This window comes from Streptococcus sp. CF8-6, from assembly GCF_024295845.1.
In the GTDB taxonomy this organism is placed as follows: Bacteria; Bacillota; Bacilli; order Lactobacillales; family Streptococcaceae; genus Streptococcus; species Streptococcus oralis_BO.
The window spans coordinates 115,344-173,014 of sequence record NZ_JANCOF010000003.1; the positions used below are offsets into that span (position 1 = coordinate 115,344).

The window sequence follows — 57,671 nt, forward strand, 5'->3', positions numbered from 1 at the left end:
TTCGGTCAAGGTGGCTATAAGACATCTGGAGGTCTCCACGGGGTGGGTTCTTCGGTCGTTAATGCACTCTCAAGTTGGTTGGAAGTTGAAATTACTCGTGACGGTACAGTCTACAAGCAACGTTTTGAAAATGGCGGGAAACCCGTCACAACCTTGAAGAAAATTGGTACAGCACCCAAGTCTAAGACAGGTACTAAAGTCACTTTCATGCCTGACGCGACGATTTTCTCTACGACTGACTTCAAATACAATACCATTTCAGAACGACTCAATGAGTCAGCCTTTCTCTTAAAAAATGTGACCTTGTCTCTGACAGACAAACGAACAGATGAAGCAATCGAATTTCATTATGAGAACGGGGTACAAGACTTTGTTTCTTACCTCAATGAAGACAAGGAAACCTTGACGCCAGTCCTATACTTTGAAGGCGAAGACAATGGTTTCCAAGTGGAAGTTGCCCTCCAGTACAATGATGGATTTTCAGATAATATTCTATCCTTTGTCAATAACGTTCGTACGAAAGATGGTGGAACGCATGAGACAGGACTCAAGTCAGCCATTACTAAGGTTATGAATGACTACGCACGTAAGACGGGACTCCTCAAGGAAAAAGATAAAAATCTAGAAGGGTCAGATTACCGTGAAGGACTAGCAGCTGTTCTTTCTATCCTAGTTCCGGAAGAACACCTCCAGTTTGAGGGTCAGACCAAGGACAAACTTGGAAGCCCTCTGGCTCGTCCGGTTGTGGATGGAATTGTGGCTGATAAGTTGACCTTCTTCCTAATGGAAAATGGTGAACTGGCTTCCAATCTCATTCGCAAGGCTATCAAGGCGCGTGATGCTCGTGAAGCAGCACGAAAGGCGCGTGACGAGAGCCGAAATGGTAAGAAAAATAAGAAAGATAAGGGCTTGTTGTCGGGTAAATTAACGCCAGCTCAGTCTAAAAACCCTGCAAAGAATGAACTCTACCTGGTCGAGGGGGATTCTGCCGGCGGTTCTGCCAAGCAAGGTCGTGACCGTAAGTTCCAGGCTATCTTGCCCCTTCGTGGTAAGGTGATTAATACAGCCAAGGCTAAGATGGCGGATATTCTCAAAAATGAGGAAATCAACACCATGATTTATACCATCGGTGCGGGTGTCGGAGCAGACTTCTCTATTGAAGATGCTAACTATGATAAGATTATTATCATGACCGATGCGGATACCGATGGAGCCCATATCCAGACTCTTCTCTTGACATTTTTCTATCGTTACATGCGTCCGCTAGTTGAGGCAGGCCATGTCTATATCGCCCTTCCGCCTCTTTACAAGATGTCCAAAGGCAAAGGCAAGAAAGAAGAAGTGGCCTACGCTTGGACGGACGGAGAGCTAGAAGAACTCCGCAAGCAGTTCGGCAAAGGCGCAACACTCCAACGATATAAAGGTCTTGGTGAGATGAATGCGGACCAGCTCTGGGAAACAACCATGAATCCAGAAACCCGCACTCTTATCCGTGTCACAATCGAAGACCTAGCCCGCGCTGAACGCCGTGTCAATGTCCTCATGGGAGACAAGGTTGAACCACGCCGCAAGTGGATTGAAGACAATGTCAAGTTTACGCTGGAAGAAGCGACAGTGTTTTAAGGAGTATGATTAATGGATAGTTCAGGACATTCGATTTTTGGAAGTTATTTGGGTTTGATTTTCTTAGTTTCTTTACCCTCGGCTATTCTTGCATTCTACATTAACAGTCGAAAAAAAAGTTTCCAAGGTTTATATGCACCGATTGTATTTACCTTGTTTATGATCTTGATGCTTTTATTCAATATGGATTCGTCAGAATCCGGTTCTTTAGTGGCATCCTTTGTCATGATTTTATTTGGTTTTCCTTTGATAGCAGGAGCCTTAATCTACACACTTATTCGATTGTGTTATGTCTATCCGGAGAAACGGTGGAAGGCTTTTTTGATTTTCCTATGCTATATTTTAGGTCCCCTATCTGTAGGTGTTCTGGGATCGTATGTGGTAAATTTAGTTCAGATACATCTGTTGACATTCTTGGTAATGATTTTGATGATTCTGGTTTCTTATCTTCCTCCTTTCTATCTCCATTACACCAAACGAAATCAGTAAAACACAGAATAGTTTTTGGTAGGGGATAGAGATTAATTGCTTAGCTAATGTCAGAGATGACCGATTGTTTACAATTTATAATAAAAAAACAATTTCAAATAGCTCTAAGTGATGAAGGAGTGAAAGATGAGAACTGACCAGGAAATATTTGAACTAATTTCACAGACTGCTAAATCTTTACAAGTTGAGGCTGTGGCTCTATCTGGTTCGAGAACGGATACAAAAGCACCAAAAGATGAGTTTCAGGACTACGATGTTGTTTATGTCGTGGACGATTTAGATAATCTGACGAGGAATTTTTCTTGGTTGGACCAGTTTGGCAAACGTATTATCGAGCAGCATGTCTTTCTTGGTCACCGTCGCCTCTATCTCATGCTCTTTGAAGATGGCAATCGAATTGATTTGACCCTCTGCCCCAAAGACTATATCCAAGAATGGGTGGATAGTGAGGCTGGGTTCACAGTTTTAGAGGATGAGAAGGGATTATTTGAACCCTACTTTCCAAGTCCCCAACGTTTTTGGACAAGCCCAGCTAGTGCGATTGATTTTGAAAAAGCTTGTAATGAATTTTGGTGGGTGTCAGCTTACGTGATCAAGGGAATCTGTCGCAAGAAAGTCATTTATGTGACTGACCATCTCTACGGGATTTGTCAACAAGAACTCTTAAAAGTTATGGCCTGGCAGGTAGCAAGTGATAGGGGAAGAGTTGATATTGGAAAGAACTACAAGTATCTCTTTAACTATTTATCTGCTGAGAAAGAGAAGGAATTCTCAAATCTACTTGATTTCACAAGTTTAGATAAAATCACCCAGTCTTTATTTGCTACCATGGAACTTTTCCACCAAGAGGCTCAATTCCTTGCTCACAAGATGGGATTTGACTATGATATGAGAGTAGCTGAGAAGATGATTCAGTATGCTAAGGAGAGACTTCTTAATCGCTAACTACATAAATACCTTAATTTTAAAAGATTAAACTACAGAAAGGATTGTTTGGTTACTTACGGTAACTGAACATGGGACTAATTCCCGTAAAATATCTTTTACTGCATAAAAACTACTCTACATTCTTTGAAAGGAGTTGAACACGCCCTAAATGTTGTGTGAAAAAGATAAATTCTCTTTTTAGCATCGCTCACTGCAATAATTTACTATTTTCACTTTGCATTTTACGGGCTTTGTATCCTATATGAGTAATATCCAAAACATGTCCCTAGAGGACATCATGGGAGAGCGCTTTGGTCGCTACTCCAAGTATATCATTCAAGACCGGGCTTTGCCAGATATTCGTGATGGATTGAAGCCGGTTCAGCGTCGTATTCTTTATTCTATGAATAAGGATGGCAATACCTTTGACAAGAGCTACCGCAAGTCGGCCAAGTCAGTCGGGAATATCATGGGGAATTTCCACCCACACGGTGATTCTTCTATCTATGATGCCATGGTTCGTATGTCACAGGACTGGAAAAACCGTGAGATTCTGGTTGAAATGCACGGTAATAACGGTTCTATGGACGGAGATCCGCCTGCGGCTATGCGTTATACCGAGGCTCGTTTGTCTGAGATTGCTGGTTATCTTCTTCAAGATATCGAAAAGAAGACAGTTCCCTTTGCTTGGAACTTTGACGATACCGAGAAAGAACCGACGGTTTTGCCAGCAGCATTTCCAAACCTCTTGGTCAATGGTTCGACTGGGATTTCGGCTGGTTATGCTACAGACATTCCACCGCATAATTTGGCTGAAGTCATTGATGCGACGGTTTACATGATTGACCACCCAACAGCCAAGGTGGACAAACTCATGGAATTCTTGCCTGGACCTGACTTCCCTACAGGGGCTATCATCCAGGGTCGTGATGAAATCAAGAAAGCCTATGAAACTGGGAAAGGGCGCGTCGTTGTTCGTTCTAAGACGGAGGTTGAAAAGCTAAAAGGCGGTAAGGAACAAATCGTTATCACTGAGATTCCTTATGAAATCAATAAAGCCAATCTGGTCAAGAAAATTGATGATGTTCGCGTCAATAACAAGGTGGCAGGTATTGCTGAGGTTCGTGATGAGTCTGACCGTGACGGTCTTCGTATTGCTATTGAGCTTAAGAAAGATGCTAATACCGAGCTTGTACTCAACTATCTCTTCAAATACACCGACTTGCAAATCAACTACAACTTTAACATGGTGGCGATTGACAATTTCACACCTCGTCAGGTTGGGATTGTCCCAATCCTGTCTAGCTATATCGCCCACCGTCGTGAAGTGATTTTGGCTCGTTCACGCTTTGACAAGGAAAAGGCTGAGAAACGTCTTCATATCGTTGAAGGTTTGATTCGCGTGATTTCGATTTTGGACGAAGTTATTGCTCTTATCCGTGCCTCTGAGAATAAGGCTGACGCCAAGGAAAACCTCAAGGTCAGCTATGAGTTTACAGAAGAGCAGGCTGAGGCCATCGTTACCTTGCAACTTTACCGTTTGACCAATACAGACGTGGTTATCTTGCAGGAAGAAGAAGCAGAATTGCGTGAAAAGATTGCCATGCTTGCGGCTATCATCGGTGATGAACGGACTATGTACAATCTCATGAAGAAAGAACTTCGTGAGGTTAAAAAGAAATTTGCGACACCACGTTTGAGTACTTTGGAAGATACTGCGAAAGCAATCGAGATTGATACAGCTAGTTTGATTGCCGAGGAAGATACTTATGTCAGCGTAACCAAGGCAGGCTATATCAAGCGTACTAGCCCACGTTCCTTTGCAGCTTCTACGCTGGAAGAAATTGGTAAACGTGATGATGATCGTTTGATCTTTGTTCAAGCTACTAAGACAACCCAGCACCTCTTGATGTTCACGACTCTTGGGAATGTCATCTATCGACCAATCCACGAATTGGCAGATATTCGTTGGAAGGATATCGGAGAGCACCTAAGCCAAACTGTCACAAACTTCGAAACTAATGAAGAAATCCTTTATGTTGAAGTGGTAGATCAGTTTGATGATGCGACAACCTACTTTGCTGCAACTCGTCTTGGTCAAATTAAACGTGTAGAACGCAAAGAATTCACTCCATGGCGGACATACAAGTCTAAGTCTGTCAAGTATGCCAAACTCAAAGACGAGACAGACCAGATAGTAGCAGTAGCTCCAATCAAACTAGATGATGTACTCTTGATTAGCCAAAACGGTTATGCCCTTCGTTTCAATATTGAAGAGGTTCCGGTTGTTGGTGCCAAGGCGGCAGGTGTCAAGGCTATGAACCTGAAAGCAGATGATACGCTTCAGGCTGCCTTTATCTGTAACACCTCATCTTTCTACCTCTTGACCCAACGTGGAAGCTTGAAACGTGTCTCTATTGAGGAAATTCCAGCGACCAGCCGTGCCAAACGAGGCCTACAAGTCTTGCGTGAGTTGAAAAACAAACCGCACCGAGTCTTCTTGGCTGGAGCAGTTGCAGAGCAAGGTTTCGTTGGTGATCTCTTTAGTACAGAAGTTGAAGAAAACGACCAAACGCTGCTTGTCCAATCGAACAAGGGAACAATCTATGAGAGTCGATTGCAAGACCTCAACTTGTCAGAACGTAGTAGCAATGGAAGCTTTATCTCAGATACCATTTCAGATGAAGAAGTTTTCGATGCTTACCTCAAAGAAGTCTTTAAAGAGGATAAATCCAATCCTTAAAAAGAATCAGCCAAGAGGGCTGATTTCTTTGTGTTGAAAAAATTTTCAGAAAATTACAAATAATACTTGAAATTTTACTAGAAAAGTGTAGAATAGAACACATAGTTTGAATAGTATAAAGGAGAACCACATGACAGTTGCAATTGATTGGGAAAACCTTGGATTTTCTTATATGAAATTACCTTATCGTTACATCGCTCATTATAAAAATGGTCAATGGGATCAAGGAGAGCTTACAGAGGATGCAACCTTGCATATTTCAGAGTCTTCTCCAAGTCTTCACTATGGACAGCAAGCATTTGAGGGATTGAAAGCCTATCGTACCAAGGACGGCAGTGTTCAATTGTTCCGTCCTGACGAAAATGCCAAGCGTTTGCAACGTACTTGTGATCGTCTCTTGATGCCACAAGTTCCGACAGAAATGTTTGTAGAAGCTTGTAAAGCAGTTGTGCGTGCAAATGAAGAATACGTCCCACCATATGGAACAGGTGGAACCCTTTATCTTCGTCCACTGTTGATTGGTGTTGGAGATATTATCGGGGTAAAACCTGCAGAAGAGTATATTTTCACCATCTTTGCTATGCCGGTTGGTAACTATTTTAAAGGTGGTTTAGTTCCAACCAACTTCTTGATTCAGGATGAATACGACCGTGCAGCTCCGAATGGTACAGGTGCGGCCAAGGTAGGTGGAAACTATGCTGCTAGTCTCCTCCCAGGTAAAATGGCCAAGTCACGCCATTTCTCAGATGTTATCTACCTAGACCCATCTACACATACAAAGATTGAAGAAGTCGGATCAGCCAACTTTTTTGGAATCACGGCAGACAATGAATTTGTTACGCCACTGAGTCCATCCATCTTGCCATCTATTACCAAGTATTCTTTGCTTTACTTGGCAGAACACCGCTTGGGCTTGACTCCGATCGAAGGCGATGTCCCAATCGATAATTTGGATCGTTTTGTAGAGGCAGGAGCTTGTGGTACAGCAGCGGTTATTTCGCCAATTGGAGGCATCCAACATGGCGATGATTTCCATGTTTTCTATAGCGAAACAGAAGTAGGTCCTGTTACACGTAAACTTTATGATGAATTGACCGGTATCCAATTTGGTGACGTAGAAGCACCAGAAGGATGGATTGTCAAAGTGGACTAAAAGACATGAAATAAAGAAGAGCTCCATAGCAGTTGTAATAGCTGAAATGGAGTTTTTTTCTTGCTAGTTTGAGCATTTTCTTGTACAATAGAAAAAGTGAAAAGAGGTAAAGTATGAGTAAAAAAGATAAGAAAATTGAAATCCAATTAACAGATGCAAAAGTGACTGTTGGAAAAGACAGCTATGAAGGATACGTTTTGACGATCGGAAAAAAGGTCATTGGAGAAATTGCCGAATTAGATAACCAATTTGCCATCATAAAGAATGGAAATGTCGATAGTTTTTATAAAAAACTTGAAAAAGCTGTGGAAATTTTGATTGAAAACTATAATTTGACAAAATAATACTTGTTTTATTGAAAATTTCATGATATAATAGTTCTCGTTAAACATTGGAGAGATAGCGAAGAGGCTAAACGCGGCGGACTGTAAATCCGCTCCTTCGGGTTCGGGGGTTCGAATCCCTCTCTCTCCATTTATCAATGGGGTATAGCCAAGCGGTAAGGCAAGGGACTTTGACTCCCTCATGCGTTGGTTCGAATCCAGCTACCCCAGTTCTTAGGTAATAAATTCAAGATAAAAAGAAAAATATCTTAGGGTATTTTATTTTTATAATTGAAAGACGTGAACGATATGAACATGTCTTAGCGGGTGCTTAGGAAAAAAATTATAAGTATGTCAAGTTTTTGAAAAAACTTGATTGTTGGAGGATTTTTTAGATGAACGAATTTGAAGATTTGCTAAATAGCGTTAGCCAAGTTGAGCCTGGTGATGTTGTTAGTGCTGAAGTATTGACAGTTGATGCGACTCAAGCTAACGTTGCAATCTCTGGGACTGGTGTTGAAGGTGTCTTGACTCTTCGCGAATTGACAAACGATCGCGATGCAGATATCAATGACTTTGTGAAAGTAGGAGAAGTATTGGATGTTCTTGTACTTCGTCAAGTAGTTGGTAAAGATACTGATACAGTTACATACCTTGTATCTAAAAAACGCCTTGAAGCTCGCAAAGCATGGGACAAACTTGTTGGACGCGAAGAAGAAGTTGTTACTGTTAAAGGAACTCGTGCCGTTAAAGGTGGACTTTCAGTAGAATTTGAAGGTGTTCGTGGATTTATCCCAGCTTCAATGTTGGATACTCGTTTCGTACGTAACACTGAGCGTTTCGTAGGTCAAGAATTTGATGCTAAAATCAAGGAAGTTGATCCTAAAGAAAACCGCTTCATCCTTTCACGTCGTGAAGTTGTTGAAGCAGCTACTGCAGCAGCTCGTGCTGAAGTATTCGGTAAATTAGCTGTTGGTGATGTCGTAACTGGTAAAGTTGCTCGTATCACTAGCTTTGGTGCTTTCATCGACCTTGGTGGTGTTGATGGATTGGTTCACTTGACTGAATTGTCACACGAACGTAACGTATCACCTAAATCAGTTGTAACTGTTGGTGAAGAAATCGAAGTGAAGATCCTTGATCTTAACGAAGAAGAAGGACGCGTATCACTTTCACTTAAAGCAACAACACCTGGACCATGGGATGGTGTTGAGCAAAAATTGGCTAAAGGTGATGTAGTAGAAGGAACAGTTAAACGTTTGACTGACTTTGGTGCATTTGTTGAAGTATTGCCAGGTATCGATGGACTTGTTCACGTATCACAAATTTCTCACAAACGTATCGAAAATCCAAAAGAAGCTCTTACTGTTGGTCAAGAAGTTACTGTTAAAGTACTTGATGTTAACGCTGATGCAGAACGTGTATCACTTTCTATCAAAGCTCTTGAAGAACGTCCAGCTCAAGAAGAAGGACAAAAAGAAGAAAAACGCGCTGCTCGTCCACGTCGTCCAAAACGTCAAGAAAAACGTGATTTCGAACTTCCAGAAACACAAACAGGATTCTCAATGGCTGACTTGTTCGGTGATATCGAACTTTAATCAAATTGATAATCGCAAAATCCTTTGTTTAAAACAAGGGATTTTTCTTTTGTCTCTTTCTCATTTTTGATATAATAGTTCTATGTTAGATTCAGAAAAACAATCACAATATCAAATGTTAAATGAGGAACTCTCTTATTTACTAGAAGGTGAGACCAATGTTCTTGCCAATCTTTCGAATGCTAGTGCCCTCTTAAAATCTCGCTTTCCGAATACTGTATTTGCAGGATTTTATCTGTTTGATGGTAGCGAGTTGGTTTTAGGTCCTTTTCAGGGTGGTGTTTCGTGCATTCGTATTCCGCTTGGAAAAGGAGTATGTGGAGAAGCTGCTGAGTTTCAAGAGACTGTTTTAGTAGGCGATGTGAGCACCTATCCAAACTACATTTCTTGTGATAGTATGGCAAAGAGTGAAATCGTAGTTCCCATGCTCAAGAATGGTCGATTGCTGGGTGTCTTAGACCTGGATTCTTCACTTATTGATGATTACAATGCTGTTGACCGTGATTACTTGGAACAATTTGTCGCTATTTTGCTTGAGAAGACAGAATGGGACTTTACAATGTTTGAGGAGAAAGCCTAATGTATCAAGCACTTTATCGAAAATATAGAAGTCAAACTTTTTCACAACTAGTAGGTCAAGAAGTTGTGGCTAAAACCCTAAAACAAGCGGTCGAGCAGGAAAAGATTAGTCATGCTTATCTTTTCTCGGGTCCTCGTGGAACTGGGAAGACCAGTGTAGCCAAGATTTTTGCCAAGGCCATGAACTGCCCAAATCAAGTGGACGGAGAACCATGTAATAACTGCTATATCTGCCAGGCAGTGACAGAAGGTAGCCTAGAAGATGTTATTGAAATGGATGCGGCTTCAAATAATGGAGTTGATGAGATCCGTGAAATTCGTGACAAATCTACCTATGCACCTAGCTTAGCACGTTACAAGGTCTATATTATTGACGAGGTCCATATGCTGTCTACGGGAGCCTTCAATGCGCTTTTGAAGACTCTTGAGGAGCCAACTCAGAATGTTGTCTTTATCTTGGCGACAACTGAATTGCATAAGATTCCTGCAACCATTTTATCGCGTGTTCAACGTTTTGAGTTCAAATCAATTAAAACTCAAGATATCAAGGAGCATATTCATCATATTTTAGAAAAAGAAAATATCAGTTCTGAACCAGAGGCTGTGGAAATAATTGCTAGACGGGCTGAAGGTGGAATGCGGGATGCCTTGTCTATTCTGGATCAAGCCTTGAGTTTGACGCAAGGGAATGCTTTAACGACAGCTATTTCTGAGGAGATTACAGGCACTATTAGTCTATCAGCTCTAGATGACTATGTGGCCGCCTTGGCCCAACAGGATGTCCCAAAAGCGCTCGATTCTTTGAATCTTTTGTTTGAAAATGGCAAGAGCATGACTCGTTTTGTGACAGATCTCTTGCAGTATTTGCGGGATCTACTGGTTGTTCAGACAGGTGGCAAAAATACTCATCATAGTCCAGTTTTTATAGACAATCTAGCTCTTTCTCAGGAAAGTCTCTTTGAAATGATTCGAATAGCGACTGTGAGCTTGACGGATATGAAAGCTAGCCTGCAACCTAAGATTTATGCTGAGATGATGACCATTCGTTTAGCTGAGATTAAGCCTGAACCAGTACTTTCAAAAGCTGTTGAAAGTGAAATTTCTGCACTGAAACAGGAAGTCGCTCGTCTCAAACAAGAGCTTGATAATGTAGGAACAGCTCCTAAACAAGTGGCGCCAGTCCCTAGCCGTCCAGCCACTTCCAAGACAGTCTATCGAGTAGACCGTAATAAAGTTCAGGCTATCCTACAAGAAGCTGTTGAAAATCCTGATTTGGCACGGCAAAACTTGATTCGCCTACAGAATGCGTGGGGAGAAGTGATTGAAAGTTTAGCTGGACCTGATAAGGCTCTTCTCGTAGGTTCTCAACCAGTTGCAGCCAACGAACACCATGCAATTTTAGCTTTTGAGTCTAATTTCAATGCTGGGCAAACCATGAAACGGGATAACCTCAATACCATGTTTGGCAATATTCTTAGCCAAGCGGCTGGATTTTCACCTGAAATCCTGGCAATTTCCCTTGAGGAATGGAAAGAGGTTCGTGCAGTATTTTCAGCTAGAAACAAGTCTTCTCAAGCAGATCAAGAGATAGAAGAAGGAAGTCTGATTCCAGAGGGATTTGAATTTCTGGCTGATAAAGTCATGGTCGAAGAAGACTAAAAGTGGATTTCATGGTACAATAATCCTATGACTAGACAACAATTTATCGTGATAGCACTATTTACTGCTGCTGAGACTTATTTTTTCAATGAAGCTTGGATGACGGGTCGCTATTTCATGGCAGCCTTTTGGGCCATTCTACTTTTTCGAAATTTTAGGTTAAGTTATGTAATGGGGAAATTAGTAGATGCCATTGATCAGCACCTAAACCGTAAGGATTAGTCACTAGCTTCTAAACAAAATCAAAGCCTTTTAGGCTTTTTTTTGTTATACTAGTAGAGTATATTTATGGACCTTTTCTTGTATTTTTTGAGAAATGTAAGTGATTTCTCTAAGGATAAAGGAAGTAGGCCAGAAAAAGAAAGGAACTATCATGTCAGTATTAGAGATCAAAGATCTTCACGTTGAGATTGAAGGAAAAGAAATTTTGAAAGGGGTCAATCTGACTCTGAAAACAGGAGAAATCGCAGCTATCATGGGACCAAATGGTACTGGTAAATCGACTCTTTCTGCAGCTATCATGGGAAACCCTAACTATGAGGTTACAAAAGGGGAGGTCTTGTTTGATGGCGTAAATATCCTTGAATTGGAAGTGGACGAGCGTGCGCGTATGGGTCTTTTCCTTGCTATGCAGTACCCATCAGAAATCCCAGGAATTACTAACGCAGAGTTTCTTCGTGCAGCCATGAATGCTGGTAAAGAAGATGATGAAAAGATTTCAGTTCGTGAGTTTATCACTAAACTAGACGAGAAAATGGAATTGCTCAATATGAAAGAAGAAATGGCTGAGCGTTACCTTAACGAAGGTTTCTCTGGTGGTGAGAAAAAACGTAATGAAATTCTTCAACTCTTGATGTTGGAACCTACATTTGCCCTTTTGGATGAGATTGACTCAGGTCTTGATATTGATGCCCTTAAAGTCGTATCGAAAGGTGTGAATGCTATGCGTGGTGAAGGTTTTGGTGCTATGATTATCACTCACTACCAACGTCTTTTGAACTACATCACACCTGATGTGGTACATGTGATGATGGAAGGTCGTGTGGTCCTTTCTGGAGGTCCAGAATTAGCAGCCCGTTTGGAACGTGAAGGATACGCAAAACTAGCTGAAGAACTTGGCTACGACTACAAGGAAGAATTGTAATTCCCTCGTATCTTTTAGGAGAAGTAAATGACTAAAGAAAATATTAAACTTTTTTCAGAAACGCACGCTGAACCAAGCTGGTTGTCAGACCTCCGTCAAAAAGCTTTTGATAAGATTGAGAGTTTGGAATTACCAGTTATCGAGCGTGTCAAATTTCACCGTTGGAATCTGGGGGATGGAACCATCACAGAAAGTGAGCCTTCAGCAAATGTTCCTGACTTCACGGCTCTAGATAATCACTTGAAGTTGGTGCAAGTAGGAACGCAGACTGTTTTTGAGCAAACTCCAGTTGAGTTAGCTGAACAAGGAGTAGTCTTTACAGACTTTCACTCAGCTTTAGAAGAAATTCCAGAACTTATCGAGGAATTCTTCATGTCATCAGTTAAGTATGATGACGACAAGTTGGCAGCCTACCATACAGCTTATTTCAACAGTGGTGCTGTTCTCTACATTCCTGATAACGTAGAAATCTCAGAGCCAATCGAAGGTATTTTCTACCAAGACAGCGATAGTGATGTGCCATTTAACAAGCATATCCTTATCATTGCTGGTAAAAACAGTAAGATAAGCTATCTTGAACGTCTAGAGTCACGTGGTGGAGGTAGTGCAAAAGCAACTGCCAATATCACAGTTGAAGTGATTGCACGTTCAGGTGCGCAAGTGAAGTTTGCGGCTATTGACCGTTTAGGTGAAAATGTTACTGCCTATATTAGTCGTCGTGGTAAATTAGGTAACGATGCAAGTATTGACTGGGCGATTGGTGTCATGAACGAAGGAAACGTTGTTGCGGATTTTGATAGCGACTTGATTGGTAACGGTAGCCATGCTGACCTGAAAGTCGTAGCTCTTTCAAGTGGTCGTCAGGTGCAAGGGATTGACACTCGTGTAACCAACTATGGCTGCAACTCAATCGGAAATATCCTCCAACATGGGGTTATCCTTGAAAAAGCAACTTTGACCTTCAACGGTATCGGCCACATCATCAAGGGTGCTAAGGGAGCAGATGCCCAACAAGAAAGTCGTGTTCTTATGCTTTCAGACCAGGCGCGTTCAGATGCCAATCCAATTCTTTTGATTGACGAAAATGACGTTACTGCAGGTCACGCGGCTTCTATCGGACAAGTTGATCCAGAAGACATGTACTACCTTATGAGCCGTGGCTTGGACAAAGCAACAGCAGAGCGTTTGGTTGTTCGTGGTTTCCTTGGTTCTGTTATCGTGGAGATTCCAGTCAAGGAAGTTCGTGATGAAATGATTGCAACCATCGAAGAAAAATTGTCAAAACGCTAAGGGGAAGCCTATGTTAGATGTAGAAGCGATTCGCAAGGATTTTCCGATTTTAGACCAGATCGTTAACGATGAACCGTTGGTCTATTTGGACAATGCTGCGACGACACAAAAACCACTAGCAGTTCTGGAAACGATTAACCGCTATTATGAGCAGGACAATGCAAATGTTCATCGTGGGGTTCATACCTTGGCGGAGCGGGCGACAGCTTCCTATGAGGCGGCTCGTGAAACCATTCGTAAGTTTATCAATGCAGGCTCTACAAAGGAAGTTCTCTTTACCAGAGGAACGACAACCAGCCTTAACTGGGTGGCACGCTTTGCTGAGGAAATTCTTACTGAGGGAGACCAGGTCTTGATTTCTGTCATGGAACACCATTCCAATATCATTCCTTGGCAGGAGGCCTGTCGCAAGACTGGAGCAGAGCTTGTCTATGTTTATCTCAAGGACGGGGCTCTGGATATGGAGGATTTGCGAGCTAAATTGACGGGCAAGGTCAAGTTCGTTTCTCTAGCTCACGCCTCCAATGTTCTTGGTGTGGTCAATCCGATCAAGGAAATCACTCAAATGGCACATAAAGTTGGTGCTATTATGGTGGTGGATGGAGCTCAGTCTACACCTCATATGAAGATTGATGTCCAGGACTTGGATGTGGACTTCTTTGCCTTTTCAGGTCACAAGATGGCTGGTCCGACTGGTATCGGTGTTCTTTATGGCAAGGAAAAATATCTCAATCAAATGTCTCCAGTAGAATTTGGCGGCGAGATGATTGATTTTGTCTACGAGCAATCTGCTAGTTGGAAGGAATTGCCATGGAAATTTGAGGCTGGAACGCCAAATATGGCAGGAGCTATTGGACTTGCGACTGCAGTTGATTATCTGGAAAAGATTGGTATGGATGCCATTGAAGCGCATGAACAGGAATTGATTGCGTACGTCTATCCAAAACTGCAGGCAATTGAGGGATTGACCATTTACGGTTCGCAGGACTTGGCTCAACGTTCAGGTGTTATTGCCTTTAACCTAGGCGATCTTCATCCTCACGATCTTGCGACGGCCCTGGATTATGAGGGAGTGGCTGTTCGTGCTGGTCACCATTGTGCGCAACCCTTGCTTCAGTATTTGGAAGTCCCAGCAACAGCTCGTGCAAGTTTTTATATCTACAATACCAAGGCAGATTGCGACAAACTAGTCGATGCCCTACAAAAGACAAAGGAGTTTTTCAATGGCACTTTCTAAACTAGATAGCCTTTATATGGCAGTGGTAGCAGACCATTCGAAAAATCCACATCACCAAGGGAAGTTAGAAGATGCTGAGCAAATCAGTCTCAATAATCCAACCTGCGGGGATGTTATCAACCTCTCTGTCAAGTTTGATGCAGAGGATCGTTTAGAGGATATTGCTTTTCTAAACTCGGGTTGTACCATCTCAACTGCCTCTGCTAGTATGATGACAGATGCTGTTTTGGGCAAGACTAAGCAAGAAATCCTAGAACTTGCGACTATTTTTTCTGAAATGGTTCAAGGTCAAAAGGATGAGCGTCAAGACCAACTTGGAGACGCGGCATTCTTATCAGGTGTTGCCAAATTCCCGCAACGAATCAAGTGTGCAACTCTAGCTTGGAACGCCTTGAAGAAAACAATTGAAAATCAAGAAAATCAGTAAGACAAGTTTCTTTTGTCTTATGAATCAGTAGAAATGAAGAATGAAAGAAAGGATATTATGGCTGAAGAAAGAGTAGAACCAAAACCAATTGATCTTGGTGAATATAAATTTGGTTTCCATGACGATGTAGAGCCTGTCCTATCGACAGGAAAAGGATTGAACGAAGAAGTCATTCGCGAATTATCAGCTGCTAAGGGAGAACCTGAGTGGATGTTAGAATTCCGTTTGAAGTCTTATGAAACCTTCAAAAAAATGCCTATGCAAACCTGGGGAGCAGACTTGTCAGAGATTGACTTTGATGATTTGATCTACTACCAAAAACCATCTGACAAACCAGCCCGTTCTTGGGATGAAGTTCCTGAAAAAATTAAAGAGACCTTTGAACGTATCGGGATTCCAGAAGCTGAACGTGCTTATCTAGCAGGTGCCTCTGCCCAGTACGAGTCAGAAGTGGTTTACCACAACATGAAGGAAGAGTTTGAGAAGTTAGGAATTATCTTTACAGATACAGATTCTGCCCTCAAGGAATACCCAGACTTGTTTAAACAATACTTTGCGAAGTTGGTACCACCGACAGATAACAAGTTGGCAGCCCTCAACTCAGCAGTATGGTCGGGTGGAACCTTTATCTACGTACCAAAAGGTGTCAAGGTAGATATTCCACTTCAAACTTACTTCCGTATCAACAACGAAAATACAGGTCAGTTCGAACGTACCTTGATTATCGTTGATGAGGGAGCAAGTGTCCACTACGTAGAAGGATGTACAGCACCAACTTATTCAAGCAACAGCTTGCACGCTGCCATTGTAGAAATTTTCGCTTTAGACGGAGCTTATATGCGTTATACAACCATCCAAAACTGGTCTGATAATGTCTATAACTTGGTAACAAAACGTGCGAAAGCTTTGAAAGATGCGACTGTTGAGTGGATTGATGGAAACTTGGGTGCAAAAACGACTATGAAATATCCATCTGTTTATCTAGATGGAGAAGGGGCGCGTGGTACTATGCTCTCTATCGCCTTTGCTAATGCAGGGCAACACCAAGATACGGGTGCCAAGATGATCCACAACGCTCCACATACAAGCTCGTCTATCGTGTCAAAATCCATCGCTAAAGGCGGAGGAAAGGTGGACTACCGTGGACAAGTGACCTTTAACAAGAACTCTAAGAAATCTGTTTCTCACATCGAGTGTGATACCATTATCATGGATGACTTATCAGCGTCAGATACTATTCCATTTAATGAAATTCACAATTCGCAAGTTGCTTTGGAGCACGAAGCCAAGGTATCCAAGATTTCAGAGGAACAACTCTACTATCTCATGAGTCGTGGATTGTCAGAATCTGAGGCAACCGAGATGATTGTCATGGGATTTGTCGAACCCTTCACTAAAGAGCTTCCAATGGAATATGCAGTTGAGCTGAACCGCTTGATTAGCTATGAAATGGAAGGATCTGTCGGATAAAACCCAAAAGGAGAAGCAAATGGGATTCTTAAAAAAATTATTTGGTAATGTTGAAAAAGCGAATAAAGGCGAAATTTCTGCCGAGGAAATTATTCCACCTTTTACAGTTGATTTAGTAGAAGAAGCAGATGATTATTGGCGACAAATGGAACAAAACCTCTTGATAAACGCTGTAAAAGCTGCTGGTGGTCCTGAGGCGGTAGAACGTGCTTTTGTTCTTGCTAATTTTAAGGATAATCAAGAAACCTTTGAGCTCTTTTATCAGGTAAATGGTCAACTTCTTTCATGGAGAGAGATGGATGCGACTGTAGTTGATAAAATCAGCAATCAACTCCTTCCACAAGCACCAGGTGTGGCACGTGCAGTTAATGAGAATTATGAAGAAGCGAAGGTTCCAGTAATCGAGTACGCTATGCTTCAGTTTGAAACTGCAACCATGGCTTGGTTTGGTCGGAAGCTGACAACAGCTTCTCCAGAAGCAGAATTGACTTTTGAAGAATTGGTATCAGGTTGGCGCGCTATTTTGGAACAAGAAGTTCCAAACCGTCCTTTAGATAGTGACCGTCCGTTCCCTTACTTTGAAGTTTAAAATCCCGAATCCCCAAAACCTTTCAATGGAGTGTACTGTTGAGCTTAATCGCTTGATGAGTAACTAATTGAAACAATCAGTGGGTAAAAATGCAAATTCTGAACAGGAATCCTTTCTGTTCAGAATTTTTTTCAAATAAGTACCTAATAAATATTCACAAAAATACTTTTATATGGTAAAATAAAACAATTACATTTAGTGGAGATGAAGTATGAATATTTTTAGAACCAAGGATGTTAGTCTGAGACAGACAGAGATGCATCGCCATTTGAAATTGTGGGATTTGATTCTTCTAGGGATTGGTGCCATGGTGGGGACAGGGATTTTCACCATTACCGGAACAGCAGCGGCTACCCTAGCTGGTCCATCACTAGTGATTTCCATTGTGATTTCTGCCCTGTGTGTTTCTCTATCAGCCCTCTTTTTCGCAGAATTTGCCTCTCGTGTGCCTGCTACTGGTGGTGCTTATAGTTACCTCTATGCGATTCTAGGAGAATTGCCAGCCTGGATTGCTGGCTGGTTGACCATTATGGAATTCATGACGGCTGTTTCAGGTGTGGCGTCTGGCTGGGCAGCTTACTTTAAGGGATTGCTCAGTAATTATGGTATCTCCATGCCGCAAGCCTTGAATGGAACCTTTAATCCTGAACAGGGAACCTATATCGATCTTCTGCCTATTTTAGTACTGACGTTGGTAACGGGATTGGTTTTATTAAATTCTAAGGCAGCTTTGAGATTTAATTCGCTTTTAGTGGTCTTGAAATTCTCTGCTCTAGCCTTATTTATCCTAGTTGGTATTTGGTACATCAAACCTGAAAATTGGTCGAATTTTGCTCCTTTTGGCTTTGGCCAGATTTATGGAGGAAGCACTGGGATTATGGCAGGTGCATCTTTGATGTTTTTTGGGTTTCTCGGATTTGAGTCTATTTCCATGGCAGTTGATGAAATTCAAAGTCCGCAAAAAAATATTCCCCGCGGAATCGTCCTTTCTTTGACAATCGTCACCATTCTCTATGCTTTGGTAACCTTAGTATTGACAGGAATTGTTCACTACAGTAAGCTCAATGTGGACGACGCAGTAGCATTTTCATTACGGAGTATTGGTATCGGCTGGGCAGCCAATTATGTTTCGCTTGTAGCCATTCTAACCCTTATAACCGTATGTATCTCCATGACTTACGCTTTGTCTCGGATGATTTATAGCTTAGCACGTGATGGACTTTTACCCCAAAGTTTCAAACAATTAAGCAAGACTAGTCGTGTTCCTAAAAATGCGACTCTCTTAACAGGAGTTGTTTCAGCCATTGCTGCAGGAGTGTTTCCTCTAGCTAGTATTGCAGCCTTCTTAAATATTTGTACGCTAGCTTATCTGATTTTGCTAGCCTACGGAATTATAAAACTCAGAAAGGATAAGGGGATGCCAAAAGAGGGAGAGTTTAAAACTCCCTTGGTGCCACTTTTGCCAATCCTTTCCATTCTTATCTGTCTTTCCTTTATGCTTCAATATAGTCTAGATACCTGGATTGCCTTTGGTATTGCTCTTGTAGTTGGTCTAGTCATTTACTTTACTTACGGGTTCCGCCATTCAACCCTCGCAGAAGAAGAATAAAAGCTGGGAATTCCCAGCTTTTTTAATCTTTCACATAAGTAAATCCTTCACCCAGAATTTCATGAGCCTCAGTGATGGTGATAAAGGCTTGAGGATCAATTTTGTGAATCATATCTTTCATTTTAACGATTTCGTTTCGACCGACGATACAGTAGATAATTTTTAAATCCTTTTTGCTGTAGTATCCTTGACCAGATATAAAGGTAACGCCACGTCCGAGTTCATCGTTAATCTCTTTGGCCAATTGATCAGGATATTGGGTAATAATCATAAATCCTTTACCACCATAACCTCCTTCGCCTATCAAGTCGATAACACGAGCGATGATAAAGTCAAACAAGAGGGTATAGGTAACTAGACGAAGGTCCTGGAAGATAATCAAAATCAACATCAGGATAAAAAAGTCAATCCCAAAGAGCAATTTACCAATCGAAATATTAGTGTATTTGTTGAGGATACGGGCAACGATATCAGAGCCACCAGTGGTTCCACCAGCATTAAAGATAATTCCTAAACCAACCCCTAGTAAGACTCCTGAGACTAAAGCGACAATGATGAGATCCCCTTGCAAGTCGATGTGCAAAGGAATGCGCTCAAAGATTGCTAGCCAAACGGAAAGTGAAATAGATCCTAGAAGGCTGGAGTAGAGGGTCTTAGGTCCAAATATCTTCCAAGCCAGGATAAATAAAGGGATATTAATCAAGAGGTTCATCAATGAGACAGGAATCTTAAAGAGATAGTAGGTAATCAAGGTAATACCTGTCGCCCCACCCTCAAATAAATGATAAGGAACAACAAAGTAGGTAAGACCAAAGGCATAGATAGCAGCTCCAAGAATAATAGTAATAATCGGTTGAAGTTTTCGAATCATGGCTGTTCCTCACTTTTCTATAGATAGATTATACCAAAAATTCAGTTCTTTTCATCGAATCACTTATGATTTTTTATCATTTTTTTGATATAATAAAGGAGAAAATCCCAATCCTATCAAGAAGAATAGAAAGATTGAATTATGACACAAGTAAAAATTGTAACGGACTCTTCTGTTACTATCGAACCAGAAGTAGTTAAAGAATTAAATATCACCGTTGTCCCTCTATCAGTTATGATTGATAGTGTTCTTTATTCGGATGCAGATTTGAAAGAGGGAGAATTCCTTCATCTTATGCAACAAAGTAAGAATCTGCCTAAAACAAGTCAGCCACCTGTAGGAGTGTTTGCTGAGGTCTTTGAAGAACTAGGTAAAGATGGCAGTCAAATTATCGCCATTCACATGTCCCATGCCTTGTCTGGAACTGTGGAAGCTGCTCGCCAAGGGGCAAGCCTCTCAACTGCTGATGTAACGGTTATTGATAGTTCTTTTACAGATCAAGCGATGAAGTTCCAAGTTGTTGAAGCCGCAAAACTTGCTAAAGAAGGTAAAGATTTAGAAACGATCTTGGCTCATGTAGAGGACGTCAAAAATCATACAGAACTCTATATCGGTGTTTCGACGCTAGAAAACTTAGTTAAGGGTGGTCGTATTGGACGTGTGACAGGATTACTAAGCTCACTCTTGAACATTCGTGTAGTAATGCAGATGAAGAACCACGAACTCCAACCAATCGCCAAAGGACGTGGAGCGAAAACTTTCAAAAAGTGGCTTGAAGAATTAACCAATACTCTTTCCCAAAAATCAGTTGCAGAAATTGGAATTTCCTATGCTGGAACGAACGAATGGGCGAATGAGATGAAGGCATTATTGCAACCTTATGTTGAGAAGCCAATCTCTGTATTGGAAACTGGCTCTATTATTCAAACTCATACTGGAGAGAATGCTTGGGCAATTCTAATTCGCTACAATTCCTAAAAAAATAGAGAAAAAATGGTCAAAATAGTGTTTTTGACTTGACCTATAGCCGATTTTAGGATATGATTATATTTGTTAATTAGAAATTATTTGGAGGATTTGTTAACATGGCAAACAAACAAGATTTGATCGCTAAAGTAGCAGAAGCTACAGAATTGACTAAGAAAGATTCAGCAGCAGCAGTTGACGCTGTATTTGCAGCAGTAACTGAATACCTTGCAGCTGGTGAAAAAGTTCAATTGATCGGTTTCGGTAACTTTGAAGTTCGTGAGCGTGCTGCACGTAAAGGTCGCAACCCACAAACTGGTAAAGAAATCAAAATCGCAGCTTCTAAAGTTCCAGCATTCAAAGCTGGTAAAGCTCTTAAAGACGCTGTTAAATAATGAATTTTCAAAAAGCCTATTGAATCAAGCTTTCTAGCTTGGTCAGTAGGCTTTTTTTATTGCTTTGGGGCATTTTTGGGGCAAAAAAAAAGGTTCCCATGTTTGAGAACCTTCTTTTCATTAGTTTTTAGAAGCTGCTTGGAATTCAGGGTTTTTCCATGCTTCATCAATGATAGCTTGCAATTCTTTAGCAGATGCTTGCATTTTTTGAGTTTCAGCATCGTTCAATGGGATGTTTACTGGACGAACGATACCGTGTGCACCAACAACAGCTGGTTGACCGATAAAGACGTTTTTAACACCGTATTGACCTTCTTGGAAGACTGAAAGTGGAAGTACTGCATTTTCGTCATCAAGGATTGCTTTTGTGATACGAGCAAGTGCTACTGCGATACCGTAGTATGTAGCTCCTTTTTTGTTAATGATTGTGTAAGCAGCGTCACGAACACCTTCGAACAATTCAATCAATTCAGCTTCTTGAACGTTTTGAGTATCTTTAAGGAATTCTTCTAGGTTTACACCAGCGATGTTAGCGTGTGACCAAACCGCAAATTCAGAATCTCCGTGTTCACCCATGATGTAGGCGTGAACTGAACGAGCATCAACATCTAATTTTTCAGCAAGCGCTTGACGGAAACGTGCTGAGTCAAGTGAAGTACCTGAACCGATAACACGTTCTTTAGGGAATCCAGAGAATTTCCAAGTTGAGTAAGTCAAAACGTCAACTGGGTTAGCTGCAACAAGGAAGATACCATCGAAACCTGATTCAACAACTTGTGTTACGATTGATTTGTTGATAGCCAAGTTTTTACCTACAAGGTCAAGACGAGTTTCACCTGGTTTTTGAGGAGCACCTGCAGTGATAACAACAAGATCAGCGTCTGCACAGTCAGAGTATTGAGCAGCGTAGATTTTTTTAGGTGAAGTGAAGGCAAGGGCGTGGCTAAGGTCAAGCGCATCACCAACAGCTTTTTCGTGCAATTGTGGAATTTCGATAATTCCAAGCTCTTGTGCAATTCCTTGGTTAACAAGTGCGAAAGCGTAAGATGAACCTACGGCACCGTCACCAACAAGGATCACTTTTTTGTGTTGTTTAGTTGAAGTCATTATCTAAACATCTCCTTCATTTTTTTTAGGGGAATCCCCAGACACTTTCATTCTATCACTTTTGAAAAGCTTTGTCACGAATATTCTATTCGGTTATCGATGTAAACGTTTTAGTGGTTTTCAAAGACTGAAATGAAGGACGAATTATGGTATAATATATCTAATTACTAATAGTGAAATGAGGCATTTATGAATGCAGGATAGAAATTTAGTGAATGTCAATCTGACAAAGGAGATGAAGACCAGCTTTATCGACTACGCCATGAGCGTTATCGTCGCGCGGGCCCTTCCTGATGTTCGAGATGGCTTAAAACCTGTTCACCGTCGTATTCTTTACGGAATGAATGAACTAGGTGTTACACCAGACAAACCTCATAAAAAATCAGCCCGTATTACAGGGGATGTTATGGGTAAATACCACCCACACGGAGATTCCTCTATTTACGAAGCCATGGTTCGTATGGCCCAGTGGTGGAGCTACCGTTACATGCTTGTTGATGGGCATGGAAACTTTGGTTCTATGGACGGGGATGGTGCAGCCGCGCAACGGTACACTGAGGCACGTATGAGCAAGATTGCTCTTGAAATGCTTCGTGATATCAATAAAAACACCGTTGATTTCGTAGATAACTACGATGCTAACGAACGTGAACCCTTGGTTTTGCCAGCTCGTTTTCCAAACCTTTTGGTCAATGGGGCAACTGGTATCGCTGTTGGGATGGCAACCAATATTCCACCTCACAACTTGGGTGAAACCATTGATGCAGTGAAGTTGGTTATGGATAATCCTGAAGTGACGACTAAGGACTTGATGGAAGTCTTGCCTGGTCCAGATTTTCCGACTGGTGCTCTTGTCATGGGAAAATCAGGTATCCATAAGGCTTATGAGACTGGTAAAGGTTCCATTGTCCTTCGTTCTCGTACAGAGATTGAAACCACTAAGACGGGTCGTGAGCGTATCGTTGTAACGGAATTCCCTTATATGGTTAATAAAACCAAGGTGCATGAGCATATTGTTCGCTTGGTTCAGGAAAAACGAATTGAGGGCATTACAGCTGTACGTGATGAGTCCAACCGTGAAGGCGTTCGCTTTGTAATCGAGGTTAAACGCGACGCGTCTGCCAACGTTATCCTTAACAACCTCTTCAAGATGACCCAGATGCAAACCAACTTTGGTTTCAACATGTTGGCGATTCAAAATGGTGTGCCAAAAATCTTGTCCCTTCGTCAAATTTTGGATGCTTATATCGAGCACCAAAAAGAAGTGGTTGTTCGCCGTACTCGTTTTGACAAGGAAAAAGCCGAAGCGCGTGCGCACATCTTAGAAGGTCTTTTAATCGCGCTAGACCATATTGATGAAGTGATTCGTATCATTCGTGCCAGTGAAACAGATGCGGAAGCGCAAGCTGAGTTGATGAGCAAGTTCAAGCTTTCTGAACGTCAAAGTCAAGCTATCCTTGATATGCGTCTTCGTCGTTTGACAGGATTGGAACGTGATAAGATTCAGTCTGAATATGATGAATTGATTGCCTTGATTGCAGATTTGGCTGATATTCTTGCCAAACCTGAGCGCGTGGCGCAAATCATCAAAGAGGAGCTAGACGAAGTCAAACGCAAGTTTGGTGACAAGCGTCGTACGGAGTTGATGATTGGAGAAGTCTTAACTCTTGAAGATGAAGATTTGATTGAAGAAACGGATGTCTTGATTACCCTATCTAACAAGGGTTATATCAAACGTTTGGACCAAGGTGAGTTCACCGCACAAAAACGTGGTGGCCGTGGAGTTCAAGGTACGGGTGTAAAGGATGATGACTTTGTGCGTGAGTTGGTTTCAACCAGCACCCATGATCATCTGCTCTTCTTTACCAATAAAGGACGCGTATACCGACTAAAAGGTTATGAAATCCCTGAATACGGTCGTACTGCTAAGGGCTTGCCAGTTGTCAATCTATTGAAGTTGGACGAAGGTGAGAGTATTCAGACCATCATCAACGTTGAGTCTGAACGTAGTGATGATGCCTATCTCTTCTTTACAACTCGTCACGGTATTGTGAAGAGAACCAGTGTCAAAGAGTTCGCTAATATTCGTCAAAATGGACTTAAAGCCTTGAATCTCAAGGACGAAGACGAATTGATTAATGTCTTGCTGACAGAAGAAGATACGGATATTATCATTGGTACCAAGTTTGGTTATGCTGTTCGCTTTAATCAATCAGCTGTTCGTGGTATGAGCCGTATCGCGACTGGTGTTCGAGGAGTCAATCTTCGTGAAGGGGACACAGTAGTTGGCGCTAGCGTGATTACAAACCAAGATGAGGTTCTTATTATCACTGAAAAAGGATACGGTAAACGTACACTTGCTACTGAATATCCTACTAAAGGCCGTGGTGGTAAAGGGATGAAGACAGCCAATGTTGCTGAGAAGAATGGCCCTCTGGCAGGTCTCCTCACTGTTAAGGGGGATGAAGACCTGATGATTATCACAGATACAGGTGTCATGATCCGTACAAATGTTGCCAATATTTCACAAACTGGACGCTCAACTATGGGAGTTAAGGTGATGCGTCTAGATCAGGATGCTAAGATTGTGACCTTTACAACGGTTGCTGCGGCAGAAAAAGAAGAAGTTGGGACTGAAATTGAAACAGAAGGTGCAGAATAATGTCTCATAAAAAAACGAAAAATAAAAAGAGTAAGAAAAATAAGCGCAGAAATCTATTTATCAATATTTTAGCGGGTTTCTTAATTCTTCTTTCCTTAGCCTTGATTTTTAATTCAAAGATTCGCGATATCTTTTTGGTCTGGAATACCAATAAATACCAAGTCAATCAAGTCACTAAGGAAAATATAGATGAAAATTTAAAATCCGAGGGAAATTTTGATTTTGACTCTGTTAAGTCTATTTCATCCGAAGCTGTATTGGCTTCACAATGGGATGCTCAGAAACTTCCTGTTATTGGAGGTATTGCTATTCCTGAAGTAGAGATTAACCTTCCTATTTTCAAAGGGTTGGACAATGTAAACTTGTTCTACGGAGCAGGGACCATGAAACCTGATCAAAAAATGGGAGAAGGGAACTATTCTCTAGCCAGTCACCATATCTTTACTGCTGAAAATGCCAGTCAAATGCTCTTCTCACCTTTGGTCAATGCCAAAGCAGGTATGAAAATTTACCTGACGGATAAGGATAAAGTTTATACTTATGAGATTACAGAAGTTAAACATGTCACACCTGACCGCGTAGATGAAATCGAAGATCGTGATGGCGTAAAGGAGATTACTTTGGTTACCTGTGTTGATTATAATGCGACCGAGCGTATAATCGTCAAAGGAATCTTTAAAGAATCAAAAGCTTATTCTGAGACTTCTGAGGATATTTTGAAGGCCTTTAATCAACCGTATAGACAACGTTATTAAGAATGAATGAACCAGTGAAGTGCTATTTCACTGGTTTTTATGTCAACAAAATAGGATCAAAATAGTTCTTATGAAAAAGGATAGGAAGGCTTAGGATAAAGATTTTTAAGATAAATATTTTAGAATTTTACAGAAAACGCTTTCTAGAAAACAAGAATTATGTTATAATTATCACAAATAAAAGTTTAGGAGTTTTTTATGGTCTCTTCAGAATTTATTTCAAAGATTGAATTTGCTTGCAAGAAGAAAGAAAGCCTTTATAGCCAAAGTAAGTTTAAGTATGCGATTCGTTCCATGTTTGCAGGTGCCTTTCTAACATTTAGTACGGCTGCAGGTGCAGTTGGGGCTGACTTGATTAATAAGATCGCTCCAGGTAGTGGACGTTTTCTCTTCCCATTTGTTTTTGCTTGGGGATTGGCCTACATTGTTTTCTTAAATGCTGAGCTGGTAACTTCAAATATGATGTTTTTGACAGCAGGTAGTTTCTTGAAGAAAATCTCTTGGAGAAAAACAGCTGAGATTTTACTTTACTGTACCTTGTTCAACCTTATCGGAGCTTTGATAGCAGGTTGGGGCTTTGCCCACTCAGCAGCCTATGCAAATCTAACACATGATAGCTTCATTTCAGGAGTTGTAGAGATGAAGTTAGGCCGTTCCAATGAGTTAGTCTTGCTTGAAGGTATTTTAGCCAATATCTTTGTAAACATTGCCATTCTTTCATTTGTTTTGGTGAAAGATGGTGGGGCCAAACTTTGGCTTGTTTTGTCAGCAATTTACATGTTTGTATTCTTAACAAACGAACACATTGCTGCGAACTTTGCTTCTTTTGCGATTGTTAAGTTTAGTGTTGCAGCAGATTCAATTGCTAATTTTGACATACCTAATATTCTTCGTCACTGGGGTGTAACCTTTGTCGGAAACTTTATCGGAGGAGGTCTCTTGATGGGCTTGCCATACGCCTTCCTCAATAAAAACGAAGATACTTATGTCGATTAAAAAACGGGCACGAGTTAATCGTGCTTTTTTGTTTGATATGTAAGACTAGTCATAGTTGTTCCTTATATCAAAATATAGAAAAACGGTATTGGAAAAGACTAGCCCAAGATGATACAATATCCCTAATGAAGCTATTTGGAGGTCGTCATATGACTCGTGATTTTAAATTTGAAACCCTACAATTACATGCTGGGCAAGTAGTTGATCCGGCAACTAAGTCTCGTGCAGTACCGATTTATCAAACAACATCCTTCGTTTTTGATGACACGCAAGAAGGTGCCGACCTGTTTGCCTTGAGAAAACCAGGGAATATCTATACTCGTATTACCAACCCTACAACAGCGGCATTTGAAGAAAGAATCGCTGCTCTTGAGGGTGGTGTTGGAGCACTAGCGACAGCATCAGGGATGGCTGCTGTAACCTACACTATTTTGGCGCTTGCTCACGCAGGTGACCATGTGGTGGCTGCGTCAACTATTTACGGTGGGACCTTCAACCTCTTGAAGGAAACCCTTCCTCGTTATGGAATCACAACTACCTTTGTAGATGTGGATAATTTGGAGGAAGTTGAAGCAGCTATCGGTGACAATACCAAACTTGTCTTGATTGAAACCTTAGGGAATCCCTTGATTAACATTCCCGACTTGGAAAAATTAGCTGAGATTGCGCATAAACACCAGATTCCACTTGTTTCGGACAACACCTTTGCCACACCATATTTGATTAACGTCTTCTCTCACGGTGTAGATATTTCCATTCACTCAGCAACTAAGTTTATCGGTGGACATGGTACGACTATTGGAGGAGTGATTGTCGATAGCGGTCGTTTTGACTGGGCAGCTTCAGGGAAGTTCCCTCAATTTGTTGAGGAAGACCCAAGCTACCATAACTTGAGCTATACTCGTGACGTGGGTGCTGCAGCCTTTATTATCGCTGTTCGTGTTCAATTGCTTCGTGATACAGGTGCGGCCTTGTCGCCATTTAATGCCTTCCTCTTGCTCCAAGGTCTCGAAACTCTCTCTCTTCGTGTTGAACGTCATGTGCAAAATGCAGAGAAAATTGTTGATTTCCTTGTCAACCATCCTAAGGTAGAAAAAGTTAACTATCCAAAACTAGCTGACAGTCCATACCATTCCTTGGCTGAGAAATATTTGCCAAAAGGTGTTGGTTCAATCTTTACCTTCCATGTTAAAGGTGGAGAGACAGAGGCTCGCAAGGTGATTGATAATTTGGAAATCTTCTCTGACCTTGCAAACGTAGCAGATGCCAAATCGCTTGTTGTCCATCCAGCGACAACCACTCACGGTCAGTTGTCAGAAAAAGATCTAGAAGCAGCAGGTGTCACACCAAACCAAATCCGCTTGTCTATCGGTCTTGAAAATGTAGAGGATTTGATTGAAGATTTGCGTTTGGCCTTGGAAAAAATTTAAAGTAAAAGATATAAACAGTGGGTTTCGACTCGCTGTTTTTGATTTTCCCTCAGGCATGATATAATGGATACAGAAGTCTAGAAAGAGGAAAGTTATGAACGAAATCAAATGTCCCAACTGTGGGGAAGTCTTTACAGTAAATGAAAGTCAGTATGCCGAACTTTTATCCCAAGTGAGAACGGCTGAGTTTGATAAGGAATTGCACGATCGAATGAAGCAGGAGCTGGCCTTGGCTGAACAAAAGGCTATGAATGAGCAACAGTCTAAACTGGCTCAGAAGGATCAAGAAATTGCGCAATTGCAGAGTCAAATCCAAAACTTTGATACAGAGAAAGAGTTGGCCAAGAAAGAAGTTGAACAGACAAGCCACCAGGCCTTATTAGCAAAGGACAAGGAAGTGCAGGTCTTGGAAAACCAACTGGCCACCTTGCGTTTGGAGCATGAAAATCAACTGCAAAAGACCCTTTCTGACCTAGAAAAAGAACGGGATCAAGTTAAAAATCAGCTTCTCTTGCAAGAAAAGGAAAATGAGTTGTCTTTGGCTTCTGTTAAGCAGAATTACGAAGCCCAGCTCAAGGCTGCTAGTGAACAAGTCGAATTTTACAAGAATTTCAAAGCCCAACAATCTACAAAAGCTATCGGGGAAAGTCTGGAACAGTATGCGGAGAGTGAGTTCAATAAGGTTCGCAGTTTTGCCTTTCCAAATGCCTACTTTGAGAAGGATAATAAGGTTTCTGCGCGTGGGTCTAAGGGGGACTTTATCTTCCGTGATTTTGATGAAAATGGTCTAGAATTCATTTCCATCATGTTTGAAATGAAAAACGAAGCGGATGGGACGGAGAAGAAGCATAAGAATGCAGATTTTTACAAGGAATTGGACAAGGACCGTCGGGAAAAGAACTGTGAATATGCCGTTTTGGTGACTATGCTTGAGGCGGATAATGACTACTTTAACACAGGGATTGTCGATGTCAGTCACGAGCATGAAAAGATGTATGTGGTTCGTCCCCAGTTCTTTATCCAGTTAATTGGTCTCTTACGAAATGCTGCACTTAATTCCCTAAAATACAAGCAGGAGTTAGCGCTTGTTCGGGAGCAGAATATCGATATTACGCATTTTGAGGAAGATTTGGATGCCTTCAAAGTAGCTTTTGCCAAAAACTACAACTCTGCTTCGACCAACTTTGGTAAAGCAATCGATGAAATCGACAAGGCCATCAAACGAATGGAAGAGGTCAAGAAATTCCTAACCACATCCGAAAACCAACTCCGCCTCGCTAATAACAAGTTGGAAGATGTTTCAGTAAAAAAATTGACCCGAAAAAACCCAACTATGAAAGCGAAGTTTGAAGCGCTGAAGGGCGAGTGAGGAAGAAAATAATGTTTTACTCTTCGAAAAATAAGGTCCTTCAACTATATCAAAAACACATGGATTATGTGACCTTTGGTAAAGGAAAGAAGTCTCTTGTTATCATACCAGGGTTGGGGGATGGATTACAGACAGTTAAGGGCATGGCTCAAATGCTAGCTTCAACTTACCGAGAATTTGCCAAGGTTTATAAAGTTTATGTTTTTAGTCGCATCAATAAGTTGCCAGAAAATTATACAACACGAAATATGGCTGCTGATGTAGCGGAAGCTATGGATGTATTGAATTTAAAAAGTTCTGTCGTCATGGGGATTTCCCAAGGTGGTATGATTGCTCAATGGGTAGCTGTAGATTTTCCAGAAAAGGTTGAAAGTTTGATTTTGGCTGTTACTACTGCAAAACTAAGTGAGCTTGGTAGGGAGCGGATTAGACGCTGGCTAAGCCTGAGTCAAATAGGGACTTATAAAGAACTGATGGTTGATATTGCTAGTCACTCTTACACAACTAAATCCTTCGGAAAATTCAAATACCTTTATCGAATAATGGGAATTTTTGGCCGTATTAAAGATAAACAACGCATTGCTATTCAGGCTGTATCTTGTTTGAAACACGATAGCCTAACCATTTTGGAAAAAATAAACTGTTCTACGCTAATCATTGGAGCAGAAAAGGATGATGTTCTAGGCGTAGAAGCTTCACTTGAATTGCATCAGCATATCAAAGATAGCCAGCTCACTATTTTGCCAGAGTGCGGCCATGCACTTTATGAGCAGAATAAGGATTTCCAAAAGAGAGTTTTAGTATTTTTAGAAAGTTAATGAATGAACGGTATTATCAACTTAAAAAAAGAAGCGGGGATGACCTCGCATGACGCGGTTTTTAAACTGCGTAAGATATTAGGGACAAAGAAAATCGGTCATGGTGGGACCTTAGATCCTGATGTAGTAGGTGTTTTACCTATTGCGGTTGGTAAGGCGACACGCATGGTCGAATTTATGCAGGATGAGGGTAAGGTCTATGAGGGGGAGATCACTCTTGGTTATTCAACGACGACTGAGGATGCCAGTGGAGAAGTGGTCGCAGAGACACCTGTTTTGTCGCCCTTGGATGAAACCATTGTCGATGAAGCGATTGCTAGTTTGACTGGGCCTATTACTCAGATTCCGCCTATGTACTCGGCTGTCAAGGTCAATGGTCGTAAGCTCTATGAGTATGCACGTGCAGGTCAGGAAGTGGAGCGTCCAGAACGTCAGGTGACCATTTATCAATTTGAGAGGACGAGTCCGATTTCTTATGAGGGCGAACTTGCAAGTTTCACTTTTCGTGTAAAATGCAGTAAGGGAACTTATATCCGTACCTTGTCAGTTGATTTGGGAGAGAAGCTTGGTTACGCGGCCCATATGTCCCATCTGATTCGAACGAGTGCTGCAGGTTTGCAGCTAGAAGATGCTCTTGCCTTGGACGAAATTACTGCAAAAGTGGAGGCTGGGCAACTGGACTTTCTCCATCCTCTAGAGATTGGTACGGGGGACCTTGTCAAAGTTTTCCTAACTCCAGAACAAGCTACAGAAGTGCGCTTTGGTCGTTTTATCGAGTTAGAACAAACAGACAAAGAATTGGCTGCCTTTGAAGGTGATAAATTGCTTGCCATTTTAGAAAAAAGGGACAATTTCTACAAACCAAGGAAAGTTTTTAGCTAGTTTAACTAGAGTGTGGGGATGGAATCGTTTCCCCCTAGACTATCCAAATCAGACTATAAATTTTGCAAAAAATATGATAGAATAGACGACGGATAAAAAAACGGAGGATAGCATGCAAAATAGACCAATCATTATCGGAGTGACAGGTGGTTCTGGTGGTGGTAAAACCAGTGTTTCAAGAGCCATTTTATCTCATTTTCCTGATGAAAAGATTTCCATGATTGAGCATGATTCTTACTACAAGGATCAGTCTCACTTGACCTTTGAAGAGCGTGTCAAAACCAACTACGACCATCCCTTTGCCTTTGATACAGATTTGATGATCGAGCAGATTAAGGAATTGTTGGCAGGGTGCCCAGTGGACATTCCAACTTATGACTATACAGCGCATACACGGAGTAGCAAGACCTATCGTCAGGAGCCTCAGGATGTCTTTATCGTTGAGGGGATTCTGGTCTTGGAGGACAAGCGTCTGCGCGATTTGATGGATATCAAGATTTTTGTGGATACAGATGATGATGTGCGCATTATTCGTCGGATCAAGCGTGATATGGAGGAGCGTGGCCGTAGTCTAGATAGCGTTATTGATCAGTATTTGGGTGTGGTCAAACCCATGTACCACCAGTTTATCGAGCCGACTAAGCGTTATGCCGATATCGTCATTCCTGAAGGGGTCAGCAATACAGTTGCTATCGATCTTTTGACCACCAAGATTGCAAAGATTTTGGAAGAAGCACGAAATAGCAAATAATCAGATGAGGAGGCCTAGCCTCCTTTTTCTATTTTTCCTTTAGTTTCAGTAGGAAAAAGGTGATTTTTAAGCATGTTTTTGGTATAATAATACCCATGGAAAAGCAAGAAAATGAATAGTAGGTGGAGATGGAAAAGTATTTATCGGTAACAACTTTGACCAAGTATCTGAAAATGAAATTCGATAAAGACCCTTACTTGGAACGGGTCTATTTAACTGGTCAAGTTTCCAACTTTCGTAAACGACCTACTCACCAATATTTCTCCTTAAAAGATGATCATGCAGTCATTCAAGCGACCATCTGGTCTGGGATTTATCAAAAATTAGGTTTCGACCTGAAAGAAGGTATGAAGATCAATGTAATTGGGCGTGTGCAGGTTTATGAACCCAGTGGGAGCTACTCTATTATCATTGAAAAGGCTGAGCCTGATGGGGTTGGGGCGCTCGCGATTCAGTTTGAACAACTCAAGAAAAAATTGACAGAAGAAGGCCTGTTTCAAGAACGCTTCAAGCAATCTCTTCCCCAATTTTCTAAGAGAATCGGTGTGGTAACCAGTCGCAGTGGAGCTGTTATTCGAGATATCATCACGACCGTCAGCAGACGTTTTCCTGGTGTCGACATTCTTCTCTATCCGACAAAAGTACAAGGTGATGGAGCTGCGGAGGAAATTGCTCGAAATATTGCGCGTGCCAATCAACGTGAGGACATAGATGTTCTCATCATTGGTCGTGGTGGTGGTTCCATCGAGGATCTCTGGGCCTTTAACGAAGAAATTGTGGTACGGGCTATTTTTGAATCCCGTTTGCCAGTTATTTCTAGTGTTGGTCATGAGACGGATGTGACCTTGGCGGATTTTGTGGCAGATAGACGGGCTGCGACGCCAACAGCTGCAGCTGAACTGGCTACGCCTGTGACTAAGTTGGATGTGTTAACCCATTTGCAAAATCAGGAAAAGCGGATGGCAACAGCAGTTCAGAATGTCCTGTCAAGAAAAAAAGAAGCTCTGAAAAAATGCAGTCAGTCAGTCATCTTTAGACAGCCAGAGCGTTTGTATGATGGTTATTTACAACGGTTAGATCAACTGCAACTGCGATTAAAACAAAGTTTGCGAACACGGATTTCTGATAATAAACAGCTAGTCCAAGCAAGAACGCATCAACTAGTCCAATTATCACCTGTTACCAAAATCCAGCGTTATCAAGACCGTCTAGGTCAGTTGGACAAGCTCCTACGCAGCCAAATGGCGCTAGTTTATGATGCCAAGGTTGCTGAAGTGAAGCGACTTTCAGAAGCCTTGTTGATGTTGGATACTAGTCGAATAGTGGCGCGTGGCTATGCAATTGTCAAAAAAGAAGAGTCCGTAGTCGATTCTGTTGAGAAGTTGAAGAAAAAAGACCAAGTGACGCTTTTGATGCGAGATGGTCAAGTAGAATTAGAGGTTAAAGATGTCAAAACAAAAGAAATTTGAGGAAAATCTAGCCGAACTGGAGACCATTGTCCAAAGTTTGGAAAATGGTGAAATTGCTTTGGAAGATGCAATTGCTGCCTTTCAAAAGGGCATGGTCTTGTCAAAAGAGCTCCAAGCTACGCTGGACAAGGCTGAAAAGACCTTGGTTAAGGTCATGCAAGAAGACGGAACAGAAAGTGATTTCGAATGAAGAAGCAAGAAAAATTAGCTCTTGTCGAGTCGGCTTTGGAAAATTTTTATGGAGACCAGCAGTTTGCATCTAGTTTACGAGAAGCTGTTCTCTATTCCATTCATGCTGGTGGTAAGAGAATTCGGCCTTTTCTCTTGCTAGAGGTTCTGGAAGCCTTGCAAGTAGTTATCCAACCAGCACATGCTCAAGTAGCCGCGGCCTTGGAAATGATTCATACAGGGAGCTTGATTCACGATGATCTTCCTGCCATGGATGATGATGATTACCGTCGTGGTCGGTTGACCAATCATAAGAAATTTGGCGAAGCGATGGCAATATTGGCAGGAGATGCTTTGTTCTTAGATCCCTATGCCTTGATAGCGCAGGCAGATTTGCCAAGTCAGATCAAGGTGGACTTGATTGTCAACTTATCCCTTGCTTCAGGAAGTCTGGGAATGGTTGCAGGGCAGGTTTTAGATATGGAAGGTGAACACCAACATTTGTCTTTGGAAGAACTTCAGACCATTCATGCTAATAAAACAGGTAAGTTACTTGCCTATCCTTTCCAAGCAGCTGCTATCATAGCTGAATTAGCACCAGAAATCCAAGCAAAACTGAAAACGGTTGGTGAATTGATTGGGCTGGCCTTTCAAGTTCGAGATGATGTGCTGGATGTGACAGCTAGTTTTGAGGAAATCGGCAAGACTCCACAAAAGGATTTGCAGGCAGAAAAGTCAACCTATCCTGCCTTGTTGGGCTTGGAAGAGGCCATTGCCTTTTGTAACCAAACTCTGGATCAAGCCAAGGCTAAATTAGAAGAAATTACCCAGCAGGTTCCCTTTGAAACAGAATCGATTGTGAAAGTAGTAGAAAGTTTGAGAATCAATGGCTAAGGAAAGAGTGGATGTACTAGCTTATAAACAGGGCTTGTTTGAAACGCGAGAACAGGCCAAGCGCGGTGTCATGGCTGGTCTAGTCGTAGCAGTCCTGAATGGAGAACGCTTTGACAAACCAGGAGAGAAAATCCCAGATGACACTGAGCTAAAACTCAAGGGTGAAAAACTCAAGTATGTCAGTCGAGGTGGTCTAAAACTAGAGAAGGCCTTGGAGGTCTTTGATTTGTCAGTCGAGGGAGCAACCACGATTGATATTGGGGCTTCCACTGGAGGATTTACTGATGTCATGTTGCAAAATGGTGCTGAGTTAGTCTTTGCAGTCGATGTCGGTACCAATCAGTTGGCTTGGAAATTGCGCCAAGACCCACGGGTTGTCAGCATGGAGCAGTTTAATTTTCGTTATGCTGAAAAGACTGACTTTGAGCAGGAACCGAGCTTTGCCAGTATTGATGTGAGTTTCATTTCCCTCAGTCTGATTTTACCTGCCTTGCACCGTGTCTTGGCAGATCAAGGGCAGGTGGTGGCTCTGGTTAAGCCCCAGTTTGAAGCAGGTCGTGAGCAGATTGGAAAGAATGGAATCATTCGAGATGCCAAGGTTCATCAAACTGTCCTTGAATCTTTCACTGCTATGGCAGTTGAACAAGGTTTTTCAGTGCTTGGATTAGACTATTCACCAATCCAAGGTGGACATGGAAACATCGAATTTCTGGCATATTTGAAAAAGGAAGAGGGAGCAAGTAACCAAGTTGCTTCTGAAATAGAAAAAGTTGTAGAGAGAGCACATAGAGAATTTAAAGATGAATAAAAAAGAGAGACTTGAAAAAATTAGAAGATTTGTTACGGATTATCAAATCGGGACTCAGGAAGAAATCGTTGAGCATTTGAAGGAAGCAGGTATTTCTGCTACGCAAGCCACTGTCTCAAGGGACATCAAGGAGCTTGGGATTGTTAAAATTCCTTTGAAGAACAACACCTATATCTATGAGTTGCCAAAATCTGTCGTCAAAAGTTTGCAGTTGGCTGAGGACAACATTGTGAGTTCTGAGTTAATGGGAAATATGATCAACCTTGCTGTCATTCCTGGAAATACTATTTTTGTGAAGAGTCAGTTGGTTGAGGCATTCTCTGAACAGATTTTTAGCTGTCTAGCTGATGATGATTCTATCTTAATTGTAGCTAGAACAGCAGAGGCGGCTGAAGAAATTGTTGAACAAGTCAAAAAATGGTAGGTCGGTATGTTACTTGAAATTTCGATAAAAAACTTTGCCATTATTGAGGCGATTTCCCTCAATTTTGAAAAGGGTATGACTGTTTTGACTGGGGAAACGGGTGCCGGAAAGTCTATCATTATTGACGCTATGAATCTTATGTTGGGGGCTCGTGCAACAACAGACGTTATTCGTCACGGTGCGCCAAAGGCAGAGATTGAGGGGCTTTTTTCGGTTGAAAATAGTCGCCTTTTACAGGAAATTTTTGAAGAGCAAGGTTTGGAAATGGGTGATGAGATTATCATCCGCCGGGAAATTCTGCAAAATGGTCGTAGTGTTAGTCGCGTGAATGGCCAGATGGTCAATCTTTCTGTCTTGCGTGCTATTGGGCAACACCTTGTGGATATCCATGGTCAGCATGACCAAGAAGAGTTAATGCGTCCTCAACTGCACATCCAGATGTTGGATGAGTTTGGTGATGCTGCTTTCTTGGACTTGAAGGAGACCTATCAGACGAGCTTTGATGCCTATCGCAAAATGCGCAAGCAGGTTTTGGAAGTCAAGAAAAACCAACAGGAACATAAGGCACGTATCGAAATGTTGGAATTTCAAATGGCAGAGATTGAGGCTGCAAACTTGCAGGCTGGTGAAGACTTGGCTCTCAACCAAGAACGAGATAAACTCCTCAATCATAAAAATATTGCAGATACCCTAACCAATGCCTACAGTATGCTGGACAATGAGGAATTCTCCAGTCTTGCTAATGTCCGTTCGGCCATGAATGACATGGAAAGTGTCGAAGAATATGACCCTGAATACCGTGAAATTTCAAGTTCTCTATCAGAAACATACTATGTTTTAGAAGATATTACCAAGCGTTTAGAAGATATTATTGAGGATTTGGATTTTTATGGCAATCGCCTCATGCAGGTTGAAAATCGCTTAGACCTTATAAATACTATTACCCGCAAGTATGGTGGAACTGTGGACGACGTTTTGCTTTATTTTGCCAAGATTACGGATGAGTACAATCTCTTGACGGGTAATAACCTTTCTTCTGAAGACATGGAAGCAGAGCTCAAGAAATTGGAAGTTAATCTTGTCGATTTGGCAGGGCAACTTGCATCAGCTCGTCATGATTTGGCCCAGCAGCTTGAGGCTGAGATTAAACAAGAACTTCAGGATCTCTATATGGAGAAGGCACAGTTCCAGGTTCGCTTTAGCAAGGGCAAATTTAGTCGTGAGGGGAATGAAACAGTCGAGTTTTATATTTCCACCAACCCAGGTGAGGACTTTAAGCCTTTGGTCAAAGTTGCGTCCGGTGGGGAATTATCCCGTCTCATGTTGGCTATCAAGTCTGCCTTTTCTCGTAAAGAAGGCAAGACCAGTATTGTCTTTGATGAGGTGGATACGGGAGTTTCAGGTCGCGTGGCCCAAGCCATCGCACAGAAGATTCATAAGATAGGCCAGCATGGTCAGGTTCTTGCTATCTCTCACCTTCCACAAGTGATTGCCATCGCGGATTATCAATTCTTTATTGAGAAGATTAGCGATGAGCACTCAACGGTGTCGACGGTTCGCCTTTTGACTTTAGAAGAGCGAGTAGAGGAAGTAGCTAAAATGTTGGCTGGGCAAAATGTAACAGAGGCGGCCCTTACCCAAGCTAGAGAATTATTGCAAACGAGGGAGAAATAAATGACAGACTATTATGTAATTGGAGATGTTCACGGAAAAGCAGGTATGCTGGAAGACCTTCTCAAAACATGGGATGGTCACACCCAGTTGCTCTTTCTAGGGGATTTGATTGACCGTGGTGAAGACAGTCGCCGTGTTCTAGAAATGGTCAAAGACTTGGTCGACAATCAAGGAGCTATCTGTCTATCAGGAAACCACGAGTATATGTTTCTGACTTGGCTCGATGACCCAGAAGAAAGCTATGACCATTATCGTCGCAATGGTGGAGATACAACTATTAACTCTATTTTAGGTCGTCCCTTGGATGCACCAGTTGATGGCGTAGAAGATGCCAAGCGTGTTGCGACTGAAGCGGCAGACTTGGTCGAATTTATTCGTCAAATGCCATTTGTGGTGGAGACAGACAAGTATATCTTTGTTCATGCGGGTATTGACTTGACCTTGGATGATTGGCATGAAACCACAGATTATAAGAAAGTCTGGCTCAGAAAGCCATTCCACGAAGCTGAAAATCATACCGGGAAAACCATTGTCTTTGGGCATACACCGGTTTATGGTTTGCTCAAGCAAGACCGAGGTACAGCTGAGCTTTGGATAACAGAGGATGGCAAGATTGGCATGGATGGAGGAGCTGTCTATGGTGGTGTCCTTCATGGAATCGTCTTTACAGACCAAGGAATGACCGAACATCACTTTATCGAAAATGATGGTTTTATTGCCGAAGATTAGTACTCCTAGCAGGGTATGGTCTTGTCAAAATGTTAAAAACAATTTATAATTAATAGATACCCTGAAAGGAAGAGCATCATGAACTTAGAAGATTTGAAAAAACGACAGGAGAAGATTCGAAACTTCTCTATTATCGCCCATATTGACCATGGGAAATCAACCCTAGCAGACCGCATTTTGGAAAAGACAGAGACCGTTTCTAGTCGTGAAATGCAAGCCCAGCTTCTGGATAGTATGGATCTTGAGCGTGAACGTGGGATTACCATTAAACTCAATGCCATCGAGCTCAATTACACTGCAAAAGATGGAGAAACCTATATTTTCCACTTGATTGACACGCCAGGACACGTGGACTTTACCTATGAAGTGTCACGTTCATTAGCTGCCTGTGAAGGAGCGATTTTAGTGGTTGATGCTGCGCAAGGGATTGAAGCTCAAACACTTGCCAACGTTTATCTAGCCTTGGACAATGATTTGGAAATCTTGCCCGTCATTAACAAAATTGACCTGCCAGCTGCGGATCCAGAGCGCGTTCGTACAGAGATTGAAGATGTCATTGGACTGGATGCCAGCGAAGCAGTCTTAGCTTCAGCCAAAGCTGGTATTGGTATTGAAGAAATTCTTGAGCAGATCGTTGAAAAAGTGCCAGCTCCAACGGGTGATGTTGCAGCACCACTTAAGGCATTGATTTTCGACTCAGTTTATGATGCCTATCGTGGGGTTATCCTCCAAGTGCGTGTCATGGATGGAGTTGTCAAACCTGGCGATAAGATTCAGCTCATGAGCAATGGCAAGACCTTTGATGTGACGGAGGTCGGTATTTTCACGCCGAAAGCAGTTGGTCGTGATTTTCTTGCGACTGGTGACGTTGGTTATATTGCGGCTTCTATCAAGACAGTTCAAGACACGCGTGTCGGAGATACAGTGACCCTAGCAAGCAATCCTGCAGCAGAACCACTAGATGGATACAAGCAGATGAATCCTATGGTCTTTGCAGGTCTTTATCCAATCGAATCCAACAAGTACAATGACCTTCGTGAAGCCCTAGAAAAATTGCAACTCAACGATGCCAGCTTGCAGTTCGAACCAGAAACATCACAGGCCCTTGGATTTGGTTTCCGTTGTGGATTCCTTGGACTTCTCCATATGGATGTTATCCAAGAGCGTTTAGAGCGCGAGTTCAATATTGACCTCATCATGACAGCTCCGTCTGTTATCTATAAGGTTAACCAAACTGACGGTGAGTCTATGGATGTGTCTAACCCCTCTGAATTTCCAGATCCGACTAAGATCGCGACCATTGAAGAACCTTATGTCAAGGCGCAAATCATGGTACCGCAGGAGTTTGTCGGAGCGGTGATGGAACTGGCTCAGCGTAAGCGTGGGGACTTTGTGACCATGGATTATATTGATGATAATCGTGTCAATGTTATCTATCAAATACCACTTGCTGAAATTGTCTTTGACTTCTTTGATAAGCTCAAATCTTCGACGCGTGGTTATGCAAGCTTTGACTACGAATTATCAGAGTACCGCCCATCTAAGCTGGTCAAAATGGATATCCTTCTCAATGGAGACAAGGTGGACGCCCTCAGCTTTATCGTTCACAAGGATTTTGCCTACGAACGTGGGAAACTCATCGTGGATAAGCTCAAGAAAATCATCCCTCGTCAACAATTTGAGGTGCCAATTCAAGCAGCTATTGGGCACAAAATCGTGGCTCGTACTGATATCAAGGCCCTTCGTAAGAACGTACTTGCCAAGTGTTACGGTGGTGACGTTTCTCGTAAACGCAAACTCCTTGAAAAACAAAAAGCTGGTAAGAAACGGATGAAAGCTATCGGATCAGTAGAAGTCCCACAAGAAGCCTTCCTTAGCGTCTTAAGCATGGATGAAGAATAGAAATAAAATCAAAACTCTTGAAGATTTTTCAAGAGTTTTTGCTTTAAATGTGAGCTATAAAATCGTAAACTAACAGAATCGATTAGGTTAGAATTTGACAGAAGTCCCTTTTTTTCTTATAATGCAGATGGAAAGGTGGTAGGATGAAAAGATTATTAATTTTAGCTACTGTTGTTACTATTAGTGCTTTTTTAGCTTCATGCTCCAATAAATCGCAAACAGCAACCGAAGAAAGTTCGACTGAGGTTGTTAGGTCTTCTAGCAGTCAGGAAACGAGTAGCTCTAGTTCTGCCGTTTCTGAAGCGAAAAAGGAAGAGACGCAAATCATCGGTTCGAATGAATATGGATTTGTCAAGGTACCCAAATCATGGGTTCGATTCCATGAAGTAGAAGGTGGAAATGATATACAGTATAGTGATGGAACAGATATCAACATTGTTACGCTGAATACCTTTAAGGCTGAGCAGTTCAATATCAGCGAAGAAGAATATGCTAAACTGGATGTTGTGACTGTCTCATCTAGTATTTTAACTTCCAAAGAACAAAGCTCTGATTTCAGTAAGGTCTGGGGTTCCAAATCGACCATTGGAGGTTATGAAGCCTATGTTGTCAATGCAATTGCTAAGTCAGGAAAATACCTCGTTACCTGGGTTTTCCGATCAAATGATGGTAAAATCCGCTATGTTTCACTTGAAGGGGATGGGGAAACTTTAAAAACAATCTTACCGATGGTTGAAAGTAGCTGGTCAACTACTAAATCTGAATAAATGAAAAAAAGAAGATCCTTGGTCTTCTTTTTATTTTTTTTACGAATAGATAGATGAGTAGAAAAAGAAATGGAGTTGTATATGAAGATCACAAACTATGAGATTTACAAATTGAGAAAAGCCGGGCTGACCAATCAACAAATTTTAACTGTTCTTGAATACGACGAGACTGTAGATCAGGAGCTCTTGCTAGGTGATATTGCAGAAATTTCAGGATGTCGTAATCCTGCTGTCTTTATGGAACGCTATTTCCAGATAGATGATACACAGTTGGAGAAGGAGTTCCAAAAATTTCCATCCTTCTCGATTCTTGATGACTGTTATCCTTGGGATTTGAGTGAGATTTATGATGCCCCAGCGCTCTTGTTTTATAAAGGAAATCTAGACTTGTTGAAATTTCCAAAGGTTGCTGTTGTAGGGAGTCGTTCATGTTCTAGTCAGGGAGCAAAGTCGGTTCAGAAAGTCATTCAAGGTTTGGAAAACGAGTTAATCGTAGTCAGTGGTTTAGCTAAAGGAATTGATACCGCTACCCACATGGCTGCACTCCAGAATGGAGGAAGAACAATTGCAGTGATTGGCACAGGATTGGATGTTTTCTATCCCCGAGCCAATAAACGTTTGCAGGAACACATTGGCAATCACCATTTGGTACTTAGCGAGTACGGACCTGGTGAAGAGCCCTTGAAATTTCACTTTCCAGCTCGTAATCGCATCATTGCTGGACTATGTCGAGGAGTTATTGTAGCAGAGGCAAGAATGCGTTCAGGGAGTCTCATCACCTGTGAGCGAGCTATGGAGGAAGGTCGTGATGTCTTTGCTATTCCAGGGAACATTCTTGATGGCCATTCAGATGGCTGTCACCACCTGATCCAAGAGGGAGCAAAGCTGATTTCCAGTGGTCAAGATGTGTTGGCTGAGTTTGAATTTTAAGGAGAAATTTGTTCACTCAGATAAACTTTTCTTCTATATATAGGACTTAGGTCTTGACAGCTATAGAAAAATGGTTTACACTTTATAAAGTTTATTACTTTGAAAAGGTGTGATAGTGTGGCTACGGCAACAAAGAAGAAAAAATCAACAGTTAAAAAAAATCTAGTCATCGTAGAGTCGCCTGCCAAGGCGAAAACGATTGAGAAATATCTAGGCAGAAATTACAAAGTTTTAGCCAGTGTCGGGCATATCCGTGATTTGAAAAAATCCAGTATGTCAGTCGATATTGAAAATAATTATGAACCTCAGTATATCAATATCCGAGGAAAAGGTCCTCTCATCAATGACTTAAAAAAAGAAGCTAAAAAGGCCAATAAAGTCTTTCTAGCAAGTGACCCGGACCGTGAAGGAGAAGCGATTTCCTGGCATTTGGCTCACATTCTCAACTTGGATGAGAATGATGCCAACCGTGTAGTCTTTAATGAAATCACCAAAGACGCAGTAAAAAATGCCTTTAAAGAACCTCGCAAGATTGATATGGACTTGGTCGACGCCCAACAAGCTCGTCGAGTCTTAGACCGCTTGGTAGGGTATTCGATTTCGCCAATTTTGTGGAAAAAGGTCAAGAAGGGCTTATCAGCAGGACGCGTGCAGTCAGTTGCCCTTAAGCTCATCATTGACCGTGAAAATGAAATCAATGCCTTCCAACCGGAAGAATACTGGACAATTGATGGTGTTTTTAAGAAGGGAACCAAACAATTTCAGGCTTCTTTCTATGGTATGAATGGCAAAAAGATGAAATTGACCACTAATGAAGAAGTCAAAGAAGTCCTGTCCCATTTGACTAGTAAAGATTTCACAGTAGACCAGGTAGATAAGAAAGAACGCAAACGCAATGCGCCCCTACCGTATACGACTTCAACCATGCAAATGGATGCGGCTAACAAAATTAATTTCCGTACTCGAAAGACCATGATGGTGGCTCAACAGCTCTATGAAGGAATCAATATCGGATCAGGTGTGCAAGGTTTGATTACCTATATGCGTACTGACTCGACTCGTATCAGTCCTGTGGCTCAGAACGAAGCTGCAAGCTACATTAACGACCGTTTTGGTAGCAAGTATTCCAAGCATGGTAGCAAGGTCAAGAATGCCTCAGGTGCTCAGGATGCCCACGAAGCCATTCGTCCATCTAGTGTCTTTAACACACCTGAAAGCATCGCTAAGTACTTGGACAAAGACCAGCTCAAGCTCTATACCCTTATCTGGAACCGTTTTGTGGCCAGCCAGATGACGGGCGCTATCTTTGATACCATGGCTGTCAAACTCTCTCAAAATGGCGTTCAGTTTGCGGCAAATGGAAGCCAAGTTAAGTTTGATGGGTATCTTGCTATCTACAATGACTCTGACAAGAACAAGATGTTGCCAGATATGGTAGTAGGAGATGTGGTCAAGCAGGTCAATAGCAAGCCAGAACAACATTTTACTCAACCGCCAGCTCGCTATTCGGAAGCGACCCTTATCAAGACCTTGGAAGAAAATGGAGTTGGACGTCCGTCAACCTATGCTCCGACAATTGAAACCATCCAAAAACGCTACTACGTTCGTCTGGCAGCTAAACGCTTTGAACCGACAGAACTGGGAGAAATTGTTAATAAACTCATTGTTGAATATTTCCCAGATATCGTAAACGTTACCTTCACAGCTGAGATGGAAGGAAAACTAGATGATGTCGAAGTTGGAAAAGAGCAGTGGCAACGGGTCATTGATGAATTTTATAAACCATTCTCTAAAGAAGTGGCCAAGGCTGAATCCGAAATGGAAAAAATCCAGATCAAGGATGAGCCAGCTGGATTTGACTGTGAAGTTTGTGGCAGTCCAATGGTGATTAAGCTCGGTCGTTTTGGTAAATTCTATGCTTGTAGCAATTTCCCAGACTGTCGTCATACACAAGCAATTGTCAAAGAGATTGGTGTCGAGTGTCCAAGCTGTCATCAAGGACAAATCATTGAACGCAAAACCAAGCGCAATCGTATCTTTTATGGTTGCAATCGCTATCCAGAATGTGAATTTACTTCCTGGGATAAACCAATTGGCCGTGATTGTCCAAAATGCGGACACTTCCTTGTGGAGAAAAAGGTCCGTGGTGGTGGCAAGCAGGTTGTATGTAGTAATGGCGACTACGAAGAAGAGAAAATTAAATAAAATGTAGAGTCCTGAAAATAAATTTCAGGCTCTTTTTTGTTGAGGCTTGACAAATTTCCTCCTTGTATGCGAAACTAGAGGAAGAATAATTTATCTAGGAGAAATCATGCGTCTCATTTATCTCAGTATCGGCTTTATTTCACTGGCTTTAGCTGTTATTGGAGTTGTCCTACCCCTTTTGCCAACAACTCCCTTTCTTTTGTTAGCGATCGCTTGCTTTTCAAAATCTTCTAAGCGTTTTGAAGACTGGCTTTATCATACCAAGCTTTATCAGACCTATGTAGCTGATTTTCGAGAAACCAAGTCAATCGCGCGTGAACGAAAGAAAAAAATCATCGTATCTATCTATATCTTGATGGGGATTTCTATTTATTTTGCCCCTCTTTTGCCAGTCAAAATCGGTCTGGGAGCCTTGACTATCTTTATCACCTACTATCTCTTTAAAGTCATTCCTGACAAATAATAGATAAAAATAGTAGTTATTTGCCTTGATAAAAATAAAAGCATATTTAAAATAATATGATATAATAAATTTAAAGAAAACATCAAGGAGAATCAAATGATTTACGAATTTTGTGCTGAAAATGTGACCTTGCTTGAAAAAGCGATGCAGGCTGGAGCTCGTCGAATCGAACTTTGTGACAATCTAGCAGTAGGAGGAACAACACCCAGCTATGGAGTGACCAAGGCAGCGGTTGAACTGGCGGCTAACTACGACACCACCATTATGACCATGATTCGTCCCCGTGGTGGAGATTTTGTCTATACTGATCTTGAAATAGCAATCATGCTAGAAGACATTCGTTTGACTGCTCAGGCTAGAAGCCAAGGTGTTGTATTTGGGGCTTTAACTGCTGATAAGAAGTTGGATAAGGCTAATCTTGAAAAGTTGATTGCCACATCTAAAGGAATGGAAATTGTCTTTCACATGGCCTTTGATGAATTGAGTGATGAAGACCAGTTGGAAGCCATTGACTGGCTCAGCCAAGCCGGAGTCGCTCGTATCTTAACTCGTGCTGGTGTGTCTGGAGACTCGCTAGAGAAACGTTTCGCTCATTATCACAGAATTTTAGAACATGCTAAAGGTAAAATTGAAATTCTACCAGGTGGGGGGATTGACTTGGACAACCGTCAAACCTTTATCGACCAGCTGGGTGTGACACAATTGCATGGAACCAAGGTTGTCTTTTAAAAAATAGAAAGGAACTGCTAGCTTTTGGTAGCAGTTTTCACTTATGTTTGAAATTTTTAAATCCTATCAGTTTAATAAAGAAAATGCTCATGCCTATGGTTTTGTGGAAAATGGGGAAGTATGGACCTATAGTTGCCAGATTTTGCAGGGTGACTTTGTCATGACAGTCTCCATTACTACTGATAATGTGAGTTTTCAGGTCTTTGACCAGGAGACGGGTGACCTCTATCCTCAAGTACACATGGAAAGTATGCGGGGAAGTTTTGTCGGAAGTGTCCGTGAGGCTTGCTTGGAGATTCTCTACCAGATTCGGAAGGCTTGTTTTGATGTGCAGGATTTTATCTGTCCTCAGACTAAGCGTATCATGGCTCAAGTTCAGGAAAAGTATGGTAATCAGTTGGAGTATCTGTGGGAGAAATCGCCTGATACAGCTGTATTGCGTCATGAAGGTAATCAAAAGTGGTATGCTGTTGTGATGAGAATCCCATGGGATAAGCTGGAAAAGGGCAGAGAAGGGATAGTCGAAGCAGTCAACCTCAAACACGACCAAGTAGCTGATTTGCTTTCAAAAAAAGGCATTTATCCAGCCTTTCATATGAACAAACGCTACTGGCTTAGTCTGGCGCTTGATGATAGTTTGCAAGATGAAGAAGTGATAGAACTCATCGAAAGAAGTTGGAACTTGACTGTGAAAAAATAAGGAAAGTTACTTGAGTTTTCAAATACTTTCAATTAGCAAAATATTCTTTACTGAAGAAATTTTCAGAAAATAATGGATTTTTTCTTGACAAGTGCTTTTAGCTATGCTAAAATACTAAACAAGATATCAAACGAAGGAGAAAGTCAAACATGAAAACAGCTAAGTTTAATCAATTTGCTTTGTTGTTGAGGTACTCGGGCTAGTGCAAAAGCATTAGTCCTGTTTGGCTTACCAAGCGGGAGTAAATCAACATCTCGCTTGGGCTTCTGAGCGAGATGTTTTTTTAAAACCACATTTGGAAAAGGGGAAATCTTATGCGTAAAGTTGAATTTTTTGATACAAGCCTTCGTGATGGGGAACAAACACCTGGTGTTAACTTCTCAATAAAGGAAAAAGTTTCCATTGCAAGACAGCTGGAGAAATGGGGAATTTCTGTAATTGAAGCTGGTTTTCCGGCTGCTAGTCCAGATTCATTTATAGCTGTTCAAAAAATCGCTAGAGCCATGAAAAAAACAGCAGTGACAGGATTAGCTCGTTCTGTAAAATCTGATATTGATGCTTGTTATGAGGCGCTTAAGGATGCCAAGTATCCACAAATTCATGTCTTTATCGCTACCAGTCCGATTCACCGCAAGTATAAGCTCAATAAGAGCAAGGAAGAGATTTTAGAAGCTATCAAGGAACATGTTTCTTACGCACGTTCTAAGTTTGAAATCGTCGAATTCTCTCCTGAAGATGCGACTAGAACAGAGTTGGATTTCCTCTTGCAAGTCGTTCAAACAGCGGTCGATGCAGGTGCATCTTATATCAATATCCCTGACACAGTTGGCTTTACGACTCCAGAAGAGTTTGCACGTATCTTTGATTACTTGACTGAAAATATTAAATCAGATCATAAAGTTGTCTTTGGTGTCCACTGTCACGATGATCTCGGTATGGCAACTGCAAATACTTTGACAGCAATTAAACACGGTGCTGGACGTGTTCAGGGAACTATTAATGGTATCGGTGAACGCGCAGGTAATGTTGCTCTTGAAGAAGTAGCTGTTGCTTTGAAGATTCGTGAGGATTTCTTCCAAGCAACTAGTGATATTGTTTTGGATGAAACAATGAATACGTCTGAAATGGTTTCTCGCTTCTCTGGTATTCCAGTTCCTAAAAATAAGGCTGTCGTTGGTGGCAATGCCTTCTCTCACGAATCTGGTATTCACCAAGATGGAGTCCTTAAAAATCCTCTCACTTATGAGATCATCACACCTGAATTGGTCGGTGTTAAGAGTAATAGTCTTCCACTTGGAAAATTGTCTGGTCGCCATGCCTTTGTTGAAAAACTAAGAGAATTAGCCCTAGATTTTACAGAAGAGGATATCAAACCACTCTTTACTAAGTTTAAGTCTCTGGCAGACAAGAAACAAGAAATCACAGATGCAGATATTCGAGCTCTGGTAGCTGGAACCATGGTTGAAAATCCGGAAGGCTTCCACTTTGATGATTTGCAACTTCAAACCCATGCAGATAATGAGATTGAAGCGCTCGTTAGCCTAGCCAATATGGATGGTGAGAAGGTCGAATTTAATGCGACAGGGCAAGGTTCCGTTGAAGCAATTTTTAACGCTATCGATAAGTTCTTTAACCAATCTGTTCGCTTGGTGTCCTATACTATTGATGCTGTGACAGATGGAATTGATGCTCAAGCTCGTGTCTTGGTTACTGTTGAAAACAGAGATACAGAAACCATCTTTAACGCAGCAGGTCTCGATTTCGATGTATTGAAGGCTTCGGCTATTGCTTATATCAATGCCAATACTTTTGTTCAAAAAGAGAATGCAGGTGAGATGGGACATAGCGTTTCCTACCGAGACATGCCTAGTGTGTAAAGGAGAAGACTATGACAAAGAAAATAGTAGCTCTAGCAGGAGATGGAATCGGTCCAGAAATCATGGAAGCTGGTTTAGCGGTTCTGGAAGCTCTAGCTTCAAAAACAGGTTTTGACTATGAGATAGACAGATGCCCCTTTGGAGGTGCAGGTATTGATGCTGCAGGGCATCCCTTACCTGATGAAACTCTCAAGGCATGTAGAGAAGCAGATGCTATTCTCCTTGCAGCTATCGGTAGTCCCCAGTATGATGGGGCAGCGATTCGGCCTGAACAAGGCTTGTTAGCTCTTCGGAAGGAACTCAATCTCTATGCCAATATTCGCCCTGTTAAGATTTTTGACAGTCTCAAGCATTTGTCACCTCTCAAACCGGAACGAATTGCTGGTGTAGACTTTGTCGTGGTGCGTGAGTTGACAGGTGGAATTTACTTTGGGGATCATATCCTTGAAGAGCGAAAAGCGCGTGATATCAACGACTACAGCTATGAGGAAGTAGAGCGAATCATTCGCAAGGCATTTGAAATTGCAAGAAATCGGAGAAAAATCGTTACTAGTATCGATAAGCAAAATGTTCTAGCGACTTCAAAACTCTGGCGGAGAGTAGCTGAGGAAGTTGCTCAGGATTTCCCAGATGTAACCTTGGAACACCAGTTGGTGGACTCAGCTGCCATGCTCATGATTACCAATCCTGCTAAGTTTGATGTTATTGTAACGGAGAATCTCTTCGGAGATATTCTATCAGATGAATCAAGCGTTCTATCAGGCACACTTGGCGTCATGCCATCAGCTAGTCATTCTGAAAAAGGTCCAAGTCTTTATGAACCTATTCATGGTTCAGCGCCTGATATTGCAGGTCAAGGAATTGCCAATCCTATTTCCATGATTTTGTCAGTTGCCATGATGCTGAGAGACAGCTTTGGACGTTATGAGGATGCGGAGCGTATCGAGCGTGCTGTTGAAGCTAGTTTAGCGGCTGGCATTTTAACAAGAGATATTGGAGGAAAGGCTTCTACCAAGGAAATGACGGAAGCCATCATTGAAAGACTATGAAGATAAACGAAGGAGTCACTCTTACCCTCTTGATTTGGAATGTCATAATTTTCATCATTTATGGAATCGACAAATTCAAGGCAAGGAGAGGTGCTTGGCGCATCCCAGAGAAAATTCTCTTGACTATAGCACTTGTCTGTGGTGGTTTTGGTGCTTGGTTATCAGGAATCACCTTTCATCACAAGACTAGAAAATGGTATTTTAAAACGGTTTGGTTTCTCGGGATGGTGACCACATTAGTAGCCTTATATTTTATTTGGAGGTAATGGATGGCAGGAAAATCAATTTTTGATAAATTATGGGACCGTCATGTCATCACAGGAGAAGAAGGGCAGCCCCAACTTATGTATGTAGATCAGCACTATATTCATGAAGTGACTAGTCCCCAAGCTTTTCAAGGCTTACGAGATTCAGGTCGCAGATTGAGACGGCCAGACTTGACATTTGGAACCTTTGACCACAATGTACCAACTGTCAATATCTACGATATTCGAGATGTCATTTCTAAAGCACAAATTGATAAGCTTGCTGAAAATGTTGAGGAGTTTGGAATTGAACATGCTGCCCATGGTTCTGAAAAGCAGGGAATCGTTCACATGGTAGGTCCAGAAACAGGACGGACGCAACCAGGAAAATTCATCGTCTGTGGAGACAGTCATACAGCTACTCACGGAGCTTTCGGAGCTATCGCCTTTGGGATTGGGACCAGTGAGGTCGAGCATGTCTTTGCTACCCAGACACTCTGGCAAGTTAAACCCAAGAAAATGTTGGTAGAATTCACTGGTGTTCCTCAAAAAGGAGTTTATTCTAAGGATTACATTCTCGCCTTAATTGCCAAATATGGCGTTGCTTGTGGTGTAGGATATGTGGTGGAATATCGTGGGCAAGCGGTTGATGCACTGACCATGGAAGAGAGAATGACCATCTGCAATATGTCCATCGAGTTTGGCTCCAAGATGGGAATTATGAATCCAGACCAGACTACCTATGACTATCTCAAGGGACGGGAATGTGTTCCCGAAGCTTTCGAGGAGGCGGTTGCTGACTGGAAGACGCTTGTCAGCGATGATGATGCTGTCTATGATAAGGTTATCCGGATGGATGTCTCAGACTTGGCTCCTATGGTGACTTGGGGAACCAATCCTGCTATGGGCGTTGACTTTGACAGTAGCTTCCCAGAAATTAAGGATATGAACGATGAACGTGCTTATCATTACATGGACTTGGAGCCTGGTCAAAAGCCAGCGGATATTGAACTAGGTTATATCTTTATCGGGTCTTGTACTAATGCTCGTCTCAGTGATTTACAACTGGCCGCGCGATTTGTCAAAGGGAAGAAAATAGCTCCTAACTTAACTGCTATCGTGGTTCCAGGCTCTCGTCCTGTCAAACGAGCTGCTGAGAAGTTGGGCTTGGATAAGGTTTTCTTAGATGCTGGCTTTGAGTGGCGAGACCCAGGTTGCTCTATGTGCCTAGGGATGAATCCTGACAAGGTCCCTGATGGGGTTCACTGTGCCTCAACCAGTAACCGCAACTTTGAAGACAGACAGGGATTTGGTGCTAAAACCCATCTCTGCAGTCCAGCCATGGCAGCTGCAGCGGCTATCGCAGGGCGCTTCGTAGATGTTCGGCAAATGCCAGAGGCCCAGTAAGGAGAGGATATGGAGAAATTTACAGTTTATACGGGAACGACCGTTCCTCTCATGAATGATAACATCGACACCGACCAAATCCTACCCAAGCAGTTTCTCAAGTTGATTGATAAGAAAGGCTTTGGCAAGTACCTCATGTATGCTTGGCGTTATCTGGACGATAACTACACTGAGGACCCAGACTTTGTCTTTAACCGACCTGAATATCGTAAAGCTAGTATTCTCATTTCAGGGGATAACTTTGGTGCGGGGTCTTCGAGGGAACACGCAGCTTGGGCTCTAGCTGACTATGGTTTTAAGGTCGTGATTGCAGGATCTTTCGGGGACATTCATTACAATAATGAACTCAATAATGGCATGTTGCCTATTGTTCAGCCTAGGGAGGTTAGAGAAAAGCTAGCCCAACTCAAACCGACCGATCAGGTAACTGTGGACTTGGAACAACAAAAAATCATCTCACCAGTTGGAGAATTCACTTTCGAAATTGATAGCGAATGGAAACACAAGCTCTTAAATGGTTTGGATGATATCGGAATTACTTTGCAGTATGAAGACTTGATTGCTGCCTATGAAAAACAACGTCCAGCCTACTGGCAGGATTAGAAAAATAGAAAAGGAAATAGAACTATGACAAAACACATTCAATGGAACGGAACACTTTCTCAAGAAGGCTATGACATTTTAAAAGGTGAGGGCGGATGTATCGTTTGCCCTACAAAAGTTGGTTACATTATCATGACTAGCGATAAAGCAGGACTTGAACGCAAATTTGAAGCCAAAGAGCGTAACCGTAACAAACCAGGTGTTGTACTTTGTGGTAGCATGGATGAGCTTCGCGCTTTAGCACAACTCAATCCAGAAATTGAAGCCTTCTACCAAAAACATTGGGATGAAGATATTCTCCTTGGTTGTATCCTTCCTTGGAAACCAGAAGCTTTTGAAAAACTTAAAGCATACGGTGATGGCCGTGAAGAACTTATGACAGACGTTCGTGGTACAAGCTGTTTTGTTATCAAGTTTGGTAAAGCTGGTGAACAGTTGGCTGCTAAACTTTGGGAAGAAGGTAAAATGGTCTATGCCTCATCAGCTAACCCATCTGGTAAAGGAAACCGTGGTAAGGTGGAAGGTATCGGTCAACGTATCGAAGGAGCAGTGGACCTTGTCATCGAAGCAGACGACTATGTGGCATCTATCCAACCTGACAAAACGATTGAAACTCGCTACGAGCAAGGTGTGATGGTATCTATGGTTGATAAAGATGGTAAGCTCATCCCAGAACAAGGAGGAGACCGTTCAATCTCACCAGCACCAGTCGTTATCCGCAAAGGGCTTGACATTGATAAAATCATGATGCACCTGTCAGATACCTTTAACTCATGGGACTACCGTCAAGGTGAGTATTATTAAGATTGAAAAGAAGTCTAGTGTTCAGAGACATTGAAGCTCCTAACACTGGGCTTTTTCTTTAGAATTTCTTTTCTTTTTCTATGGGATATGATATTCTATATGTGAAATAGGATTTTGAAATATTAAATACTAACTAGCCTATAATATGAAAATGGAGCTACAAAATGGAAGAAAAATTAAATTATTGGATGATAGTTGCAGGAGGAGGTGGAAAAGTTTGGTCTTTATTCAAAGAAGAGAATATAGCTTGTATAGATTTCGATTCTAATTTATCTAATATTTTAGATTACAATAATCCTGAAGAATTGAAGCAAGGAAAGCGGAGCAATTTATTTATTTGGAAGTTTGCACATGACATAAAAATAAATGATTATATAATAGCTACCTCAGGATTTAACAAAATTTTAGGTATTGGACAATGTGTGAAAACATATTACTTTGATGAAACAAAAACAGAGTTTAAACATTGTATTGGTGTTAATTGGTTGAAAGTAGATGGTGGATGGGAATACCAAGGTAAAAAAGGTACAAGACAAACCATCAACTGGGATAGAAATTCAGAACGTATCAATTTATATAAATCCATTCTAAATGGTACATACAGAAAAAATATAGAGAAAGTTGTTATGAATAAAAATATTGACGATTATTTAGATAAATTAAGAAAATCCAAAAACCTCATCCTCCGCGGTGCTCCTGGCACAGGAAAAACTTATCTTGCTAAAGAAATTGCTATGGAGTTAACGGGTGGCAACGAAGACCAAATCGAATTTGTACAATTTCATCCATCCTATGATTATACTGATTTTGTAGAGGAGTTGAGACCTGTATCAAATGGTGATGGATCTATCGAGTTTAAGCTAGAAGATGGTATTTTTAAGAAGTTTTGTCAGAAGGCTAAAGAAGCTCAGAAAACTGGAGGCCAAGATAATTTTGAGGAAGCGTGGGATCTTTATCTTGAATATGTAAATAGCAGAGATGAAAAAGAATATTTGACAGAATTTTCCTATCTCACAGTAAATAGTAGAAATAATTTTAATATCAATTATGAAACTAAAGCCCAAGGAACTTGCTTAACAAAATCTTATGTTTATGAACTCTATAAAGATGGAAAATATCTGAAACAGCCCTATTATCGTAATCAAGGAAAAAAAGTCCTAGAAACTTTAAAGAAAAGATTTGGTCTGAAAGATTATATTTCTCCAACAGAAATTGACACAGACAAGAAATTCGTTTTCATCATCGATGAAATCAACCGTGGGGAGATTTCTAAGATTTTTGGCGAGCTCTTTTTCTCTATCGACCCTGGTTATCGTGGTGAAAAGGGAAGCGTTTCTACCCAGTATGCTAATTTACATGAGACGGATGACAAGTTTTATATTCCTGAGAATGTCTACATCATCGGAACAATGAATGATATTGACCGTTCAGTAGATACCTTTGATTTTGCTATGCGTCGTCGTTTCCGCTTTGTTGAAGTTACTGTTGAAAGTCAAGTTGCTATGTTAGATAAAGAACTGGGTATCCATGCAGAAGAAGCAAAACTTCGTCTTAGAAATTTGAACGCTGCTATCGAAAACGTTCAGGAGCTAAACAGTCATTATCATATCGGACCAAGTTATTTCCTTAAGTTGGAAGAAGTGGACTTTGACTATGAATTACTCTGGTCTGATTATATTAAGCCTCTCCTAGAAGACTACTTGCGAGGTTCTTATGATGAGGTTGAAACTTTGGAAACTTTGAAAAAAGCATTTGCACTGACAAATAATGATCAAAATGGTCAGCAAGATACTGGTGATAATGATGCGGATAACTGATAATCAGCATAGAATTGCTAAAGAAGACTTTGCCACAGAATATCCCAACCTTAGTCAAGCACTTCTTGATAGAACACTAGATAACCTTTCTCGAGAGGACTGTATCTTTATATTTCCAAATGACCTGCAATATTCTCCTGATTTAGACAAGGACCAAAAGATTTTTGAAACAGTTAATCAGGAAATCAAGACAGGAAATGTAATTGGTTTTCTTGGATATGGTCAGGAAAGATTAACGATTTCCTCTCGTTTTTCTGATGGAAGTAACGACCATTTTTTGCATTATCTTTTACAAAAGGTTCTCAATATCAATCTGACTAGTTTGGATGTTGGTCTATCTCCAGAGGATAAACTCTATCAGCTTTTGATTTACCTCTTTCCCAAATATCTGCAAGCTGCTCTCCGAAAAGGTCTTTATAAGGAATACCAGCGATTTTTCCATAACGATAGTCATGTAAAGGGTGTACTAGATGTTGGAAATCATCTGAAAAAAATCTCCCTTTTATGGGAAATATTGCCTATACCACTAGGGAATTTACCTATGATAATCCACTCATGCAGTTGATTCGACATACGATTGAGTACATAAAGAATCAGAAAAGTTTCGGAGTTCTGCTCAATAGTAATCGTGAAAATATGACAGAAATTACTCGTGTAACTCCAGCTTATAAACTAGCTAATCGTGCCAAGATTATCAGAATGAATAAAATCAAACCCATCCGACACGCCTATTTCAGAGAGTATAGAAAATTACAGGAACTCTGCTTGATGATTCTGAGTAGAGAAAAGCATGGTCTTGGACCTCAAGCCCAGATGGTACATGGTATTCTCTTTGATGTTGCCTGGCTTTGGGAAGAGTATGTTCATACCTTGTTGCCAAAAGGTTTCATCCATCCACGAAATAAAGATAAGACGAACGGAATTTCAGTATTTTCTGTTGGGAAACGAAAAGTATATCCAGATTTTTATGACAGAGAACGAAAGATTGTTCTAGATGCAAAATATAAGAAACTAGAGTTCACTGAAAAAGGGATTAACCGTGAGGACTTGTTCCAGCTGATTTCCTATTCTTATATTTTAGAAGCTGAGAAAGCTGGACTGATTTTTCCTAGTATGGAGCAGTCAGTAAATAGTGAAATAGGAAAACTAGCTGGCTATGGAGCTCAATTGAAGAAGTGGTCTATCCAAATCCCTCAGAATGCCTCATCCTATAGTGCATTTTGTAAAATGATGGAAAATTCAGAAGAAAATTTTAAAACGATTATTGATGAAGAAGTGGGGAGAAAGTAATCTCTTCGCTTTTTTGCTATTTATACAAGCAATTTCCGAACAATATTATTCAATTATTAAAAATATTTGACAAAAACTGTACTTTGATTTATAATTAATTAAGGAAACGTCGGAAAAGACGTAGTGATGCGCAAGCATAGGTAGGTCATTACAAAAGAAACGAGACATCGATATGTTAAATGAATTTCCAATTTTTGATTACGAAGATATTCAGTTGATCCCAAATAAATGTGTCATTAAAAGCCGTGCAGAAGCAGACACGAGTGTTACACTTGGAAATCACACTTTCAAACTACCTGTTGTACCAGCAAATATGCAGACGATTTTGGATGAGAACGTAGCAGAGCAGCTTGCTAAAGGTGGCTACTTCTACATTATGCATCGTTTTGATGAGGCTGGGCGCATTCCTTTTATCAAACGCATGCACGATCAAGGGCTCATTGCTTCTATTTCAGTCGGTGTCAAGGATTACGAGTATGATTTTGTTAGCCAACTCAAGTCTGATGCTCCTGAGTATATCACGATTGACATTGCTCATGGTCATGCGGATAGCGTGATCTCTATGATTCAACACATCAAGAAGGAATTACCGGATACTTTTGTCATCGCTGGCAACGTTGGAACACCAGAAGCTGTGCGTGAATTGGAAAATGCAGGTGCGGATGCGACTAAGGTTGGAATCGGTCCTGGTAAGGTTTGTATCACCAAGGTGAAAACAGGTTTTGGTACAGGTGGCTGGCAGTTGGCTGCCCTTCGCTGGTGTGCCAAGGCTGCTCGCAAACCAATCATCGCTGATGGTGGGATTCGTACCCATGGTGACATTGCCAAGTCTATCCGTTTCGGTGCTAGCATGGTCATGATTGGTTCCCTTTTTGCAGGACACATCGAAAGTCCAGGAAAAACGATTGAAGTTGATGGGGAACAGTTCAAAGAATACTATGGTTCAGCTTCACAGTATCAAAAAGGCGCTTACAAAAATGTGGAAGGTAAACGCATCTTACTTCCTGCCAAAGGGCATCTGCAAGATACTCTTACTGAGATGGAGCAGGACTTGCAAAGTGCTATTTCCTACGCAGGTGGACGCAAGGTTGCTGACCTTAAACACGTTGATTATGTTATCGTGAAAAACTCTATCTGGAACGGGGATGCATCCCACTAATGGACGCTTAGTCCACCCATAAAAAAACTTGTTATTAGAGCAAATTTTTGTTATAATAAGACAAGTTTCCACCCTTAGTGTAATGGATATCACGTAAGATTCCGGTTCTTGAGATGGGGGTTCGATTCCCTCAGGGTGGATGTAAATAGCACAAGAAAGCCTTAAATAAGGCTTTTTTCTTTATACTGCCCCTAAAATTGAAAATTTTCTTCTAAAAAATGCTCAATTCCCCTCTAGTCCCGTTTTAAAGTGACTCAGGGGGCTTTTTTTGATATAATAAAAGAGACTGTTATCAGTTAGAAAGAGGTTGGTATGAAAGAATTACAAACTGTACTAAAGAAGCGTTTTGCAATCGAATTTGCAGACAAAAACTTACTGGAAACGGCCTTTACTCATACGAGTTATGCCAATGAGCACCGCCTCTTAAAAATTTCACACAATGAGCGCTTGGAATTTTTAGGAGACGCTGTTCTGCAATTATTGATTTCAGAATATCTTTATAAAAAATATCCTAGGAAACCAGAGGGAGATTTGTCTAAACTCCGTGCTATGATTGTCCGTGAGGAGAGTTTGGCTGGTTTTGCGCGTGATTGTCAGTTTGATCAGTTTATCAAGCTAGGAAAAGGAGAAGAAAAGTCTGGTGGGCGCAATCGTGACACCATTCTTGGAGATGCCTTTGAAGCCTTTTTGGGAGCATTGCTTTTGGACAAGGATGTTGCTAGAGTAAAAGAGTTCATCTATCAGGTCATGATTCCCAAGGTTGAAGCAGGTGACTTTGAAATGATTAAGGATTACAAGACACATCTGCAAGAGCTGCTTCAGGTCAATGGAGATGTGGATATTCGCTACCAGGTGACCTCTGAGACGGGGCCTGCCCATGACAAGGTTTTTGATGTAGAAGTTCTGGTTGAGGGCAAGAGTATCGGAAAAGGTCAAGGCCGTTCTAAAAAATTGGCTGAGCAAGAGGCCGCTAAAAATGCAGTTGAGAAAGGGCTGGATTCATGTATTTAAAGGAGATTGAGATTCAGGGATTCAAGTCCTTTGCTGACAAGACCAAGGTCGTATTTGACCAAGGCGTGACAGCTGTCGTTGGACCCAATGGTTCTGGGAAGTCAAATATCACAGAAAGTTTGCGATGGGCCTTGGGTGAGTCTAGTGTCAAGAGTCTTCGTGGTGGCAAGATGCCGGACGTTATCTTTGCTGGAACTGAAAGTCGCAAACCACTCAATTATGCCTCTGTTGTCGTGACCTTGGACAATGAAGATGGTTTTATCAAGGATGCGGGGCAAGTCATCAAGGTAGAGCGTCATATTTACCGTAGTGGAGATAGCGAGTATCGAATTGACGGAAAGAAAGTGCGCTTGCGTGATATCCACGACCTCTTCTTGGATACAGGTTTGGGACGGGATTCCTTCTCCATCATTTCCCAAGGGAAGGTTGAGGAGATTTTTAATTCTAAGCCAGAGGAACGCCGAGCTATTTTTGAAGAAGCTGCTGGAGTTTTAAAATACAAGACTCGTCGAAAAGAAACAGAAAGCAAACTGCAACAAACTCAGGATAATTTAGACCGCCTTGAAGACATTATCTACGAGTTGGACAATCAAATCAAGCCCCTTGCAAAACAAGCCGAGAATGCTCGCAAGTTTCTCGACTTGGATAGTCAACGCAAGGCAATTTACTTGGATGTACTGGTTGC

Annotated in this window: 53 protein-coding genes, 3 tRNA genes and 1 pseudogene (2 of these 57 cut by a window edge); 55 read left to right on the forward strand and 2 right to left on the reverse strand. The window is 41.5% G+C overall.

Annotated elements, in window-relative coordinates; translation table 11 throughout:
• The 19 genes from parE to NML69_RS05800 all read left to right on the forward strand — a co-directional run.
• Positions 1 to 1,623, forward strand: partial view of a DNA topoisomerase IV subunit B gene (parE, locus tag NML69_RS05710; RefSeq protein WP_000037295.1) — the 3' portion only. The gene continues 321 nt to the left of window position 1, outside the view; 1,623 of the gene's 1,944 nt are visible here — the last part of the coding sequence; the start codon falls outside the window, past its left edge; its stop codon occupies positions 1,621 to 1,623.
• Between the two features lie 12 nt (positions 1,624 to 1,635).
• The gene (locus NML69_RS05715; protein ID WP_254725602.1) at positions 1,636 to 2,112 is read left to right on the forward strand and encodes a hypothetical protein; all 477 of its coding nucleotides are present in this window, start codon (positions 1,636 to 1,638) and stop codon (positions 2,110 to 2,112) included.
• A gap of 126 nt (positions 2,113 to 2,238) precedes the next feature.
• Entirely contained in the window at positions 2,239 to 3,057 is an 819-nt protein-coding gene (locus NML69_RS05720) for an aminoglycoside 6-adenylyltransferase (RefSeq protein WP_198459506.1), read from the forward strand.
• 244 nt (positions 3,058 to 3,301) lie between these two features.
• The gene (parC, locus tag NML69_RS05725) at positions 3,302 to 5,782 is read left to right on the forward strand and encodes a DNA topoisomerase IV subunit A (RefSeq protein ID WP_254725604.1); all 2,481 of its coding nucleotides are present in this window, start codon (positions 3,302 to 3,304) and stop codon (positions 5,780 to 5,782) included.
• Between the two features lie 115 nt (positions 5,783 to 5,897).
• Positions 5,898 to 6,935: a branched-chain amino acid aminotransferase gene (locus NML69_RS05730; RefSeq protein WP_368406885.1), complete on the forward strand. Its 1,038-nt coding sequence runs from the start codon at positions 5,898 to 5,900 to the stop codon at positions 6,933 to 6,935.
• Positions 6,936 to 7,048: 113 nt separating this feature from the next.
• Positions 7,049 to 7,279, forward strand: a complete 231-nt coding sequence (locus tag NML69_RS05735) for a DUF2969 domain-containing protein (RefSeq protein WP_000037105.1) — start codon at positions 7,049 to 7,051, stop codon at positions 7,277 to 7,279.
• Positions 7,280 to 7,328: 49 nt separating this feature from the next.
• Positions 7,329 to 7,409: transfer RNA gene (locus NML69_RS05740), tRNA-Tyr, on the forward strand.
• Between the two features lie 8 nt (positions 7,410 to 7,417).
• Positions 7,418 to 7,489, forward strand: a tRNA-Gln gene (locus NML69_RS05745).
• A gap of 164 nt (positions 7,490 to 7,653) precedes the next feature.
• Positions 7,654 to 8,856 (forward strand): 30S ribosomal protein S1, encoded by a 1,203-nt coding sequence (gene rpsA, locus NML69_RS05750; RefSeq protein ID WP_001001617.1) that lies wholly within the window; start codon positions 7,654 to 7,656, stop codon positions 8,854 to 8,856.
• 82 nt (positions 8,857 to 8,938) lie between these two features.
• Positions 8,939 to 9,436 carry a GAF domain-containing protein gene (locus NML69_RS05755; protein ID WP_254725608.1) on the forward strand — a complete coding sequence of 166 codons (498 nt, stop codon included), beginning with the start codon at positions 8,939 to 8,941 and terminating at the stop codon, positions 9,434 to 9,436.
• Positions 9,436 to 11,094 carry a DNA polymerase III subunit gamma/tau gene (gene dnaX / locus NML69_RS05760; protein ID WP_254725610.1) on the forward strand — a complete coding sequence of 553 codons (1,659 nt, stop codon included), beginning with the start codon at positions 9,436 to 9,438 and terminating at the stop codon, positions 11,092 to 11,094. Before NML69_RS05755 ends, dnaX begins: the two co-directional genes overlap by 1 nt.
• A gap of 27 nt (positions 11,095 to 11,121) precedes the next feature.
• Positions 11,122 to 11,316, forward strand: a complete 195-nt coding sequence (locus tag NML69_RS05765; protein WP_198459511.1) for a DUF3272 family protein — start codon at positions 11,122 to 11,124, stop codon at positions 11,314 to 11,316.
• 151 nt (positions 11,317 to 11,467) lie between these two features.
• The gene (gene sufC / locus NML69_RS05770) at positions 11,468 to 12,238 is read left to right on the forward strand and encodes a Fe-S cluster assembly ATPase SufC (protein WP_000114489.1); all 771 of its coding nucleotides are present in this window, start codon (positions 11,468 to 11,470) and stop codon (positions 12,236 to 12,238) included.
• Positions 12,239 to 12,265: 27 nt separating this feature from the next.
• Entirely contained in the window at positions 12,266 to 13,528 is a 1,263-nt protein-coding gene (sufD, locus tag NML69_RS05775; RefSeq protein WP_198459512.1) for a Fe-S cluster assembly protein SufD, read from the forward strand.
• 10 nt (positions 13,529 to 13,538) lie between these two features.
• A complete protein-coding gene (locus NML69_RS05780; protein WP_084944577.1) occupies positions 13,539 to 14,765 on the forward strand; it encodes a cysteine desulfurase in 1,227 nt (408 codons plus the stop codon).
• Positions 14,752 to 15,192 (forward strand): Fe-S cluster assembly sulfur transfer protein SufU, encoded by a 441-nt coding sequence (gene sufU / locus NML69_RS05785; RefSeq protein WP_057487172.1) that lies wholly within the window; start codon positions 14,752 to 14,754, stop codon positions 15,190 to 15,192. Before NML69_RS05780 ends, sufU begins: the two co-directional genes overlap by 14 nt.
• A gap of 57 nt (positions 15,193 to 15,249) precedes the next feature.
• On the forward strand, positions 15,250 to 16,662 hold the full coding sequence (gene sufB, locus NML69_RS05790) for a Fe-S cluster assembly protein SufB (RefSeq protein ID WP_084849775.1): 1,413 nt from the start codon (positions 15,250 to 15,252) through the stop codon (positions 16,660 to 16,662).
• A 19-nt stretch (positions 16,663 to 16,681) separates the two neighbouring features.
• Positions 16,682 to 17,251, forward strand: a complete 570-nt coding sequence (locus NML69_RS05795) for a hypothetical protein (RefSeq protein WP_084859819.1) — start codon at positions 16,682 to 16,684, stop codon at positions 17,249 to 17,251.
• A gap of 211 nt (positions 17,252 to 17,462) precedes the next feature.
• Entirely contained in the window at positions 17,463 to 18,860 is a 1,398-nt protein-coding gene (locus tag NML69_RS05800; RefSeq protein ID WP_254725612.1) for an APC family permease, read from the forward strand.
• Between the two features lie 22 nt (positions 18,861 to 18,882).
• On the opposite strand, the gene NML69_RS05805 is transcribed toward NML69_RS05800, so the two are convergent.
• Positions 18,883 to 19,731, reverse strand: a complete 849-nt coding sequence (locus NML69_RS05805; protein ID WP_000619788.1) for a YitT family protein — start codon at positions 19,729 to 19,731, stop codon at positions 18,883 to 18,885.
• A gap of 141 nt (positions 19,732 to 19,872) precedes the next feature.
• On the opposite strand from NML69_RS05805, the gene NML69_RS05810 reads away from it, so the two are divergent.
• Positions 19,873 to 20,709 carry a DegV family protein gene (locus NML69_RS05810; RefSeq protein ID WP_000195456.1) on the forward strand — a complete coding sequence of 279 codons (837 nt, stop codon included), beginning with the start codon at positions 19,873 to 19,875 and terminating at the stop codon, positions 20,707 to 20,709.
• A 107-nt stretch (positions 20,710 to 20,816) separates the two neighbouring features.
• Complete coding sequence (locus NML69_RS05815) at positions 20,817 to 21,092, forward strand: HU family DNA-binding protein (RefSeq protein WP_001284636.1); 276 nt, start codon at positions 20,817 to 20,819, stop codon at positions 21,090 to 21,092.
• A gap of 120 nt (positions 21,093 to 21,212) precedes the next feature.
• Here the strand turns inward: NML69_RS05815 and NML69_RS05820 are convergent, their stop codons facing one another.
• Positions 21,213 to 22,199 (reverse strand): L-lactate dehydrogenase, encoded by a 987-nt coding sequence (locus NML69_RS05820; protein ID WP_000204722.1) that lies wholly within the window; start codon positions 22,197 to 22,199, stop codon positions 21,213 to 21,215.
• A 193-nt stretch (positions 22,200 to 22,392) separates the two neighbouring features.
• On the opposite strand from NML69_RS05820, the gene gyrA reads away from it, so the two are divergent.
• The 34 genes and pseudogenes from gyrA to smc all read left to right on the forward strand — a co-directional run.
• Positions 22,393 to 24,861, forward strand: a complete 2,469-nt coding sequence (gene gyrA / locus NML69_RS05825; protein ID WP_247931038.1) for a DNA gyrase subunit A — start codon at positions 22,393 to 22,395, stop codon at positions 24,859 to 24,861.
• Positions 24,861 to 25,616, forward strand: coding sequence for a class A sortase (locus tag NML69_RS05830; protein WP_049518810.1), 756 nt, complete (start codon positions 24,861 to 24,863; stop codon positions 25,614 to 25,616). Before gyrA ends, NML69_RS05830 begins: the two co-directional genes overlap by 1 nt.
• Before the next feature lie 198 nt (positions 25,617 to 25,814).
• Positions 25,815 to 26,612 carry a formate/nitrite transporter family protein gene (locus tag NML69_RS05835; RefSeq protein ID WP_000254787.1) on the forward strand — a complete coding sequence of 266 codons (798 nt, stop codon included), beginning with the start codon at positions 25,815 to 25,817 and terminating at the stop codon, positions 26,610 to 26,612.
• 149 nt (positions 26,613 to 26,761) lie between these two features.
• Complete coding sequence (locus NML69_RS05840; protein WP_254725866.1) at positions 26,762 to 28,042, forward strand: O-acetylhomoserine aminocarboxypropyltransferase/cysteine synthase family protein; 1,281 nt, start codon at positions 26,762 to 26,764, stop codon at positions 28,040 to 28,042.
• A 94-nt stretch (positions 28,043 to 28,136) separates the two neighbouring features.
• Positions 28,137 to 29,411, forward strand: a complete 1,275-nt coding sequence (locus NML69_RS05845) for a DUF2130 domain-containing protein (RefSeq protein ID WP_254725614.1) — start codon at positions 28,137 to 28,139, stop codon at positions 29,409 to 29,411.
• A gap of 11 nt (positions 29,412 to 29,422) precedes the next feature.
• Entirely contained in the window at positions 29,423 to 30,229 is an 807-nt protein-coding gene (locus NML69_RS05850; protein ID WP_254725616.1) for an alpha/beta fold hydrolase, read from the forward strand.
• A 3-nt stretch (positions 30,230 to 30,232) separates the two neighbouring features.
• On the forward strand, positions 30,233 to 31,111 hold the full coding sequence (gene truB / locus NML69_RS05855) for a tRNA pseudouridine(55) synthase TruB (protein ID WP_254725618.1): 879 nt from the start codon (positions 30,233 to 30,235) through the stop codon (positions 31,109 to 31,111).
• Between the two features lie 112 nt (positions 31,112 to 31,223).
• Positions 31,224 to 31,862, forward strand: a complete 639-nt coding sequence (udk, locus tag NML69_RS05860) for a uridine kinase (RefSeq protein ID WP_254725620.1) — start codon at positions 31,224 to 31,226, stop codon at positions 31,860 to 31,862.
• A 128-nt stretch (positions 31,863 to 31,990) separates the two neighbouring features.
• Positions 31,991 to 33,331 carry an exodeoxyribonuclease VII large subunit gene (gene xseA, locus NML69_RS05865; protein WP_254725622.1) on the forward strand — a complete coding sequence of 447 codons (1,341 nt, stop codon included), beginning with the start codon at positions 31,991 to 31,993 and terminating at the stop codon, positions 33,329 to 33,331.
• Positions 33,309 to 33,521: an exodeoxyribonuclease VII small subunit gene (locus NML69_RS05870; RefSeq protein WP_000043226.1), complete on the forward strand. Its 213-nt coding sequence runs from the start codon at positions 33,309 to 33,311 to the stop codon at positions 33,519 to 33,521. The genes xseA and NML69_RS05870 overlap by 23 nt, the downstream gene beginning before the upstream one ends.
• A complete protein-coding gene (locus tag NML69_RS05875) occupies positions 33,518 to 34,393 on the forward strand; it encodes a polyprenyl synthetase family protein (protein ID WP_254725624.1) in 876 nt (291 codons plus the stop codon). The genes NML69_RS05870 and NML69_RS05875 overlap by 4 nt, the downstream gene beginning before the upstream one ends.
• Positions 34,386 to 35,201, forward strand: coding sequence for a TlyA family RNA methyltransferase (locus tag NML69_RS05880; protein WP_254725626.1), 816 nt, complete (start codon positions 34,386 to 34,388; stop codon positions 35,199 to 35,201). The genes NML69_RS05875 and NML69_RS05880 overlap by 8 nt, the downstream gene beginning before the upstream one ends.
• Positions 35,194 to 35,625, forward strand: a complete 432-nt coding sequence (locus NML69_RS05885; protein ID WP_001034394.1) for an arginine repressor — start codon at positions 35,194 to 35,196, stop codon at positions 35,623 to 35,625. The genes NML69_RS05880 and NML69_RS05885 overlap by 8 nt, the downstream gene beginning before the upstream one ends.
• A gap of 6 nt (positions 35,626 to 35,631) precedes the next feature.
• Positions 35,632 to 37,299: a DNA repair protein RecN gene (recN, locus tag NML69_RS05890; RefSeq protein WP_254725628.1), complete on the forward strand. Its 1,668-nt coding sequence runs from the start codon at positions 35,632 to 35,634 to the stop codon at positions 37,297 to 37,299.
• Complete coding sequence (locus NML69_RS05895; RefSeq protein ID WP_254725630.1) at positions 37,300 to 38,028, forward strand: metallophosphoesterase family protein; 729 nt, start codon at positions 37,300 to 37,302, stop codon at positions 38,026 to 38,028.
• Positions 38,029 to 38,106: 78 nt separating this feature from the next.
• The gene (gene lepA, locus NML69_RS05900; RefSeq protein ID WP_084945161.1) at positions 38,107 to 39,930 is read left to right on the forward strand and encodes a translation elongation factor 4; all 1,824 of its coding nucleotides are present in this window, start codon (positions 38,107 to 38,109) and stop codon (positions 39,928 to 39,930) included.
• A gap of 143 nt (positions 39,931 to 40,073) precedes the next feature.
• A complete protein-coding gene (locus NML69_RS05905) occupies positions 40,074 to 40,697 on the forward strand; it encodes a hypothetical protein (RefSeq protein WP_254725631.1) in 624 nt (207 codons plus the stop codon).
• An 81-nt stretch (positions 40,698 to 40,778) separates the two neighbouring features.
• A complete protein-coding gene (gene dprA, locus NML69_RS05910; RefSeq protein WP_254725632.1) occupies positions 40,779 to 41,627 on the forward strand; it encodes a DNA-processing protein DprA in 849 nt (282 codons plus the stop codon).
• 117 nt (positions 41,628 to 41,744) lie between these two features.
• Positions 41,745 to 43,832: a type I DNA topoisomerase gene (gene topA / locus NML69_RS05915; protein ID WP_254725634.1), complete on the forward strand. Its 2,088-nt coding sequence runs from the start codon at positions 41,745 to 41,747 to the stop codon at positions 43,830 to 43,832.
• 106 nt (positions 43,833 to 43,938) lie between these two features.
• Entirely contained in the window at positions 43,939 to 44,295 is a 357-nt protein-coding gene (locus tag NML69_RS05920) for a YbaN family protein (protein WP_254725636.1), read from the forward strand.
• Between the two features lie 96 nt (positions 44,296 to 44,391).
• Positions 44,392 to 45,024 (forward strand): copper homeostasis protein CutC, encoded by a 633-nt coding sequence (locus NML69_RS05925; RefSeq protein WP_254725638.1) that lies wholly within the window; start codon positions 44,392 to 44,394, stop codon positions 45,022 to 45,024.
• A gap of 43 nt (positions 45,025 to 45,067) precedes the next feature.
• Complete coding sequence (locus tag NML69_RS05930) at positions 45,068 to 45,724, forward strand: MmcQ/YjbR family DNA-binding protein (protein ID WP_254725640.1); 657 nt, start codon at positions 45,068 to 45,070, stop codon at positions 45,722 to 45,724.
• A 314-nt stretch (positions 45,725 to 46,038) separates the two neighbouring features.
• Positions 46,039 to 47,601, forward strand: a complete 1,563-nt coding sequence (locus tag NML69_RS05935) for a 2-isopropylmalate synthase (protein ID WP_254725642.1) — start codon at positions 46,039 to 46,041, stop codon at positions 47,599 to 47,601.
• Between the two features lie 11 nt (positions 47,602 to 47,612).
• The gene (gene leuB / locus NML69_RS05940) at positions 47,613 to 48,650 is read left to right on the forward strand and encodes a 3-isopropylmalate dehydrogenase (protein ID WP_254725644.1); all 1,038 of its coding nucleotides are present in this window, start codon (positions 47,613 to 47,615) and stop codon (positions 48,648 to 48,650) included.
• Positions 48,647 to 48,916, forward strand: a complete 270-nt coding sequence (locus NML69_RS05945; RefSeq protein WP_254725646.1) for a DUF1294 domain-containing protein — start codon at positions 48,647 to 48,649, stop codon at positions 48,914 to 48,916. The genes leuB and NML69_RS05945 overlap by 4 nt, the downstream gene beginning before the upstream one ends.
• Before the next feature lie 3 nt (positions 48,917 to 48,919).
• Positions 48,920 to 50,302: a 3-isopropylmalate dehydratase large subunit gene (gene leuC, locus NML69_RS05950; protein WP_254725648.1), complete on the forward strand. Its 1,383-nt coding sequence runs from the start codon at positions 48,920 to 48,922 to the stop codon at positions 50,300 to 50,302.
• A gap of 9 nt (positions 50,303 to 50,311) precedes the next feature.
• Positions 50,312 to 50,905, forward strand: coding sequence for a 3-isopropylmalate dehydratase small subunit (gene leuD, locus NML69_RS05955; protein ID WP_000410640.1), 594 nt, complete (start codon positions 50,312 to 50,314; stop codon positions 50,903 to 50,905).
• A gap of 24 nt (positions 50,906 to 50,929) precedes the next feature.
• The gene (locus tag NML69_RS05960) at positions 50,930 to 51,709 is read left to right on the forward strand and encodes an L-threonylcarbamoyladenylate synthase (protein WP_084849756.1); all 780 of its coding nucleotides are present in this window, start codon (positions 50,930 to 50,932) and stop codon (positions 51,707 to 51,709) included.
• A 164-nt stretch (positions 51,710 to 51,873) separates the two neighbouring features.
• Entirely contained in the window at positions 51,874 to 53,526 is a 1,653-nt protein-coding gene (locus NML69_RS05965; protein WP_254725650.1) for an AAA family ATPase, read from the forward strand.
• A pseudogene (locus tag NML69_RS05970) lies at positions 53,513 to 54,816 on the forward strand (McrC family protein). Before NML69_RS05965 ends, NML69_RS05970 begins: the two are co-directional and overlap by 14 nt.
• A 172-nt stretch (positions 54,817 to 54,988) precedes the next feature.
• Positions 54,989 to 55,975, forward strand: a complete 987-nt coding sequence (locus tag NML69_RS05975) for a GMP reductase (RefSeq protein WP_254725652.1) — start codon at positions 54,989 to 54,991, stop codon at positions 55,973 to 55,975.
• 68 nt (positions 55,976 to 56,043) lie between these two features.
• A tRNA-Arg gene (locus NML69_RS05980) sits at positions 56,044 to 56,115 on the forward strand.
• Between the two features lie 172 nt (positions 56,116 to 56,287).
• The gene (gene rnc / locus NML69_RS05985) at positions 56,288 to 56,986 is read left to right on the forward strand and encodes a ribonuclease III (RefSeq protein ID WP_049518794.1); all 699 of its coding nucleotides are present in this window, start codon (positions 56,288 to 56,290) and stop codon (positions 56,984 to 56,986) included.
• On the forward strand, positions 56,977 to 57,671 hold the 5' portion of the coding sequence (gene smc, locus NML69_RS05990) for a chromosome segregation protein SMC (protein WP_254725654.1). Its footprint extends 2,845 nt past the window's final position; only the first 695 of its 3,540 coding nucleotides appear in the window; its start codon is at positions 56,977 to 56,979; the stop codon falls past the right edge of the window. The genes rnc and smc overlap by 10 nt, the downstream gene beginning before the upstream one ends.

Excerpts from the sequence above, each read along its gene's own strand:
- NML69_RS05815 (WP_001284636.1), top strand. The coding sequence starts at position 20,817 with ATGGCAAACAAACAAGATTTGATCGCTAAAGTAGCAGAAGCTACAGAA.
- NML69_RS05935 (WP_254725642.1), top strand. The coding sequence starts at position 46,039 with ATGCGTAAAGTTGAATTTTTTGATACAAGCCTTCGTGATGGGGAACAA.
- NML69_RS05800 (WP_254725612.1), top strand. The coding sequence starts at position 17,463 with ATGAATATTTTTAGAACCAAGGATGTTAGTCTGAGACAGACAGAGATG.
- leuC (WP_254725648.1), top strand. The coding sequence starts at position 48,920 with ATGGCAGGAAAATCAATTTTTGATAAATTATGGGACCGTCATGTCATC.
- NML69_RS05880 (WP_254725626.1), top strand. The coding sequence starts at position 34,386 with ATGGCTAAGGAAAGAGTGGATGTACTAGCTTATAAACAGGGCTTGTTT.
- leuB (WP_254725644.1), top strand. The coding sequence starts at position 47,613 with ATGACAAAGAAAATAGTAGCTCTAGCAGGAGATGGAATCGGTCCAGAA.
- sufC (WP_000114489.1), top strand. The coding sequence starts at position 11,468 with ATGTCAGTATTAGAGATCAAAGATCTTCACGTTGAGATTGAAGGAAAA.
- NML69_RS05905 (WP_254725631.1), top strand. The coding sequence starts at position 40,074 with ATGAAAAGATTATTAATTTTAGCTACTGTTGTTACTATTAGTGCTTTT.
- NML69_RS05875 (WP_254725624.1), top strand. The coding sequence starts at position 33,518 with ATGAAGAAGCAAGAAAAATTAGCTCTTGTCGAGTCGGCTTTGGAAAAT.
- sufU (WP_057487172.1), top strand. The coding sequence starts at position 14,752 with ATGGCACTTTCTAAACTAGATAGCCTTTATATGGCAGTGGTAGCAGAC.
- dprA (WP_254725632.1), top strand. The coding sequence starts at position 40,779 with ATGAAGATCACAAACTATGAGATTTACAAATTGAGAAAAGCCGGGCTG.
- dnaX (WP_254725610.1), top strand. The coding sequence starts at position 9,436 with ATGTATCAAGCACTTTATCGAAAATATAGAAGTCAAACTTTTTCACAA.
- NML69_RS05735 (WP_000037105.1), top strand. The coding sequence starts at position 7,049 with ATGAGTAAAAAAGATAAGAAAATTGAAATCCAATTAACAGATGCAAAA.
- NML69_RS05845 (WP_254725614.1), top strand. The coding sequence starts at position 28,137 with ATGAACGAAATCAAATGTCCCAACTGTGGGGAAGTCTTTACAGTAAAT.
- NML69_RS05820 (WP_000204722.1), bottom strand. The coding sequence starts at position 22,199 with ATGACTTCAACTAAACAACACAAAAAAGTGATCCTTGTTGGTGACGGT.
- NML69_RS05810 (WP_000195456.1), top strand. The coding sequence starts at position 19,873 with ATGACACAAGTAAAAATTGTAACGGACTCTTCTGTTACTATCGAACCA.
- NML69_RS05925 (WP_254725638.1), top strand. The coding sequence starts at position 44,392 with ATGATTTACGAATTTTGTGCTGAAAATGTGACCTTGCTTGAAAAAGCG.
- rnc (WP_049518794.1), top strand. The coding sequence starts at position 56,288 with ATGAAAGAATTACAAACTGTACTAAAGAAGCGTTTTGCAATCGAATTT.
- truB (WP_254725618.1), top strand. The coding sequence starts at position 30,233 with ATGAACGGTATTATCAACTTAAAAAAAGAAGCGGGGATGACCTCGCAT.
- NML69_RS05930 (WP_254725640.1), top strand. The coding sequence starts at position 45,068 with ATGTTTGAAATTTTTAAATCCTATCAGTTTAATAAAGAAAATGCTCAT.
- udk (WP_254725620.1), top strand. The coding sequence starts at position 31,224 with ATGCAAAATAGACCAATCATTATCGGAGTGACAGGTGGTTCTGGTGGT.
- NML69_RS05895 (WP_254725630.1), top strand. The coding sequence starts at position 37,300 with ATGACAGACTATTATGTAATTGGAGATGTTCACGGAAAAGCAGGTATG.
- NML69_RS05830 (WP_049518810.1), top strand. The coding sequence starts at position 24,861 with ATGTCTCATAAAAAAACGAAAAATAAAAAGAGTAAGAAAAATAAGCGC.
- NML69_RS05795 (WP_084859819.1), top strand. The coding sequence starts at position 16,682 with ATGGGATTCTTAAAAAAATTATTTGGTAATGTTGAAAAAGCGAATAAA.
- NML69_RS05920 (WP_254725636.1), top strand. The coding sequence starts at position 43,939 with ATGCGTCTCATTTATCTCAGTATCGGCTTTATTTCACTGGCTTTAGCT.
- NML69_RS05720 (WP_198459506.1), top strand. The coding sequence starts at position 2,239 with ATGAGAACTGACCAGGAAATATTTGAACTAATTTCACAGACTGCTAAA.
- lepA (WP_084945161.1), top strand. The coding sequence starts at position 38,107 with ATGAACTTAGAAGATTTGAAAAAACGACAGGAGAAGATTCGAAACTTC.
- NML69_RS05885 (WP_001034394.1), top strand. The coding sequence starts at position 35,194 with ATGAATAAAAAAGAGAGACTTGAAAAAATTAGAAGATTTGTTACGGAT.
- xseA (WP_254725622.1), top strand. The coding sequence starts at position 31,991 with ATGGAAAAGTATTTATCGGTAACAACTTTGACCAAGTATCTGAAAATG.
- NML69_RS05780 (WP_084944577.1), top strand. The coding sequence starts at position 13,539 with ATGTTAGATGTAGAAGCGATTCGCAAGGATTTTCCGATTTTAGACCAG.
- NML69_RS05765 (WP_198459511.1), top strand. The coding sequence starts at position 11,122 with ATGACTAGACAACAATTTATCGTGATAGCACTATTTACTGCTGCTGAG.
- parC (WP_254725604.1), top strand. The coding sequence starts at position 3,302 with ATGAGTAATATCCAAAACATGTCCCTAGAGGACATCATGGGAGAGCGC.
- NML69_RS05715 (WP_254725602.1), top strand. The coding sequence starts at position 1,636 with ATGGATAGTTCAGGACATTCGATTTTTGGAAGTTATTTGGGTTTGATT.
- sufD (WP_198459512.1), top strand. The coding sequence starts at position 12,266 with ATGACTAAAGAAAATATTAAACTTTTTTCAGAAACGCACGCTGAACCA.
- gyrA (WP_247931038.1), top strand. The coding sequence starts at position 22,393 with ATGCAGGATAGAAATTTAGTGAATGTCAATCTGACAAAGGAGATGAAG.
- NML69_RS05965 (WP_254725650.1), top strand. The coding sequence starts at position 51,874 with ATGGAAGAAAAATTAAATTATTGGATGATAGTTGCAGGAGGAGGTGGA.
- NML69_RS05870 (WP_000043226.1), top strand. The coding sequence starts at position 33,309 with ATGTCAAAACAAAAGAAATTTGAGGAAAATCTAGCCGAACTGGAGACC.
- NML69_RS05850 (WP_254725616.1), top strand. The coding sequence starts at position 29,423 with ATGTTTTACTCTTCGAAAAATAAGGTCCTTCAACTATATCAAAAACAC.
- sufB (WP_084849775.1), top strand. The coding sequence starts at position 15,250 with ATGGCTGAAGAAAGAGTAGAACCAAAACCAATTGATCTTGGTGAATAT.
- NML69_RS05960 (WP_084849756.1), top strand. The coding sequence starts at position 50,930 with ATGACAAAACACATTCAATGGAACGGAACACTTTCTCAAGAAGGCTAT.
- leuD (WP_000410640.1), top strand. The coding sequence starts at position 50,312 with ATGGAGAAATTTACAGTTTATACGGGAACGACCGTTCCTCTCATGAAT.
- recN (WP_254725628.1), top strand. The coding sequence starts at position 35,632 with ATGTTACTTGAAATTTCGATAAAAAACTTTGCCATTATTGAGGCGATT.
- rpsA (WP_001001617.1), top strand. The coding sequence starts at position 7,654 with ATGAACGAATTTGAAGATTTGCTAAATAGCGTTAGCCAAGTTGAGCCT.
- NML69_RS05840 (WP_254725866.1), top strand. The coding sequence starts at position 26,762 with ATGACTCGTGATTTTAAATTTGAAACCCTACAATTACATGCTGGGCAA.
- NML69_RS05755 (WP_254725608.1), top strand. The coding sequence starts at position 8,939 with ATGTTAGATTCAGAAAAACAATCACAATATCAAATGTTAAATGAGGAA.
- NML69_RS05835 (WP_000254787.1), top strand. The coding sequence starts at position 25,815 with ATGGTCTCTTCAGAATTTATTTCAAAGATTGAATTTGCTTGCAAGAAG.
- NML69_RS05945 (WP_254725646.1), top strand. The coding sequence starts at position 48,647 with ATGAAGATAAACGAAGGAGTCACTCTTACCCTCTTGATTTGGAATGTC.
- NML69_RS05975 (WP_254725652.1), top strand. The coding sequence starts at position 54,989 with ATGTTAAATGAATTTCCAATTTTTGATTACGAAGATATTCAGTTGATC.
- NML69_RS05805 (WP_000619788.1), bottom strand. The coding sequence starts at position 19,731 with ATGATTCGAAAACTTCAACCGATTATTACTATTATTCTTGGAGCTGCT.